Origin of the sequence: Mycolicibacterium pulveris, assembly GCF_010725725.1 — a bacterium.
Lineage (GTDB): Bacteria > Actinomycetota > Actinomycetes > Mycobacteriales > Mycobacteriaceae > Mycobacterium > Mycobacterium pulveris.
The window spans coordinates 1-52,772 of record NZ_AP022599.1; the positions used below are offsets into that span (position 1 = coordinate 1).

The window sequence follows — 52,772 nt, forward strand, 5'->3', positions numbered from 1 at the left end:
TTCGATAGAATCGCGTACTAAGCCGATAGCCGCCTCCGCTGCCAACACAAAACCTGGGACGACATCGCCGCAGCATGCGGCTACGGATCAGCCGCCGCAGCCTGCAAAGCCGTCACCCGCTACATCGAACGCATGCCACCCGAAGAAACCGCCATGGCCCGCGCACTATCCGCCGGCACCTACCGCATGGTCATCAACGAACTCCACCAAATCGCCGAAGCCGCCCAACAGCAGAACAAGCACACCCCGGCACTGCAAGCGCTGCAGGCCATCGCCGACGTCCAAGAGCGCCACGACAAGCTCATCGGGATCGCCCCGGTCGCCCCGGCCACTGAGGTCAACGTGAACATCGGCGCGGCCGAGGCGCTCGAGCAGATGCGGTCACAGTTGACGCGGGTGATCGACGCCGAGGTCATCGGCGAGGTGCGGGAGCTGGGGGCGTGAGCGGCGACCAGGCCGCGGTGAAGGCGGCGAAGAAGGCGGCTGTGGGTGCGGCGATGGACCTGGCCGAGGACATCGCGATGGGCCGCGTCGACGTCGCCGAACTGCGCGCGCTGGTCGCCGAGGAGTGCCGGGCGCTGTTCGGGACGGTGGTCGGGCCGGCTGATCCGCTGTGGGGGCTTCAGTGCGATGTGATGCGGCAGTGCGCGGCGTTGGGTGGGATGTCGTGGGAGGAGCACGCGGAGTGGGCGGCGGTGTTCCGGCCCGCCGACGCCGCCGAGCCGGGGGTGTCGTGGATCGAGCAGGTGTTGGCCGAAGGCGCCGACGACGACGGCTAGCCGTCTATTTGGGGTACACCCGTGTGAGACACCGTGGGTGGGGGGCACGGTGGTGGGGTGACCTGCACTGATGTGTGTCTAAAAAAGTTGTAGACGGCTTGATAGACGCTGGTCTATCATGGTCTAGACACCAGTTGGACACCGAGATTGAGGGGGGACCAAATGACCACCACCGCCACCGAGCGCCAGATCGCCTACGCCCGCCAGCTGCAGGCCGACATCCGCGAGCGCATCACCTGGGAGTTCAACCGCGACACCGTTCGCGGCAGCTTCACCCCGGAGCTGAACCCCGAGACGATGGCGCGGGTGCGCGCGCTGCGCGCCGAGGGCCGCCGCGACGAGGCCAAGGCGCTGACCGCCGAGGCCCGCGCCGATCAGCGCGCCGCCGCCGACGCCGCCATCGACGCCTACCTCGTCCGTCGCCAGGAGCTCGCCGACGCCGACATCGACAGCATGGACCGCGACCAGATCAGCGCGTACATCGACGACGCCAAGCGCGCGATCTTCTGACCACCACCAACCACACCATCCACGAGAGAGATCAGGAGGACACCATGATTCGAGTCCACGACACCAACACCGGGCGTTCCGCGGTCATCGCCGGCGCTGATGATCTGCCGGAGGCCATCCGGCCCTGGTACCCGGACGCCCTGGACGAGGTGTACGAGGTGATCGACCGGCTCGCCGACAACATCCGCAATGTGGAGCCGACGCACGAGGAGTGCGCGTACCTCGGCATCGAGTGGGAGTGGGCCGACGATGACGAGTCGTGAGGAGCGTCTGATGCTGAGAGTGGTTTTCGCCGTGGGGGTGCTCGTCGGCGCGGCGCTGGGTGTGCCGGTCGGCCCGGCGATCATCACCGCCTACGCCGACCCTGCGCCGGTCGTCGACCAGTTCGACCAGCGTTCGTTCCCGTGCCAGGAGGACGAGGTGCTCGGTTACGCGCCGCAGTTCGGGCCAGATCGGGTGGGCTGCATCCACATCGAGGATCTGACCCCGGTGACCGCCGACGGTTCGCAGCAGGCCGTCCCCGATGTGGGGGCGGCCTCGCCGCGTCTGCAAGATGTGATCGCTGAACGGTTCCACGGTGAACGGTGGCTGGACCCATCCTCGCTCGAGGACTTCGCAGAGATCGCCGCCGATGCGGCCCGTGACTGGCGTGAGGCGTGCATGATCCGCACGGTCGAGCAGCTCGACGCGCTACCGGCTGGCGCGGTGATCCGTGTTGGCCGCGGCGGCGTGCTTCAGCGTGGGCGTAGTGGCTGGTTTTCGCCGGGTTTCGAGGTCGGGCAGGACGGCGAGGATCTCGTCGAGTCGGGCGCGGAGATCGTGCTGGTGTGGCACCCGGATTGGAGCGACCAGTGAGCGGCGGGGAACGTCTGACGGCCCGGCAGCTCGAGGTGTTGCGCGCTCTGCGTGACGCGCCGCCGTCGGAGCACTGCGAGCGCATCGGGGCGTCTGGGTACTTCCGCCCGCAGGATGTGGGCCACCGCGTATCCGAGGTGCTGGCGCAACTCGACGCGAAAGGTCTGGTTGAGCGCAGCCCAAAGCGGCCAACGACGTCGAACGCGTTGTACCGGCTGAGCGATTTCGGCGCGGCTGTTGCGGCCGCCGACGCCACTGAGGCGGGATCAGCGATGACCGGCCAGCATGTCGGCTACGTCCGCGTCTCCACCGTCGACCAAAACACCGAACGCCAACTCGACGGCATCGAACTCGACAAGGTGTTCACCGACCACGCCAGCGGCAAAGACACCCGCAGGCCGGCGCTCGAGGAATGCCTCGACTACGTGCGGGAGGGTGACACGCTCGTCGTGCATTCGATGGACCGGCTCGCCCGGTCGCTGGTGGATCTGCGGACGGTGGTCGACGACCTGACTGGCCGGGGCGTCGATGTGCGGTTCGTGAAGGAGAGTTTGACGTTCACGCGTGACGAGTCGGATCCGTGTTCGGTGCTGATGTTGTCGATCATGGGGGCGGTCGCGGAGTTTGAGCGGTCGATGATCCGGGAGCGGCAGCGTGAGGGGATCGCGATCGCGAAGGCGAAGGGCCGCTACAAGGGCCGCAAGCCGGCGCTCACGCGGGCGCAGGTGGTGGAGGTTGCGCAGCGGTTGGCGGCTGGTGAGTCGGCGACCAGGTTGGCTGAGGAGTTCGGGGTGTCGCGGGCGACGGTCTACAACACGCGGTCCCGGGCCGTGGAAGGTGGGCAGTGATGGATCGTGACGAGGTGCGCCAGTTGGTGCGGGATGAGTTGCAGCGGATGGCTGAGGACGGCGAGCTCGAGCGGCTGCTGGAGGTATCGCGGGCGTGCGCGCCGTACCGGGCTGCCGGGGTAACCCCGCCGGGTAGCAGGCAGTCGCGGGCCTGTGACCGGGCGCTCGACGACATCTGACCACCCTGGGCTGACACCCTCGTGGGCATGCGGGATTTGGTGCGGACCCTGGCCGCGGCGCGGTATGTGCAGGTGGCGCGCCGCGACATCCGGCCCCAGTCGCCGGCCGAGCTCGCCCGCCGGCTGGACCCGAAGTTCGTCGTAACCCCCACGATCCGGCTCTTGAGCGATATCGCGGTGCGGGCGTTCCACCAGCCTGACCAGCGTGACGTCGTGTCCTGCCCGCCACGAACCGGTAAGTCGCGACTGCTGGCGATCTGGCTGATCATCTGGGCGTTGATGGAAGACCCGGACAGCGAGAACGTGCTGGTGTCCTACAGCGACGAACTGGCGCAGGCGCACAGCCGTGAGGCGCGCCAGTTGATCAACGAACACGCCGACTTCCTCGGCTACCGGCTGAGTCCGGACAAGACGGCTGTGGGCCGGTGGCGGGTCGAGGGCCGTAAGGGTGGCCTGTTGGCGACGGGCATCAACTCGGGTGTGACCGGGTTCGGTGTGTCGGGGATTTTGGTGATTGACGACCCGGTGAAGGACGCGGCGGAGGCGGACAGCAAGGCGCACCGTAGGCGGGTTTTGAATGAGTATCGGTCGACGTTGGCGACGCGTGTGCATCCGGGGGCGTCGACGCTGCTGGTGATGACTCGCTGGTCGGAGTCTGATCTGGCGGGTGAGTTGTTGGCGCAGGAGCCGGATGTGTGGCGGCATACGAACATTCCGGCGGTGGCTGAGGCGGGTGTGCCGGATGCGCTTGGTAGGCGGCCGGGGGTGCCGATGGTGTCGGCGTTGGGGTTCACGGCTGAGCATTTCGCTGCTGCGCGTCGCACGTCGGGTGAGCGGACGTGGTATGCGCTGTATCAGGGTGTGCCGTCGGCGCCGGAGGGCGGTCTGGTGAAGCGGGAGTGGTTGGAGGCGTGGCGGTTGCGGGTGGCGCCTGTGCGTCCGGTGTTGACGGTGGTGGGTGTGGACCCGTCGGACTCGGGTGAGGGTGATTCGTGCGGGCTGGTGGCGGTGTCGCTGACGGCGGATGGGGTGGTGGCGTTGATCGCTGACGAGAGCGCGCCGATGACGTCGGATGCGTGGGCGCGGGCCGCGGTGGAGTTGGCTGTGGAGGTCGGGGCGTCGGAGATTGCGGTTGAGGCGTTCGCGGCCAGGGAGACCTATACGCGGGTGGTTCGGGAGGCGCTCGGTCGGGCGAAGGTGGATCGGCCGATCCGGGTTAGTGGTTGGCCGCCGAAGGGCCGCGCCAGGGTCGGGGACGCTGTCGCCCGCAGCTCGGCGCTGCTGCAGGCGCTCGAGGTTGGTACGTGTCGGTTGGCGGGGTATTTCCCGGAGTTCGAGCAGAAGGCCGTCACGTGGCAGGCGGGTCAGCATCAGCCGGACTCGTTGGCGGCTCTGGTGGTTGGGCATGATGTGCTGGTGCATGCGGTGGGCCGGGGTTGGTCGATTTCGTCGCCGGGTGCGGGTGTGTTGGGCGGCGCGCCGGATCCGTTCGCGGCTGCGCGCGGCGCGGGTTCGGTGACGGGTATGGATGATTGGATGCGCCGCAAGGTCGCTGGCTGACGCTCAAGTCGGGCGGCGGGAATCGAACCCGCTAGGCCAGTTCCGGTCGCGCGCGGCGGCTCGGCTTTGGTCGGTCGAACTGACTCTCCCCGCCGGTGGCGGGTGGACTTGCGCCAGTGCCCGAACTTGAGCGTCCGACCCTGATTCTAGCGGCGTGGGCCGCGTGTTGTCGTCGGTCGTTTGCAAGCCGCGTCGGCTGATGATCGGCGTGGCGGTACGGTTCGGGTGTGCATGATGATGACTTGTCGCCGGTCGAGCAGGCTGAGCGGATCGTCGCCGATGAGATGACGCGCCATCTGCATGCGGCGGCGACGCAGTTGGCGCAGATCCCGGAGTTGTTCGAGGGTTTGGCCGCGGCGGTGGATGCGTTGGTGGAGCGGTTGGGGCCGTTACGGGCGTTGTATCAGCAGATCGCCGATTATGAGCGGGAGACGGTCGATTTCATGGAAGACCAGATGCGGTTTTGAGTGGTGGGGTCGCTTGGCAGCCTCTTGGGCGCGACCCCGGGCCCGCAATGACCGGACACACTCCAAACCGGGTGCTGCCTGTGGTCGGGAGGTTAACGCGGTGCGGTGATGGCCTCGGGTCGCGAAAGGCGGTGTGACCGTGATGTTATCTGCGGCGTGATCTGGCCCACTGCCACGATTACGGTTTAGCGGCAACGGGTTTCGCGTGGCCTGACCCGGTGACGGGTGGGCTTACCTTGGCGCTGTGGGGCCGGACGATCAGGTGGTCGAGACGCTGGTGCATATCCACGTCGTGCCCAACCCTGACACCGTCGAGCACACCGCCAGCCCGGAATGCGTGTGCGGCCCAACGCTCGACGAGCCCGAACCCGACGACGAGGCGCCCGAGGTTCCGTGCTGGCGTCACCACGCCCTCGACCCCGACACCGCAGCCGCGATCTCTGAAGCGATGTCCGAGGACGACGATTGACCAGCGCGCCGCGGTGGGAACCCGACGACCCCAACCTCGCCGAGGTCGTCCTGTCGGCACCACGCGCACCCTTCAAAATGACCGCGCTCGCCGACCTGGACCGCTCATGGCTGGTGGCCGGACTGTCGGAGGTGGTACTCGGCGAGGCCGGATTGACCGCGGAGGAGATCGCTGAGCGCACCGGGTGCTGCCTGCGGCTGGTGCGCACGATCCGCGCTAGTGATGCGACGAAGGTCGCCGAGTACGCGCAGGTGCGCAACCGGGTTTTGGACGACGAACTGCGGGTCGAACGGATCAACCACGCCGCCACCCGCCGCGAACTCGCCGACGCCCAGTGTGAGCGCGACCGGCTACGCGCCCAGCTGGCGCAGATCCTCGACAAGCTGCAGACCGGCACGCTGGGGGCGTTCCCGCGCTGTGGGCACCCGAAGGTGAGGTACAACACGTACGAGTACGGCGGCCGGGTGTACTGCCGGCAGTGCCGCCGGGACTGGGACACAGCGAACCGGAAGCCGAAAACCGCCAGCTCAGAACGCGAATCCGTTAAGGGGAACGGAAATAGTGGGCCTGCGCGGGAGCGGCGTGTTCGCCTGACCGTTGTACCGTCCGCGATATGAACCAGAGCCTCGATCTCGCTGACCTCGCCGTGCTGGTGATCTATGTGCTCGCGGTGGCGCGGGTGACGCTACTGGTCAATACCGACAGGATCAGCGACCCGCTGCGGCTCTGGGTGGCGCACCGCGCCATCCTCGCGCAGAAGGCCGCCGACGAACACGCCGAAGCTGGGCGGGAGACGGTCGCTCAGCAGGTGGAGCGGCGGGCGATGCGGTGGGATCTGCTGTCGTATCTGCTGGGCTGCCCGTGGTGTGTGGGTTTGTGGCTGGCGTTGGGGTCGGGGATCGTGCCGGTGCGGCTCATCGGCTGGTCGTGGTGGGTGGTTATTCCGCTGGGGTTGGCGTGCTCGTATGTGGTGGGGTTGTTATCGCGGCTGACCGAAGATGAGAACGCCGAGATCGTCGCCAGCGAGGGCTAAACACCCAGCTTGGCTACCTTGCAGCGTGTGGCCGCCCCCGAGTTGCGTGTGGTTCGGCGCCGGAAGGGCGCGCTGACCGCCTCCGTTGCCCCGCCGGGTAAGGCGCTTGTTGCGGCTAGTGCGCCGGTCGAGAAGGCCGACGACGTGTTCCGCGCCGCCGGGTTGGCGGGTCGCCGCGAGAACTGGCAGGACGAAGCCTGGGAGCACTACGACCGGGTCGGCGAGTTCAGCTTCTATGTGCGGTGGCGTGCCCGCACATGCTCGCGGGTGCGGCTGGTGGCCTCCGAGATCGACCCCGACACCGGTATTCCCACGGGCAGCGTCGACCCGGAGAGCAAGGACGGTCAGCGGTTCGCCGAGATGGTTCACTCCATCGCCGGCGGGCCGCTGGGTCAGGCAGCACTGATCGAGCGCCTGACAGAGGTTCTGTGCGTGCCGGGAGAGGTGTGGATTGCGCTGCTGCAACGACCCGAGGGTCAGCGGTGGTTCGCGGTCACGCGCGAGGAGATCGAGCAGTCCACCAAACGCAACAGCGTCAAGATCACGCTGCCCGACGGCAAGACGCACGACTTCGACAAGGACGCCGGTGACGGCATGTTCCGGGTGTGGAATCCGCACGCGCGTAGGGCGAGCGAACCGGACAGCCCGGCGCGTGGTGTGCTCGATGCGCTGCGTGAGATCGTGCGGTCGACGAAGCGGATCAGTAATGCGGATCTGTCGCGGCTGATCAGCGCAGGGATCCTGGCCATCCCGTCGGAGGCGTCGCTGCCGTCGGCGGCCGCGCCGGTGTCCGCGGACAAACCGGAGGGCTCGCCGGAGCCGCCGGAGTCGGAGTCTGCGGCTGAGCAGCTGCAGCAGAAGATCATCCGCGTCGCGTCGACCGCCGCCGAGGAGGGTGAGAAGTCGCTGGCGTCGCTGGTGCCGCTGGTGATCAACGGGCCGGGCGAGTGGCTCGACAAGATCCAGCACATCACGTTCGGTGACGAGGTCACCAAGGACGCGCTCGAGACGCGTGACAAGGCGGTCACCCGGCTTGCCCGCGGGCTGGACATGAGCCCCGAGCAGCTGCTCGGCCTGGGGTCGACGTCGAATCACTGGAACTCGTTCCTGCTCAAGGACGAGGACGTGCAGGTGTTCGTCGCGCCGATGATGAAGACGATCTGCCAGGCGATCTATGAGCGCGTGTTGCGCGACATGGCCACCAAAGCGGGGATCGACGCGACGAAGTACACACTGTGGTTCGATGCCTCCGCGATCACCGCCGACCCGGACCTGTCGGATGAGGCCAGGGAGGGCCACGACCGGGGCGCGGTGACCTCGGCGGCGCTGCGCAGACTCAACAGCCTGCCCGAGGACAGCGGCTATGACCTGACGACCATCGAGGGGTGGCAGGAGTTGGCGCGCGACAAGATCGCGAAAGCCGACCCGGCCGTCGCCGCTGAGCTGCTGCGTGAGTGGAGGCCGCTGCTTGACCCGGTGATTCAGTCGATCCAGTTCCCAGAGCCGCTGCCGCGGCTGCCCGCCGGCCGTAGTGGTGACAGCGGCGGCGGCGTTGTCGACGGCGACGCCGACGAGGAACCCGACACTGAACGCAGCGCCGATGAGGACCGGCCGCGACCGGTGGTCGCGGCGGGGTCGCAGGTCGATCTGGAGGAGTTGGTCGTCGAGTTCTTCCGGGCGCGGGCCTTGGAGCTGGCGGGCAAGCGGCGCCGTACCCGCGCGGACATGGATCGTTTGCGCCATGTGCCGGCGCATCAGACGCACCGCTACATGGGGCCGGTCGCTGAGGGTGATGTCGGGCGGTTGATCAAGGACTGGGACACCATTCTCGATGACGACGAGTTGGCGGCGTGTGGTGTGGACCCGCAGCGTGTTCGGGCTGAGGTGAAGCGCCGAGCCGTGCGTGAATTGACCGCGCCGCTGCTCGACGGGCAGGTCGTGTGATGTGGCCGCGGCAGGGTGAGGCGTTGTCGCGGACGATCGAGGCTGAGGCGGCGATCGCCGACTTGTATGCCGAGGCGTTGCGCCGCTGGGCACCGGCTGCTCGGGCGGCGGTGCTGCCCTCGCTGACCGCCGCTGCCACAGAGTTGCCCCCGAACCCGGAGGGGTTGGGGCAGGCGCAGTCGGCGTGGGATGAGCACGCTGAGCAGATCATCTTGGCAGGGGTGGCAGTCCTGTGGGCGGCGGCGGCCTACGAGGCCGCTACCGGCCTCGGGACCGTCCCAGCCGCCGCGGCTGCCGCGGTAACACCGCAGGTGTCGACGGTGGTGCTCGGCATCGTCCTCGCCAGCCTGTTGATGCCGCGTGAGGAGGTGCTCGAGGCGGTCGCATTCGTCGACGCCGACCCGGCGCTGCGCGTCGCGCGTGACGAGTACATCGCGGCCAAGCGTGCCCAGGTCGCCGCGACGCCGCAGCTGGTGCAGGCCAAGCTAGAGAAAACGCTGGCCGACATGACGATGACCGTCGAACACACCACCACCCTCGACGACGGCGCCGAACCGCAGATCACCGTCGAGGTGGTGCCCGAAACCCGCCCAGAGGTGCTGCGCAACGAGGCCGAGCTGGTGCTCGAACCGACATCGGAGCAGATGGCTGAGATCGTGCGCCAGCAGGGCTACCAGGCAGCCGGGGTGATGAACCACGCGGTGCTGGCGGCGGCCAAGCAGTCCGAGGACGCCGACGAGCTCGAGGCGGTGTGGCTGGCGACGCTGGACGGCAAGACCCGCCCGACCCATTGGGCGGCGTGGGGGCAGCGGGTACCACTCGGAACAGCGTTCACCGTCGGCGGTGAGCAGCTGCGCTACCCCGGCGACCCAGCCGGAAGCGCGAAAGAAACCTCGAACTGCCGCTGCCGCCTGGGAATCCTGGCGCGCGATGAGCCGCTGCCCGACGAGTTCGACCTGCACACCGAACGCCTGGATGGCCGCGACAGTGTGGCGATCCACCGGGAGGGACGCACGCAGGCAGAGGAAATTGAACGCCGACGCGCGCAGGGCAACGTGCGCGCACGCGACACCGCTGACGGTGCCGGCCGGTTCGCATCGACCGCGCCGGCAGGGATGGAACAGGAGAGCAGCGACATGACGAAGCCGAGCGACCTGGCCGCGAAGCGCGCCGCGAACGCTGAGAAGTCCGCGCAGGTCAGCGAGGGCATCTTGCCCACGACCACCCAGGTGTCCGAGGAGATGGCGGCGGCCGAGTTCAAGGCTGAGGAGACGTTTCGGACGTTCACCGACGCGGTGTTCGCCGTGCTGGGCACCCCGACGTCGGATCGGCGGATGCTGGCCGCCGACATGGACTTGAAGTTCCGTAACTTCCCGCTGCCGCTGCAGTGGTGTGAACGCAGCAAGGGAGGTCACGACGATTCGGTGACCATCGGTGTGGTCGAGGACGGCCGCGTCGTCGACGGGATGGTGCTCGGGTCGGGCTACCTGCTCAACAACGAGCACGCCGACAAGGCGTTCGACCTGATGACGCACGGCGTCGCCAACCCGTCCGTTGATCTCGGCGGCGAACTAGAGGTCGTCGAAACCTACGAGGACGGCACCGCGGTCACTGATCAGAACTTCGACGCGCAGCGACCCGTCTACACCACGGTCACCCGCGGTGAGGTGCTGGCGACGACGATCGTGGCGATCCCGGCGTTCGGCGAAACCCGCATCACTCTCAACGCTGAACGTGAACCGCGCGACCGGGCGCTCGTCGCCAGCGCGGCAGAGAAGTTTCAGCCACGCGTCTATGACCCCGAACTGTTCTCCGACCCGCAGCTGGCCGGGCCGACGCCGCTGTCCATCGACCTCGAGTCGGGCCGCATCTACGGGCACGTCGCGGTGTTCAGTGAGAAGCACCGCTCGGTCGGGCTGGGCCACATCTCCCCGCCGCGCTCACGCAGCGGATACGCGCACTTTCACAGCTCACCGCCGGTGTATCTGTCCGACGGAACCCGCCTACCAGTCGGCCGGCTGACCGTCGGGATCGGGCACGCCCCCACCACGGGGGTGTCCAACGCTGCCGCGCAGGCGCACTACGACAACGCTGAGGCGTGCTTCGCGCTGGTGCGCGCCGGGGAGGACCGCCACGGCATCTGGGTGTCGGGGGTGGCCGCGCCGTGGGCTACACCGGAGAAGATCGAGATGGGCCTGTCGGCGCCGCTCTCAGGTGACTGGCGGCCCTACAACGGCGACCTCGAACTCGTCGCGGTGCTGGCGGTGAACACGCCGGGGTTCCTGTGCAGGGCGTCGACCGACGGCCAGGGCAACCCGTTGGCGATGGTCGCGTCGATGTCACCCCGCAGCGTCGACCATGTGTCAGCGCCGCAGGTGACGCTAGCCGACATCAAGGCCGTGGTCGCCGAGGCGTTGGAGGAGTCGACGCGCAGCCGCGAACTCAAGGCGCGCCGCGCCGCCGCGCTGGAGCGGGCACGCGCCGCGGTCGGTGACCCGCCGCCACCGATGACACCCACCGAGCGGGTGTATGCGCTGCTGGCCGAGCGGGTCGACGACTTCGCAGATGTGAGCCGAATGCCAGCGCAACTAAAGGCGTACTGGCTGAAGGGACCGGGCGCGGCGAAAATAGGCTGGGGAACAAAGGGGTCGTTCAATCGCTGTGTCGCCGCGATCAACGCCGAGATCGTCGAAGACGGCCGCAAGCCCTTGCCTGACCGGCAGATCAAGGGCCTGTGCGCGAATCTCTATCGCGAGGCGACCGGCATGAATCCGGGGAGGCACTGAGATGGCGTGCAGTAGGTGCGGTTCGGGCCGGCGGCGTGCGGGTGCGACGAAGCCGAAGACCGGTGTGAAGGTGCTCGGTTATGACTTCGTGCCGCCCGGTGGCGGCGCCGCAGTGCGCTATCTGACTGAGCTGGAGGCGCAGCGGGCGCAGCGTCGTCACGGCGGCGGCACGATCACCGAGGTCACGAAAGGCGGCTAGCGGTGCCGCGGGTATGGGTCGAGCGTCGACCCTGCCCGCACGTCACCAGTGTGACCGTTTGGCGCCGGGCGCGCCCGGTGCTGGTGTGCGCCCGCTGCGGAAAACCGATCCGTTAGGCGTCGGCGCCGTACGCCTGGTCCCGCGCTTTCCGTAGCGCACGGATCAGCGCGTTGATCTCGTCACGCCCGAGCTGGTCAGTGAACACCTGCGCCGGCACGGCGCCATGATCTGCGTCGTCGGGAACAGACACCACCGGCCAGTCGAGGATCTGCGCCTCAACGACGTTTTCGGTGTCGCCCTCGCGACGCCAGATCGTCCACGTCCCGAGGAACTCATCGCCGGGTTGCGCGAGTTCGGGGACCGTTTCGGAGACCTTGCGGGCGATGTGCCCGTCAGCACTGACTCTCACCGACCCGAGAGGCAGCCGTTCCACGGCGAACGGTGGGCATTCGCTGCAGCCGTGATATGCCAGCGGGATCGAGCCCTCTACAGCACGCAGCGCGCGGTTCTCGACCGCGATTTGTGCGTTGCGTTCGGTGCAGCCGTTGGGGCACACGGCTGCACCCCAAACGTGGCGCTCAACTTTCAACTGGACGTGATCGCCGTTGCCCTGCTTCGACCAGTGCACCGAGACTTCGGTGCCGTCGGCGGCGTCTGTGCGGGGGTACTGAACAACTTCGTACGGCATGGCCGTATCTCCTTCGCGGAAAACAAGGGCGTCGCGCCCTGACCGGCATCGCGCCGATCCGCTCCGAACAGTCCCAACCCGGCGTGCATACACCTCATGTGCATCACCCACACCACATGTGTGACCGGGGGTGTGCACGCCGCGTCTCTACGTTCACGCGGCAGAGAGCATTTGATGGCTGCGGGCCTGGATGCGATCGGCAAAACAGAAGACCAGAAGCATTCGCAGACAGGAGCACTGCAGTGGCAAAGTTCACGCTGCCTGATCAGTTGCCCGCCAACGTCGACGAGCTGGATCAGCTCGCCACGCAGGCGACCGCCGAGATCCGCATCTTTCAGGCCCGCGCCGAGGCGAACGACGAGTTCACCGAGGAAGAGGCCGCCCGGTTCGAGTACCTGCTCGACAGCCGCGACCAGATCACCGCTGAGCGGGACAAGGTCGTGGCCGCCGACGAGGCGCACGCCGAGAAACTCAACAGCCTGCTGAACCGGGCGACCACCGCGGACAAGCAGCCCGAGCCCGAGCCGCAGCCGGAGCCCGAGGCCACCGCCGACGAACAGGCGGCCGCCGAGGAACCGGCCGCCGACGCTGATGCTGCTGCGGCTGAGGTGGTCGCCGAAGCGGAGGAGGTCGCCGCCGAGGCTGCCGAGGCTGTTCCGGTCACCGCCGGTGCCGAGCATCGCCAGTTCACGGTCACCGGCGACAGCGACATCCCCGACGCTACCCGCGGTGAGAAGCCCAAGGGCTGGCAGCTGCTGCCGTCGGCGCCGAAGTTCGCCGAGTTCGGCACCGGGCCGGTCACCTCACGCGAGATCGCTGAGGCGATCGATTCGGTGCAGGTGGGCCAGCCCACCGGGCGCCAGCCCACCGGCAGCCGCAGCATCGGCGGTGTCTCGTTCGCCACCCAGGCGATCGCCAAGATGACCCGCCCGGTCGCCGGGAAGGTCATCGAGGACGCCCAGGAGATGCATGAGGCGCTGGAGCGGATCGCCGCCGAGGTGCCGGGCCAGGGCAAGGTGTCCGCGCAGGCGCTGGTCGCCGCGGGCGGCTGGTGCGCGCCGTCGGAGCAGCTGTACGACTTCTGCCCGACCGCGCCGGCGCTGGGCCTGGTGTCGCTGCCGGAGATCACGATTCGGCGCGGCGGGATCCGGTTCCCGGCCGAACCGGACTTCTCCGGGCTGCTGAACGGGTTCCACTTCACCGAGACGGAGCTGGAAGCCACCGACCAGTCGGGGAATCCGACGGCGATCAAGACACCGGTCGAGGTGCCGTGCCCCGATGAGTTCGTCGAGTACAGGCTCGAGGCGATCGGCTGGCACGTCAAGGCGGGCATTCTGCAGCGGCAGGGCTGGCCGGAGCTGATCGAGAAGTTCATCGATGAGTTGATGGTGGCTCACCAGCAGCGGGTGTCGGCGTTGACGGTGACGAAGATGGTCGCTGCGGCCAGCGGGACGACGATCGCGGCCGGGCCGGGTGTGCTCGGCGCGAAGTCCGGTGTCCTCAACGGGCTGCATCTGCAGGCACGCAATCTGCAGATCAAGACCCGCAAGGCCACCATCGAGGGTGTCGCGCCGATCTGGTTCCGCGACGTGCTGCGCGCTGATCTTGCGCTGCAGGAAGGGCTCGACGTGCTCGCCGTGTCCGACGCGCAGATCGACAACTGGCTGGCGGTGCGGGGCATCTACCTGCAGTACGAGGGCACCTGGCAGTCGCTGAGCGCGGGTCAGCCGGGCCATCTGGCGACGGTGGACTGGCCGACTTCGGTGCAGGTGCTGCTGTACCCGGCGGGCACGTTCTTCCGGTCGCTGGACAACGTGATCACGCTCGGCGTGCAGTACCCGATGGAGCAGGTCACGGTGAACCGGTACACGCACGGGTTCTTGGAGGACTCGTTCCTGGTCGGGAAGCGGTGCGACCCGGCTCTGCTGGTGACTGTGCCGTTGTGCGTGAACGGCGCGATCGGTGCCCGCGAGGAGATCGTCTGCACCAGCGGCAACGGCTCCGGTGAGGGCGAGGGCGAGGGCGAAGGTGAAGGCGAGGGTGAAGGTGAAGGCGAGGGCGAGGCCTGAGCCGCCGGAGCTGAACCCGTGAGGACTGAAAGCCGGGCGTCGCAACCGAGGCCGGCGCCCGGCTTTCACCCCCACCCGACGATGAAGGGACGGACGCCGTGACGACCCCGCAAACGCTGGACGCGGTGAAGATCGATGTTCCGTTGGTCAACCCGGCGCAGATCGGGCTGTTTGCGCTGACCATCTGGACCGATGAGGACACGCCGCTGCGGTGGCTGGCCGGTGTCGACCTGCGGGTGTTCAACTACGGCGGCGAGGCCGCGTCCGGCCCGTGGCAGCCGGACTGGTGCGCGTCCGAGAACGACCTCGGCGAAGAAGACGTTAAGCAGGGCACCCGCCCGGAGTTCCCGAACACGTTTGTGCCGTTGACGACGTGGGCGGCTGACGACTGCGACCTGCGTAAGTCCAGCCGTGACGAGGTGGAGCTGCGGTCGCGGCAGGTGCACCGGCTGCAGGAGCCGCTGCAGGTGGAGCGGCATCTGGCGGCGCGGATGCTCACCGACGCGACCAGCCCGACCGCGGTCACCGATGTGGTGGGGGCGGTGTCGGTGTTGGAGGCCGCGCTGGCTGAGACGAACACGGTCGGCATGATCCACGCCGGCGCGCAGTGGGCGGCGCTGGCGGCGCAGGCGCAGCTGATCGTGCGGACGGGTTCGGGGTTGAAGACGCCCCTGGGTCACACGTGGGTGTTCGGCGGCGGCTACGTCGACGCGTTGGGCACGGTGTTGGTGGCGACGTCGCCGACGCTGGGGTGGCGCGGCCCGACTACTACTCGACCAGGTCCGATCGTGGAGGTCAACGAGTTTCACGCCGTCACGGAGCGGTCGCTGGTGATCGGGTACGAGCATCTGGCCGCCGCCGTCGATATCGGCGGTGGCGGCTCCGGTGAAGGCGAAGGTGAAGGCGAAGGCGAAGGCGAAGGCGAGTAGGGAGGGCGGTTGTCGTGCCGGTCGGTGTGAATGTGAGCGTCGAGGGCGGTGTGGCGACGATCGACTTCGTTGACCGCTCCCAGCGTGGGGTCGGGATCGGGCGGCTGCTGAGGGCGGCGGGCGATCCGGGCCTGGTGGAGAAGCGCACTGGTGGTCCGCGTCCGGTGTATCGGGTGCCGGTGCGGGTGGCCGCTAAGGCGGGGATGATCGACCGCCCGACCCGGCCCGCAGCGCCGCAGCCGCCGGCCGCGCCTTCGGCCGCGCCTTCGCGGGGTTATGACGACGGCTGGCCGGACATGGACTGGTCACGCCGCGCGATCAACGAGTTCGCCGGGGCCGCAATGACGCCGCCGCTGGATGTCACCGGCGAACCGAACAAGCGGGCCGCGCTCGACGCGATCGAAGCCCACCGACGCGCCAACCCAGGCCAGTGATCGAAATTCCCGAGACGATCCAAGCCACGGGCGTCGCGGTCGCAGCTGTCCTGACCGCCTGGCAGGCCAGGACTTCGATGAAGCTGCGCGAACTGGAGCATCGGCTCAAAGCCGTCGAAACCGAGCGTGACGAGTTCCGGTTGAAGCTGCGCGCCGCCGTGCGCCATATCCGCGAGTGGATGGCATGGGCCATAAAACACGACGAGGGACAACCGCCGCCGTCAGTGCCGCCTGAACTACGCGACGAGGTATAAGCCCGGCTGCACCCTGCCCTCTTAGTGTCCGAACTGCCTCGGGGAACGAACTGGAAACGGCGCACACAGCGCGCCTTACAGCAGGAGGACACCCCGCCAATGACCGCTGTCGTCAAGGGGCTTCGGCTCCGGGTTACCAAGACCGACGCGTGCGGCCTCCCTCTTGAGGGCGCCGCGAACCGACTCGTCACGAACGGATTCATCCGGTTCAACCTCGACCCGGAGATGAAGGCCCGCAACGACCTCGAGCAGGCCAACGCCGCCGGCGAGGTGTGCGTGTCGTCGTCCACCCCGGCCGAGCGTAAGTGGTGGAACACCGAGATCCAGCTGTGCGGCGTCGACCCTGATCTGTTCGCGCTGATCGCGGGGTCGGCGCGGGTGCTGGACTACGAGGGCAAGCCGGTCGGGTTCATCGACCGCGCGCTGCCCGAAACCGATTCGGGTGTGGCGTTTGAGCTGTGGACCGGTGTCGGCGACGACGACGGCTGCCCGATCCCCGAGGACGACTCGATCTTCTCGGCGACCACATCGGGGCCGGGCTGGGGATATTTCCTGTGCATGGGCAAGGAGTTTGTGCTGGGCGGGTTCCCCATCGAGGAGGCGGTGACGACGTTCACCCTGTCGGGGCGCACGTTCAACCCGAAGCGGTGGGGTCGCGGCCCGTACAACGTTGCGGCGACCGACAGCTCGGGCACGCCTGGCCGTCTGCTGGTCCCGGCCTACGACGAGTCCGCGGAGAACCATCTGGTGCACTTCTGGACTCCGGTGCCGCCGCCTCCGGTGACTGACGGGGCGTGCGAGTTGGCGGTGCAGTCGATCTTCACTGGCCCGCCGACGTACTTCGGGCCCAGCGCTGCCGCCATCGCACCGGATCAGCCGGCCTGCGGCGGCAGCGGTGAGGGCGAGGGCGAAGGCGAAGGTGAAGGCGAAGGCGAGGGTGAGGGTGAAGGCTAAACCCGCCGCATGACACAAGGCCAAACACCGCCCGATACGCTGCTGCTGCTGTCCGGGGGCATCGACTCCGCGTACTGCCTGTGGCAGCGTGTCAAGGCCGGCCTGGTCACTCGCACCCATCACGTGTCGCTGGCCGACCACGAAGGCCGGCAGGCCGTGGAAGACCGCGCCGCCCAACGGATTCTGGCGTGGATGCGCAGCAACGGCGGCGACGGGCTGATCGAGCACTCAACGTCGGCGATGGACTTTCGGACAATGTGGATTCCGAAGAACTTCCACGCCTGGGCCTATTGGGCGGGCGTCATCATGGCCTCACCGTCGGGTCGGTCGATCACGACGGTGATTCTGCCGCGCCACGCTGATGCGTTCCGGGGTGGCGTGAACTCGCCGGGGGCACGCGCATCCGACGCCGCCTACCGTGGGCACATCAAACTGCTGTGCGGGCGCGAACCGAAGTTGTCGCTGCCGATGGTGCATCTGACGAAGGCTCAGGTCGTCGCCGAAATGCCGGAAAGCCTGCTGCGGCTGTGCTGGTATTGCCGCCGTCCTCGCGGTGGTCAGCCGTGCCATAAGTGCATGACGTGCAGGCAGGTCGATCCGGCGCTGGCGGCTCGCCGCCGCTGAAGCGGTTGTGAGCACCCTGGATTCGTACCGTTGTCGCCATGTCGTGCGAGTGGCCTGTGGACCGGACCTGCCTGCCCCTGCCTGAGCTGGGGGAGGATCCGAGCGACGACGAGCAGGCCGCCTACGACCGGGCGCTGGCGCGGCGCAACGCCGCCGAAGACCTGGCCGTTCACGTGCTGTGGGCGTTGTCGGGTCGGCGGTTCGGTCTGTGCGAGATGACGGTGCGGCCGTGCCCGGCGCTCGGCGTTCCTCCCGGCCCGTACCTGTTCGGGACGCAGGGCGGCCTGGGCGGGTTGTGGGCGAACATTGCGTGCGGGTGCCTCGGCACGTGCACGGTGACGGGGCCGCGGGTGGTGCACCTGCCCGGCCCGGTCGCCGCAGTGACTGCGGTGACGATCGCCGGGGAGGTGCTCGACCCCAGCGGCTACCAGCTCGAGGGCAACACCTTGTACCGCACGGGCGGCGGGTCGTGGCCGCGGCAAGACCTCGGCCGCCCGCTCGGCGAATCGGGCACATGGTCGGTCACCTACAAGCGCGGGGTGCCGGTACCTGCCGGGGTGGACAAGCTGACCGGCGAACTGGCCAAGGAGTTCCTAAACGCCTGCGACGGCGACGAGGACCGCTGCCGGCTGCCGCGCACACTGATCTCCACATCACGCAGGGGCGCGACGAACGTGTTCGACCCGGCGAAGATCATCGCCGCTGGCTACACCGGCCTGACTGAGGTGGATCAGTGGCTGGCAGCGGTGAACCCGAACCGCTTGGCGCAGGATTCGGTGGTGCTGTGACCAGCCCGCCGCCGTGCGTTGATCCGGCCTCTGAGGTTGTGAACCTGTTCGTGCTCACGATGCGGCAGGCGTTCAAACCCGACGGGGAGTGCCCACCGGTCGGGGGCGGGTCGGAGACGGTGCGGTTCTTCGCCGGCGACGACGGGGTGCTGGCGTATTGGGATCCGAACGGGCGCGGCTGCGAAGACCCGTTCCTGTGGGTGCGGTTGTGGCGGCGCTACCGATCCAGCTCGAAGGCGTTCCCGGCGGCGGTGGTCGCCAACCGTAACTGCCGCAACAAGGACACGTTCGCGGTGGTCGAGGTCGAGATCGGCGTCGGCCGCTGCGCGTCGACCGAGGTGAACCCGAAGTGGTCGGTGCTGGAGACTGAGGCCGAGGTCAGCCTCGATGATTCGTGGCGCATCGAGACGGCGCTGAGGACCGCGGCGTGCCGGCTGCAGTCCGAAACACGTGCAGTCGCCACCGATACAGTCGCCGCGTCCGGCCCCGAGGGTGGGTTGATCGCGTGGACCGGTGTGGCCTACGTGCAGATCTGAGGAGGCGATCGCGGTGGCGCACATGGTGACGGTTGAGGGAACAGTGACGCCGTGCGCGGGCGTGTTGCCGCGCGGTGAGCGGCGCACCGTCACGGTGACCCCGGAGCTGCGTAAGTGGGTGCGCCGCGGCTGTGTGAAGGTCGTCGAGGGCAGCCTCGACCCGCCCGCCGAGCTCGAGCCTGTGGTTGAGGAATCGGCAAGTATCGACGTGCCGGGCCTGGAGCTGACCAGCGAAGACGACGACAGCGAGCAGCCCGCCAGCGACACCGATCACGACGATGACGACAGCCCGGACACCCTCGCCTGGGCGCCGCGGTATGAGGCCACGCCACCGCCGCGTAACGCCTCCCGCAACGAGTGGGCCGTTTTCCTCGACAACCACGAACCCGACCCGATCCCCTACCCGCCGGGCGCGGGCCGCGACGAGCTGATCGACCGGTGGGACGAGCACCAGGCGCAGCGCGCTGATGGCGACGGTTAGGGCGCACGTTCGGCTCGACGAGCCGGAGCTGAACAACCAGACCCGGCCGATCCTGCGGCGCAAGATGAACTCGTGGAAACGCCGCACCGCCACGCTGGGACGTGTGCGGGTGCCGGTCGACACCGGCAGGCTGGGCCGTTCGATCGGTGAGGGGCCGACCAGGTTCACTGGGCCGCGCACCGTCACGGGCAGCACGCACGCCCGCACCGAGTACGCGGCGGCTGTGCACGAGGGGCGCCGGGCGCGAGTGATCCGGCCGGTGCGGGCGAAGGCGCTGCGGTTTCAGGTGGGCGGCCGGACGGTGTTCGCGCAGGTGGTGCGTCAGGGCCCGATGAAGGGGCGGCCGTTCCTGCGTAACGCGGGTATGGCGGTGGCCGCGGAGATGGCCGCCAGCGACTGAACCGCGGCGCGTGCACCCGCCCAGAGCATTGTGCGCGGCATGACCGTTTATGCCTCGGATGGATCGACCATCACCGCCACCACGTCCCCCGAAACGCCGCCGCAACAGCCCGCTGAGGCCGCTACGGCGCCCGCGCAACCTCTCACCCCGGAACCGCCCGCGCCGGAGCCTGGGCCTGATGCTGGGGAGGCGGTGGTCGACGCGGAGGTCGTCACCGACCTCGCCGTCATCGACGACGACACCGAAACCGAACCGGACACGTGGGAGCACGAGCCGGACTGGAAGTACGACGAGCTGGAGTTCCACGGCGACCTGCTCGCCGTCCGCATCCCCGACGAAAACGCGCTGTCTTCACTCACTTCCGCAGTGAAATGTGCAGACGAAGTTCGCAACAGGCTGACCGACAGGTTCGTCGATAAGCATATTTCGCCGATGAGTCGAGTGCGTGTTCTGGAGCGGATGAGCGACCCTGACGACGAGGACTATGCGGTCTATCGGAAGAACGCGCAGTTGGCTGTGGAGATGGCCGAGCGTGGCGAGAAGCCCGACGACGAACTACTCGTTACCAACGCGTGGGCCGATCTGATGGCCACGCTCGGCAGTATCGGCAGCGACCGTGTTGCGGCGAACCACGCAGCACTGGCGAAGGTGCTCGCTGGCAAGAGGTAGGCCGCACCCTACGCGGCTAGCTTTGCGCGTGTGACCACGCCCGTCGGTGATATCCGCCTCGACCTGAAGATCGACGGGTCGGGGCTGCCGACGGAGATTCTGCGCGAGATCCAGACGGCGATGGCGCCCGCGCTGCGGGATCTGCAACGCCGCCTGAACGCGGTCGAACGCGACTACAAGAGCCTGACCCGCGAGTCGGAGAAGTCCGCGGCCCAGCAGGACGCCGCCGCGCAGGTGGTGTCGAAGGCCGTCGAGGACATCGGCCGCGAGCACGCCAAGACCGCGGCGAAGGCGCAGGCGGCGGCGGGCCTGTCGACGCGGGCGCTCAACGCGCAGACCCGTGCGGTGCTCAAGCAGAAGGCCGCGGTCGACAGCTTGGCCCGGTCGTGGGAGAAGGTCGCTGCGGCGCAGACCGCGGCGGCTGCCGCGCCGACACCGGGCGGCCCGATCCGCGGCGGCGGCGGTGGCGGCGGTGGTGGTTTCCGGCGCGGCGGCAGGTACACCAGCGGCCCGCTCGGCGCGGCGGTGTTCAACGCCGGCGCGCTCACACTCGGGTCGTGGCCGGCGATGGCCACGGTCCTCACCGACGTCACCGGCGGGTTGCAGCAGCTGACCCAGCTCGGTTTGGCGCTGCCCGGTGTGTTCGCCGGCGCCGCGTCGTCGATCGCCACGGCGGTGGTCGGGTTCCAGGGCCTGGGTGACGCGATCGGGGCGCTCAACGAGGCGGCGAAGTCCGGTGATCCGAAAGACCTCGAGAAGGTCGCTGAGGCGCTCAAGGACATGGACGTCAACGCGGTCAACACCGCGAAGGCGATCAGCCGGTTTACGCAGGGGCCGTGGAAGGAGCTGCAGAAGAACACGGCGCACAACATGTTCGAGGGCATCGACGCCACGCTCGATGAGCTGGCGACGAGGACGATGCCGACGCTGACGCGCGGCACCGCGCAGGTCGGGTCCGCGTGGAACAAGACGTTCAAGGAACTCGGACGTGTCGTCGGACTGGATTCGACGCAGTCGATGATGGACAAGGTTTTCGGCAATACCGCGGAGGCGCAAACCAGGGCCAACGCGGCGATCCAGCCGCTGATTCACGGCATGGGAACGCTGACGGCCGAGGGCACCGATTTTCTGCCGCGCCTGGCTGACGGTTTGGAGAAGGTGACGACCCGGTTCGACAACTGGATCACCAAGAGCGCCGAGAACGGCAACCTTGACCGCTGGATTGATCAGGCGCTGACCGGCACCACACAGTTGGGTGAGTCGTTCCTGAACCTCGGCAAGGTCATCACGAACATCACGAAGGCGGCCGGGGCGGATCAGGGCGGGTTCCTGCAGTGGCTGGAGTCGGCGACGGGTCGTCTCGCGGAGTTCACCGGGTCGGCTGAGGGGCAGGAACGGCTCGGCAACTTCTTCCGTGAGGGCCGCGAGCAGATCCAGCAGTGGCTGCCGGTGCTGCGGGAACTCGGCGAGGCGTTCAAGTCGATCTATGAGGCGTCTAAGCAGTGGACCGCGGTGCTGTTGCCGGTGCTCGAGACGGTGCTGGGTGCGATCAATGCGTTGCCGGGCGGGTTGGAGGCCGCCACGATCGCGCTGCTGGCGTTCAAGACGATCGCGCCGTTCGGCGGGCTGATCACCGCGCTGACCCGTGTCGACGGGCTGCTCGGCGGCATCAACAGCAAGGCGGGCAGCGCGCGCGGCGCGCTCGGCGGGAGCGGCAGCCTGCTGGGGCCGGGGTTGGCGCTAGCGGCAGGCGGGCTGCTCACCACCCCGATGGACGGTTCGCGGCAGCCCAACGGGTTGTCGGCGCTGGCCACGTTGGGCGGCGGCGCGCTGATCGGCGCGCAGTTCGGAGGCCCGGTCGGCGCGGCGTTCGGCACTTTGGCCGGGGCGGCGGCGGCGCTGACGCAGGCGTTCATCAACCAGGCCAACCGCATCGACAACCTCAACAAGCAGCACCGCGACTGGCTGGACAGCCGCCCACCCGGCCTGCCCGCGCAGGTGGCGCCAGACCCGTCCATCGGCGCCGGCGCAGCGGTCGCACCCCCGCCGGCGTCGATCAAACCCTCAGCCAAAGACTGGCGCAGCATGCTGGTGCCCGGCGCGCTGGCCGGTGAGCGTCTCGGCCCGTTCGGGTCCGGGCTGCCCGTCGCACCGCCGAACCTGCAGTCGAACCTGCCGCAAGTTGCGGGGCTCAGCGGCGAGGCTCTCGCCGAGATCGCCAACATGGCCAAGGCAGCCACCGGCAACGTCGACGAGCTCGGCAACACGATCCTGGGCCTGCCCAAGGGTGAGGTGCAGATCGACCAGACCGACACCGAGAAGGCTGCTGAGGCGCTGCGCAAGCTCGGCTACGCGGTGACACGGCTGCCCGAAGGCCGGTTGAAGATTCAGGTGCAGTACCTCGACCCGCGTGGTCTGCTCACCACTGGCGGTATCGGCGGCAGCCTCGGGCTGCGCAACCCTGACGGAACCCCGATCATCGGCGGTGGCCGCGCTGGCGGTGGTGTGCTGCCGGGCTACAGCCCCGGTATCGACAACATGCTGGTACCGATGTCGGGCGGCGAGGGTGTGCTGATCCCCGAGGCTGTGCGGGCGCTGGGTCCGGGCTTCGTGTACGCGATCAACAGCATGTTCCGGCCGGGTCTGTCGCGCAGGGGTTATGCGGGCGGCGGTGTGATCGGGTTCGAGTCCGGTGGTGTGGTGCCCGGCATGTCGCCGATCGCGTCCGACATCGCGGCGGCGATACAGCCGGTCGTCAACCTGTTGCAGCAGATCCTCGCCGTGCTCGGCGGCAAGCCGGGCGACACGCTGGCGACGCAGATCGGCGACGAAACCGCGACCGCGCTCACCAGCGCGGCAGGCAGCGCCACATCAGGCAGCCGGCCGTGGATGCCGGGCGACCCGATCCCCGGCTGGGATCTCACACCGGGCTGGCTGATGCCGCAGCGCGGCGCAGGTGGTGTGCTCGCGGGCGGTGCTGGCGGTGCGGTGAGCACGTCCGCGGTCGCAGCAGCGTTGGCGGCGTTCGCCCGCTCCGGCAACATCTCCGACCTGGCCGGGTCGGGGTTGGACGCATCGGATTCGGTCGTGAAGGCGATCGTGTCCGCCCGTGGCCGCAAACGCAACAACCTCGGCGCCGACACCATCGCCAGCCTCGTCGAGCAGATCGTCGCAGGCGGCGGCTACACGGGCGCGCTGACGCCGGAGAACACGTCGCTGATCGGGGCGTTGCAGAAGTTCCGCGACAAACTCGCCACCGGCAGCACCAGCCGCCGCGGCGGCGCGACGTCGCCGGTGCCGGTGACGATCGCCGGGTTCGGCGGCCCGCAGGGCAGCAAAGCCGGGCTGACCCCGGCGGCCAGCGCGTTGTGGGACATCATCGCCCAGAACTTCCCGCAGGTCCGCGAGATCGGCGGTGTCCGCCAGGATCGGCACCCCGACCACCCGTCTGGGCGGGCGCTGGACATTATGATTCCCGGCGGCACGACCCGCGGCGGGGCGAACCCGGCCGGCAAGGTGCTGGGCGACCAGATGTGGAATTTCCTGGCCGGTAACGGGTTGATCGACCCGAACCGCAGCCTGTGGCAGACCGACACCGGTGGGGATCACTTCGACCACATTCACGCGGTCGCGGCCGAGGGGGCGATGCTCGGCGTGCGCGGCGCCCTGATGCCTGGCGGTTCGGATCCGTTCAGCAGCATCGCGTCGAACATGTGCGGCTGTGTCGGCGACGCGATGGGCGGCCTGTCGCTGCTGTCCGGTCAGCCGGGCCAGCAGTCACCGGAGCTGCAGGCACTCACCCAAGCATTGACGGGGGCGGTCAATGCGGTGTTGCCGCAGATGATGACTGATGTGCTCGGCGCGGTGCTGGGCCAGGGTGACCGGGAGATGCCCGAGCAGACGGCGTCGGCGCTGGACCTGATCAAGGAACGCAACCCCGCCGCGATCGCCGCGATGCTCGGCTACCAGGTGGGTGACTACAACCGCACCGGCAGCCAGGGGCAGGCCGACAACCTGTTCGTGGGTGACGGACCCAAGTTCGACTCGCGTGGCGCGTTGATGACCGACACCGCCGCGCTGATCGACCGCTCGTTCACGAGCATGGAGGCGGCGAACCAGGCGCGCCACCAGCAGCTGATGGACATCTTGACCCAGGTCCGCGACCAGCTGGTGCAGATCACGTCGCAGATGGCGCAGGCGGCTCTGAACGCCGCGGGCGGTGCGGCGGGTCAGGCGGTGCCCGGCATGGCGGCAGGCGGCATGTTCCGCGGGCCGGGAACGGGCACGTCGGATTCGATGCTGGCGCGGGTGTCTAACGGCGAGTTCATCACCCGCGCCGCGGTGGTGGCACGCAACCCCGGCCTGTTCCACGCCCTCAACGCCGGGCTGATCGACCCGGCGAGCCTGCCGCGGTTTGCCACCGGCGGCGGTGTGATCGTCAACGACGTTGTGGGAGCCGAGTTCTTCGGTGTGTCGCAGATACCGATCATCGGGCTGCTTGTGAACATTCTGGTCCGCATCCTGCTCGCGGTGCTCGGTGTGCAGATCGAGGCCCGCGACACCCTCGCCGAGGTGACTGATGAGTTCCGGCAGTTCCGCGGCGACTTCAAAGCGTTCGACGCGGGCGGCCGCTTGTTCAACGACACCAGCGCGCTGGCCGAGCGGTCGATGTCGACGACGGAGATGGCCACGCAGGAACGCATCCGCATCCTGAAAATCGTTATCTCGCAGCTGATCCAGTACATCATCGAACGGGTCATCGTGCCGATGGCTAAGGCGATCTGGAATGCGGTGCTCAGCTTCGCGAGTCAGGCCGCATCGTCGGCGATCACCGCGGGCATGAATGCGGCGTTCCCCGGCGGCGGCGCTGTCGGCGGTCTGCTCGGCAATCTGGCGTCGTCGGCGATCACCGGAATCGGCGGCGCGGCGGTCGAGGTGTGGTCAGAGATCCTGTCCGACATCTGGGTGTCGCTGTTTGATGTGCTCGTCGACATCATCGGCGACGGGCTGCTGTCGTACTTCCCGAACATCATGGCCGCGTTGCTCGGCGGCGGGCTGATCGAGCAGTTGATCGCGGGGCCGCTGCAGCTGCTGCTGAACCCGATCGAGGTGCTGCTGGGGTTGGTGTCGGGTGGGTTGACGGCGCTGCTGGGCAGCCTCGGCGGCGGGCTGGCGGCGATCTTCAGCGGACTGGGCGGGTCGGCGGTCGGGTTGATCGCGCCGCTGCTCGGCATCGTCGGCGGCCTCGGCGGGGCGGCCGGCGGGGTGCTGGGCGGGCTGGGTGGCGCGCTCGGCGGGCTGAGGTTCTTCGACCAGGGCGGCATGGCGCGTGGTGTCGGGTTCATCCCGAAAGCGACACTGGAGCCGGAGCGGGTGCTGTCGCCGTCGAACACGATCGCGTTCGACCGGCTGCCCGACAAACTTGAACGGCTGATCTCAGCGATCGAACGCAGCGGCGGCTCAGATGGGGCGTCGTTCGGTGACGTGCACATCGTCGTCGACGGCGGCCCCGACGCAGGCCGCAACGTTGCCGACAGTCTGATGGAGCTGGTGCGCTGATGGGTGCATATCGTGGCTGGTTCGCGCTGGACGGTGTCGAGATCGCCAACAGTTCGCGGGTGATCGCGCACCTGGGCGCCGACGTCCCCACCGACGACACGATTTTCGGGGGGCCGCAGCCGGATGCGTACGCACTGGTGGAAGACCCGCCCGGCTCGGGCCTGTACGTGCCCGCGCCGCCGGCCGGGCCGGAGGACGCCGACGGCCTGTTCGGGATCGGCGGCATGGTCGGCGCCGGTGGGCTGTACCTGACGGAGTCTGACGGGTGTGAGGAGCTGATCGAATCCGGTGACTTCCCCGGCCTGTTCGAGATCCCGGCGTCGTCGGTGCAGGTGTCGGAGGGTTTGTGGACACCGCCGCACGGGTCGCGGCGCTACGGTCCCGGCCTGATCGAGATTGACGGCACCTGTTGGGGGCCTGCGGCGATCTGCGCCGGATGCCCGGTCGTCGACGTCGACTATGACGACGCGTGGCCGGGTTTGCGGGACTGGTTGGGCGACAACGCGTATCGGCCGGAGTTGGCGCCGTGGTACACCACCCGCCAACCGGAGTCTGGGGAGTTCGGCGGGGTGTGGGTGACCAGGGCTGACGGGTTTGATCCGACGCCGGTGGATCGGCCGATCATTCAGCTGGCCGCCTCGGGCGCGGCGGCGGGGTCGAACAGGGATATGCCGCGCACGCTGAGCTTCGAGGCGCTGTTGGTGGGCTGCACTCACGCGGGGGTGGAGTTCGGGCTTGACTGGTTGGCGTGTCTGCTGCGCGCGGCGGCTGAGCGTGACGACAGTGTGCTGCGGTACTTGTCGGCGTCCCCGGCGCACTCTGGTGTGGACCCGGACACGCTGGTGCGTGAGCTGCATGGGGTGGTGTTGACGAAGGCCCCTGTGGTGGTGCAGGAGTTCAACACCGAGAAGCGCCGCAACCAGCAGGCCACCGTTTACGTGGTGTCGTGGGAGATGACGACGTTGTCACCGTACCCGTATCTGCCTGCGGTGGAGGTGCCGGTGGCATGGGATGAGCAGACACGGCAGCCGGTCAACTATGTGCACTCACCTGACTGTGAGAAACCCGAGTCGTGCATTGAGATTCCGGTGTTGTTCTCCACCGAGTGCGTACCGGAGGAGATCGAGGTGGTGACGTCGCCGCCGCCGGTGTGCGGCGGGTGTATGCCGGTCGGCGAGATCGACAAATACTCGTTCTGGGTGCCGACGTTGGATTGGCCGCTGCGCTGCCGGGAGACGGCGGTGACGACGATCATCCGTAACCTCGGCGAGGATGCGTTGTCGTTGCAGGCGTTTTGGCGTGAGTGCGGTTCGGATGTGCGCTGCGAGGAGAGCTTGTGGCCGTTGAAGGTCGCCGGGTTGGCGGCGGGCGCCGAACTCGTCTTGGACGGTGTCACCGGCCGGTTCTGGGCTATCTACAAGGATCGCCGCCACCACGTGTCCGGTGTGGTCGGCACACCTTCGGGTGCGCCGTGGCGGCCGCCGGTGATCGACCGGCAGATGTGCTGGGAACTGGTTGTGCAGACCGCGGCGAACAGCGAGTTCGATGTACATCTGACGTTGCGTGACCGGGAGCCCTGATGGGGATCGTTTCGGATCGGCAGATCGTGGCGATTCACACGGTGACCGGCACTCCGGTGTGGCAGCTGCTGGCCAGCGGGTACACGAAGCTGAAGTGGACGCGGGCGTTGCGTGAGGTGTCGATGTGCGACGTGACGGTGCCTGTCGGAATCGCTGGTGTGCCCGACATCGTGGCGTGCCTGCACTGGGTGTCGGTGTGGGATGAGCATGGCCGCGAAATGTATTGGCGCGGCCCGATTCAGCGCCGCGAACGCGGACGAACCTGGCTGCACATCGCTGCCGGTGACCCGGCCAGCCTGCTGCGGGAAGGCACCCGCTGCCCGATCACGAAGCGGTGGGAATCGGCCGATCCGGCCGACATCGCTGCCGAACTGTTCGGCGCGGCGATCGAACTGCACAGCCTCAACCTGCGTGTGGTGGTGCGCCCGGACCCGCGCGGACAGCGGTTCGACTTCAACTGCGTCGCCGACGACGAAATGCTCACCGACACCATCGGCCGACTCGAAGGGCTCGGCCTGTACTGGACGGTCGCCGCGGGCACCCTGTATCTGGGGCCGCAGCCTTTCGAGCCGGTGACCGCGCTGGGTGAGGATCATTTCGTCGACGGTGACCCGATCCTGATCCGTGACGGCACGAAAATGTTCAACGATGTGCTGTTACGCGCAGGGGATCATGTGTCGCGGGCGCGGGTGCCGATGGCCGGTGTGACCAGGCAGACGATTGTTCGCCGCGACAGCATGTTCGGGGTGTCCAACGCTGACCGGGCCGCGCAGGAGGCCGCCCGCTATCTCGGCAAGGTGCGTGACGCGGTCAGCGTCGCGCCCGGCACGTCGCTGGACCCAGCCGCGCCGATCAGTATCGCGCAGATGATCCCGTCGGCACGCGTCAACGTCGAAGCCTACGGGCAGCTGTCGCCCAACGAGTTGGATAGCGTCACCGTGACGGTCGAAAAGGGGGTGGCGACTGTGGGGATCGACCTGGAGCCGGTTAACGACGATCTGCCCGAGCTGGTCAAACCGGGGCCGGGGCAGACGCTGTGAGCGACGCACGGCTGGGTCGGCGGCCACGCTCGAACACGGAGCTGGTGCGCGATATTCTGCGGCGTCTCGACGAGTTGGACCGCAGGAGCACCGCCCGTGCGGGCGGCTGGGTGCTCGCAGAGCAGGACGGCCAGCCCGTGTTCACCAAGCCGGGTGAGGCGACGCTGCTGGCCGGGCAGCCAGTGGCAGCGTCGCCGGTGTTCACGCCCACAGCCAGCCTGTACACGACGCCGCCGAACGAATGGTCGACGGAGAACCTGGCAGAGGACACGGTGCTGCAAACCGGCGGCGGCGTGGTGTTGATCGCGTCGTCCGTGGCGGGAACCAACCTGCGGATCGCGCACCGCCCGCTGGCGCTGGCCAGCCTGTATCGGGTGACCGCGCACATTGAGGCGCTGTGGTATCCGACGGGCACGGTGCGCGCCGGGTTGATGTTGCGGGACTCGGACAGCGGCAAGGCCATCGTGTTCGGCCCAGCCCATGATTCGGGGGCGAAGCTGGCGGTGGCCAAGTACAGCAACGCGACAACCTACAGCGCCGACTACGTCGGGCTCCTCATCGCCGCCCTGCCCTATGGGGTGCCGCAGTGGCTGCGTATCAGCGACGACGGCACCGACCGGATCTGCGAGTTCTCCTACAACGGCGCCGACTGGATGCAGGTGCACGCGGTGGCGCGCGACGACTTCGTGGAACCGGATCAGGTCGGCCTGGTGGTGCTCAACGCCTCCAGCGGGCAGCCGGTGGTGGCGCGGATGCGTTCGTTCACGCAGCAACACTTCAGCCCCGCCCAAGGCGCCGGCGAAGGCGAAGGTGAGGGCGAGTAGCGGCCTGCACGCTGGTGAGACACCCTCGGCTTCGTGCCGATCACCGAGTACCTCGAGCCCTACGTGTGTGTCGACGAGAACCTCGCCGTCGACGCCGCCGGCCGGTTGAGGCTGCAGCCGTGGTCGGTGCCCGAGCTCGTCGTCGATGTGCGCGCCAAGTCCAGCGGTGACGGGCCACTGGCGCGGCCGTGGACGGTGCTGCCGGGCAGGCTGATGATCGAGCAGCAAATCCACTGGCACAACAACGCCCCGATCGCACGTCCGCTGCTGATCCGGGTCACCCGCGGGCCGCGGCAGTGGTGGACGAGCCAACCGAACGCGATCCAGTTCCGTGACCGCTGGACCTACGCGGTCGACGCCGAACCGTCGCCGCCGTTGACGTCGTCGATCTTCAACGGCCGCACCGGGTCCGCGCTGGATCTGGGCACCAACAGCGTGGCCGAGCCGCTGCCGGGTGTGCAGTTCATGTGGACCGAGGTCAATTCGGTGGACGAGTGGCTGCCCTACCCGATCGAGCCGAATCAGTCGTTCTCGTTGTGGTATCGCTGCTACATGTGGACGCCGCCGCCGTGGTCGGACAACGCGAACCAGAACAGCCCGACGCACGCGGCGTTCGCGAACTGGGCCAGGCTGCAGCTGATCGCATTCCCAGACCAGGGGTCGGTGGTGACCGGATGATGCGCGAGTCGTTGACGCCGCCGGGTGCGGGTGGCGCGTTTCGGCCCGGCCGGGATTGCCCGCGTTGCGGTGCGCGGCTGGCGCGCCGGGGCGAGGTCAAGGTGTGCGGCTGCGGACACCGTGAGGCGGTGCGGTCGTGAGCCTGCGGGTCTGCACCAGCGAGTACATGCTTTCCACGGTGGATGGTTTGGGGATGCGGCGCACGTGGTTCCCGCGCATCGTCAAAGAACGGTTTCTGGAGTCGACCAAGGACGGGGAGATCACCCGCGCACCCGATCCGGTGGTGATGATCGACGGCGACATCGACTGGTATAACGCCACGCCTGATCGCCAAGCCGTGACGGTGCAGATCATCCGCGCGCCACGCAGCATTGTGGCGCAGAACCCGTCGACGGTGGTGATTCACGACTCCTGGTCGTTCGCCAAGGGGGCCAGGCATGTGGTGGCCGACTATCCGTCGGTGACGCAGGACGCGTTCGGCGGCAGGGCTCAGGTGAACCGGGCGTCGGCGGCGGCGAAGGATCTGGCCTACGGGCGGTTGTTCGTTGACGGGGAGTCGTCGCAGGTGTGGGTGCCGATCGGGGTGCTGGAGCCGGGTGAGTCGATGCACTTGCGCTATGTCGCATCGGTTCAGACGCCCGGTGTGTGGACAGCGCCGAGCGAGTTCGAGTCGCGCTGGGAGGCGCACGCGTTGTGGACACGGCTGTTAGTGTTCGCCGGGCCGGTAGGTGACACACCGTGAACAATGAGCACTTCGCGACGGTTGATGACGCGGTGGGGCCGCAGCCGTGGATGCAGTACCGGCCGTTGGCGCACGCCGAGGCTGAGTCGGTGTCGGCGTTCTACCCGCCGACGAGTTTCTGGGGCGGCAAGAACGAGCCGGTGCACACGCTGAATGTGCAGTGGACGAACGACTCCCCGGTGGGGCAGTGGGTGTACGGCATGGTCACGCGCAGCGGCGCGCAGGTGACGCTGCAGGCCCGCTCCCGCGCCTACCTGGCGATGTCGCAAGGGGTGGCGGTCGGTGATGCGGAGTCGCCGCCGCCCATCGACATGGAGGTGGTGTCGCGGTTCGGCAACGGCTGGGACATCGGCAAGGGCGGCATCCTGGCGTTGGGCACCAGTTTCGGTGTGCACAGCATCAGCCAGAACAGTTGCACCGCGCCGCTGATGCCGCGTGACCCCGGCTGGTGGTACGTCGCGCCCGGCGAAACGTTTTTCGCCCGCGTGGAAGTGCGGTTCATCAGCGAGTTCTGGGAGAACACCCTGATCGACGGCGGCGGGTCCGGCGCGGAGTCGGGGTTTGTTTCCGGGGAGACGGCGCTGGACTTGTTCGGGATTCCCGCGATGACGCCACCGGAGCCGCGGCCGACACCGTCGGTGGTGGGCGTCGAGCACGGCGTCGGCGGGCTGGGGGCAGCGACCAGCGTGGATGTGCCGTCGGGCACCACCGAGGGTGACGTGATCCTGGCGATCGTGACCAACCAGTTCGGTATCGGTGAGGAGATCCTGCCGCAGCAGGCCGGGTGGACGATGCTGCACGCCGTCAACGACGGGTTTTTCGGCGTCGGGGATGTGCATATGCGGATCTTCGGGCGGGTGGCCACCGACGCTGAGCCGGCCAGTTACGGGTTCACGAACGGGTTTTTGGCTGAGGAGATCGCGCACCTGGTGACGATTCGGGATGCGGAGCCGGATTTCGCGGAGGGTTGGCATTTCGCGTCGACGATGCGCCGGTTCATCTGGGAGCGTTGGCAGGGGCATATCTGCCCGTCGATCGACATGCCGGGCGGGCTGCTGTTGTGCGGCTCGTATTTCGCGCACAGCAATTTGCAGTCGCCGATCACGCAGACCCAGCCCGAGGGCATGACGGAACTGTCTGATGTTCCGGTGGCGGGGTCGACGTGCGCGCTGGCGGCGTTGTCTGATCCGCCGCGGCCGACGTTGGCGCGGGTGTTTGTGCCGTCGACGGTGCCGCAGGTGTCGGGCCGGTCGATCTCATTGTCGGTTCTGGTGCCGGGTCGAGAAGTGACGGTTTAAGGCGGGCGTTTGTGGTGTGGGAGCCGCCTGCGGGGTTTGTGGACATGCTGGCCGATGCCGACACCGCTGCACACCGTGGCGGGGTGCAGGTGTTGGAGGTGCCGCGCGTCGGGCGGGTGTCGGCCCGCCGGCCGGGTCCGGCCGGGGCGGCGTGGCTGGCGATGTCGGTGAAACCGGTCGAGCGTCGTCGCGGCCAGTCTGAGGACGAGGCGAAGGCGGTCGAGGCGCAGCAGCGGCACGAGTGGCTGGCCCGGTTCGTGCGCGAGCATCTGGCCGACGGCGAGTATGAGCGGATCTTGGCGGCGATGCTCGACGGCGACGCCCCGGCCGATGCGGTGTATCGGATCGGTCGGGCGGTGGCGACGTGGGGCACGGCCCGCCCGTTCGGGGCGGTGGTGTCGCTGGCGTTCACGTCGGCGCTGCACTGGCGCAACCTGCGTACCCGCATCCGGTCGCACGGCATCGCCGATCCGATGAGGCTGCCGTCGATGCACGCAATCTTGGATGAGATGGAGACGTTCTGGCTGGAGTCACTGCACACCGGCAACGTGGATAAGGACCGTTACGAGCGTGAGCAGCTGTTCGACAAGCTGTATGAGCCTGACCCCGACGACGCTGATACCGCGGCCTCCGGTGAGGGTGGCGCGTCGCCTACGACGCCGCCGCCGGGGTTCTCGCAGAGCGAGATCAACGCCAGCTTCAAAGCCCTCAGCGGACAGCTAGGTGCACGCTGACCCCATACCGTGCGCGCTATGGCGCAGCTGGTGTTCACGTTCGACTCTGATCAGCCGCTGGGTGAGCGGTTAGCGCCCGAGCTGCGCGAGGAGATCGCCTACCTGGCGCCGTCGACCCTCAGCGATGGTGGGGTGACGACGCCGAAGATCAAGGACGGCGCGGTCACCAGCCCGAAGATCGGTAACGGGGCGGTCACCAGCCCGAAGATCGGCAGCAAAGAGGTGAAGGCGGTCAACCTCGATGACGGTGCGGTCGGCACGGCGGCGCTCGGCGACGGGTCGGTCACCGACGCCAAGGCCGGGGCGGGTGTGGTGACTGCGCATGACAGCGACGGCGCGGCGCTGACGCTGGATATTGTGCCGATCAGCCAGGAGGACTGGGTGGGGTTGGACAGCCCGGACCCGAACACGCTGTACGCGGTCTATGTGACCGGGGGCGAGTAGTCGATCGCGATGGGGCTGCTGCAGTTCGGTGAGGGGTTCGTTAAGGCGCTGTACCTGGGGTCTGCGCCGGTCACGCAGTTGTATCTGGGCGAGCTGCTGGTGTGGACGGTCGAGGATGGGCAGCTCGATGTGTTCACTGAGCCGGGCGCGTTCACGTATGACATTCCGTCGTGGGCGACGCATGTTGATGTGGTGTTGCTGGGCGGCGGCGCATCAGGTGAAGGCGGCAACAGCGCGCTCTATCGCGGCACTGGTGGTGGTCATGGACAGTGGAAGGCCGCGACCCTGGTGCGGGGGGTTGACATCGAGTTCGGTACGACGCAGATCACGGGCACGGTCGGTGATGTCGCTGGCCCGGTCCCTGGGGCGACGCCTCCGGTGTCTGGTAATGCGACGTCGGCGGCGGCGACTGGTTGGGGTGGTTTGACGGCGAACGGCGGCACCGTCGCTACCGGCAATCTTGGGACGGCGGGGCAGTCGCCTGGTGATTTCGAGTTCAACGGCGAGGTGTACGGCGGCGGGCTGGGCGGTGGTTGGCCCGGCGGGTGGGCTACGCCTCCGGGTGCGGGCGGCGGCGGCGGTCAGGGCTGGCTCGTCGGTGGTGGTGGCGGCGGTCAGGGCGCGCGTGGGCAGGCGTGGTTCCGCGCCTACCTCGGCTCCGGTGAAGGCGAAGGTGAAGGCGAAGGCGAAGGCGAAGGCGAAGGCGAAGGCGAGGGCTAAGCCGGTGCACGCGGCGCAGATACGTTGCCGCGCATGAACAAGCGGTTAGTCGCGATCGACGGTGCCGCGCCCGCGGGCGAGAAACTCCCTGCCGTTGTCAAGACTGAGGTTGAATCCGTCCTTTCTGAAAGCGGGACGGTTGGTGAGGCCGTGGCGCTCGCGGTGACCGCCGACATCGCTGGCCGGGACATGCTCGAAGGCGATGACCCGAGGGTGCCGAAGCCCGGTGACGCCGATGCTTTTCGTGTGCTTGACCGTTGGGGCGCGACCGCGTTTGAGGTTGACAGCAGCAGCGACACGAAGATCGGGCCGACGAAGATCAGGCACACCACAGGCGGGTCTAAGAAGAGTCTGCGGGTGCTAGATGCCGAGGACAATCTTGCTTTCGAGGTGCGTAAGGACGGCACCGTGTTCGTCGGCGAGTTCTCCGATGACTCCGCCGGCGGGGGGGCCAGTTACACCGATACCGTGGTGTATGACGCGCAGGCGGGCGTAGCGTGGTCGCCGCCGCCGATCTTCAGATATATCGATGAGCGCCCCGATCTGGTGGTGTGGGATCACTTTCGCCGCAAAGACACCACAGTGGCCAATTCGACAGGGCTGGGGGTGTCGGACTGTAGTTCGTTCTGGCATGACTCCACGCTCACGATCCAGGCTGGGGCGGCCCGCGCCACCGGCGCGGGCGGGCGCAGGTTCGGCGCGCTGATGTGTCCTGTGCGTGATGTGCGGGTCAAATGCTTGGTGTCGGTCGGGTCGACTCATGACTTCGGCATCGCCGCCTGCCTTCGCTCAGCTTCCACGTGGAGTAGTGATGATTACCTGTGGGCGAGGTTCCGAAAAACCGGGACCGGCACCGGTGATCAGGTGTCGATCATGCTTGGCACCACCGTGTTGGGTAGCGGCGACGCGGATTTCGGGTTCACCGGAGACACAGACTTGATCTGCGAGATTCAGGTTGATGACGATACCGTCACCGCATATGTCGACGGGCAGCAAGCCGCCACCGCCACGCTGGATAGTACCGACATGTCAACGCTGGCAGGCCGATCCGATGTCGGGCTGACCATGAATCTGTCCAGCGACGAAGACGCAGCCACCCGCATCGGATACATCGAGGTGTCGCGTGTGCACATGCGGCGTTCGTGGGCGTTTCCGTACATGTTTGCTCACCGGGCCACCATTCGTGGTCAAGCGGAGAATTCGTTCCGCACCCTTCCGCATCTACCCCCGGATGTTCCTGGTGTCGAAATCGATGCCCGGCTCACATCCGATGGCCATTTCGTGATGATGCACGACGCCACGATCAACCGCACCACAGACAGCACCGGCTCAGTCGCATCGATGACCTTGGCCGAGTTGAAGGCAGTGAACCTGGATGGCGGGGGCAAGATTCCGCTGCTGTCAGATTGGCTAGAGTCCTGCGAGGCCACCCACCTGGACTACATTCTGTGCCATTGCAAATCCGCAAACATCGCAGAACTCGTCGCGCTGATCGAGGCGTCACCAGTGTCAGACAGGTGCATCCTGTTCGGCGACACCGTTTCTGACTTAACTACGGCCAGGTCGGCGTCGGAGACGATACGTCTAGCACTGAGCGGGGTCACCGTCGAAAACGCCGACACGGTCATCCCCGCCGCCGAAGCACTCGACGTCGAAATGTGTTTTTTGGCCCCGAACAGCCTGTCCGATGGGACGCTCGCTGCAGTGCCGGACATCCTCTCGGCAGGCATGATCGCCGGGGCATCGGTAGAAAACGATAGCGAAAACCTCAACGCGGCAATCGACGCGGGCGTGACCGCCCTCATCTCCGACTACCCGACCATCCCCAACCGCTGAAACAAAAAAGGAGCCAACATGCCCGACATCGTGCTCGACACCCTCTTCAACAACCCCAACCTAAACAAAGTTGTCTACCCAGGATTTGTGGACGACTTCAACGCCGCAGACGGGACGCTCGACGTCACCACTGACGGTAAGCCGTGGATCTTCCAACGATCAGGCTCGGGAGTCAACCCCGTGTGGTCACGGTCGGACGGCGCAGCCCGCATGGAGGCGGGGGCATTCCGCAGTTCCGCCGTTGTCGAGTCCGGGTCCTCAGATGGGATACTGACTCACACAATCAGATCGGCTGGCACCAACAACGGTGGCGGCGTGGTTTTTCGCTCCGTGGACGGCGCCAACTACTGGGTGCTGCAATGGCGCGACACCGGCAGTGATGACTACTACGCCTTGAAGAAACTGGTTGAGGGTACGACGACAGCCGTCGAGGGCGGGGCCACCACGGTCAGCAACACTGACGGAGACGTTGTGTCCATCGAGTTCATCGGCACCGATATCACCGTGTCGGTCAACGGCGGTGAACCGATCATCACCTTGACCGGCCAGACCGACTTCTTGACCGCCGAAAAGCACGGCCTCTACAGCAGCACCACTAGCAAAGATTTCAGTGAACGCTGGGAGTCAATCGAGTTCGTCGCCGTCTAGATTCCGATCGCCGTAATCCGTTGAGCTGAGCCGATATCGTTCACGATTTTCCACATGCGGACCGCGGGAACGTCGCGGATCTCCGCCCGGACGAAGAACGCGTTGAAGACAACCGTTTGTCGGCCCGCCTGCAGACTGTTCGCCTTGAATCCGACCATATCGAACCCGCTAGCGCGCATATAGTCGTATACGTCGGTGGGTGACGGTTGGCCGACGTACTGGTTGGCCATGCACACCTCCACTTCGGCGCAACACACACGCTTAAGTAGCTCGCCGAATCCTTTGAGCACTTCGAGGTCATAGCCTTGGGTGTCGATCTTGACGAAGTGCGGGTCGCCGTATTCGTCGGGCCACACGTGATCCAGTCGGGACAGGGTGACCGGAACCTTTTCGACAACCTCGACATCGGGGAGGAGTTCGTGGGGCCACCCGTCGTAGTCGGGCTCCAGGACTGACGACAAATGCGCGGCACGGGTGATCCTCAGATCAGCAAGTAGGCCATGCTCGCTGCCGAGTGCGGCGCACAAGGTGCGGCCCCGTTTGCGGAGTTTGTCGGCTTCGTCAGGGTCGGCTTCAACGAATATCGGTGAGATTTTTCCGAGCTGTTCGAGTAGCCGCCAGCGTCGGGGCAGCCCGCCACGCGCGCCTACGTCCAGATAGTTCAGCGGTGCGGGATCAGTTTTGATCAGCGCGGCCCGCAATGTCCGCGCCAACGTCCGCGCCGTAAATGCAGCTTGATACAGATACATCCGCCGTCACGCTCCCCCCCGCCGCGCATTTTCTGTTCGCATTTTCTGTTCGTCCCCGAACATGAGAACATACGTTAGCGACTGCGGCCGCTGGTTTGCAGGAGCCGGTGGTTTGTAGAGCTTCCGCCTGCACTGACGCGCTTTACTGTCACCGCATGACGCAGCTGGTGTGGACCATCGTCGGCGGCGCGCTCGCGGGCCTGGCCGCCGCCGCCGTCCTGCACCTGATCATCGAGAAAGCCGACGGCCGGCTCTACCACTTCTGATTGCACCACCAGTTCGTACCGTGCGCGGTGTGGGTCACGAACACCAGTCGGCAGACACATTGACGGTGACGCGCGCCAACACCGATCAACGCCCTGGCGTGTCAGTGCAGGTCAGTAACCTGAAGCCATGCTTGAACATGCGGCGACGCTATGCGGCTGCGGATGCGGACAGCCAGCCGGCGTCTACAAGACCAGCAACAGTTCCCAAGGCATCGTCGCTGGTCAACCAAAGAAATTCATCCACGGCCACCACAACCGTGTCCAGCCACCAAGGGTGCGTGACTTCGACACCTGCTACACGGTCATGCCGAACGGCTGCTGGACCTGGAACAACTTGCAGCCCGATGAAGACGGCTACGGCAGCTACTGGGCTGAAGGCCGAAAGCAAAAAGCCCACCGGTACTCCTACGTGCGGACGTATGGACCGATCCCCGCTGGCGCCCACCTCGACCACATCTGCCACGACCCCAAGACATGCGCAGGTGGACCGTCCTGCCCGCACCGCGCCTGCGTCAACCCTGATCACCTGGCCATCACGACTCACGCATCGAACTGCCGCCGGGGAGTTCTCGCGAAGCTCGACCTTGCGAAGGCGCGCGAGATCCGTAAGCGATTCGAGGCAGGAGAGACCGGTATCGCTCTCGCAGCGGAGTTCGGCGTCAGACCATCCACGATCAGCATGGTCGTTCGCAATCAGACCTGGAGAGAAGCGGGCTGACCCCTTGAGCGGGAACGAGTTCCCGCGATGACCGAGAAACTGCTCCCGTATGACCGGTCGATCGTCCCGCAGGAGACCGGCTGGTGGTGCGGACCCGCCGCCACCCAGGTCGTGCTGAACTCACGCGGCATCATCCTGGCCGAGCGCGACATCGCCCACGCCGTCGAACAAATCGAGAACCCCGGCCGCGGCGACGACCGCGACGGCACCGACTACGTCGGCCTGCTCGAACGCTACCTCGACGGCCGCGTACCCGACGCGAAATACACGTCGGTCTATATCGAGAACGACCCGCCCACCACAGCCCAGAAAGAAACGCTCTGGCGCAACATCGTCGCGTCGATCGACGCCGGATGGGGCGTCATCATGAACTGGGTCGCGCCGCCGTCGAACAAGCCGCGCGGCGTCAACGACAGCGTCTCCCCGTCCTATTCGGGCGGCACCACGTACCACTACGTCGCCGCGATGGGATACAAGGACGACGTGCCAGGCGTCGGGCGGGCGCTGTGGATCGCCGACAGCGGGTTCCGGCCGTTCGGCTACTGGATCAGCTTCGACCAGGCCGCGACACTGATCCCGCCGAAGGGCTACACCTACGCCGCCGCCGCGCCCAGCACAGCACCCCCGCCGCCTCCGAAGCCCGCGCCGGTCTACACCTTCGACAGCAACGTGAAAACCATTCTGCGGGTAGGCCAGTCGATGGGCGTCACCCCGCGCGGGCTGAAGATCGGCCTAGCCACCGCCCTGGTCGAGTCGAACATCAAGGTCTACGCCAACCCGAAAGTCCCAGAGTCGATGCTGCTGCCCCACCAGGCAGTCGGCAACGACGGATACAGCGTCGGCATCTGGCAGCAGCAAGTCGTGTGGGGCAACGGCGCGTGGTGGTGGGGCGACGCGAAAACCTGCATGGACCCCGAGAGTTCGTCGCGGCTGTTCTTCGACCGGCTGCTGAAGCTCGACTACAACAACACCAGCCGCTCGCCCGGCAGCTTCGCGCAGGCCGTCCAGAAGTCCGCATACCCCAACCGCTACGACGAACGGTTCGCCGAAGCTGAACGGCTCTACGACCAGTACGTCAACCAGGTCGCCCCTGCTGCCCCGCTCGATCCGATTGAGGAGTTGCTCATGTCCAATCAGCCGCGCCCGTCCCGGTCGCACTACCGCAAGGACAACAAGGCGGTGCTCACCCCGATCGACGCCCTGTATCAGACGAACGCGATGCGGCATGAGGAGATGGTCGAAGCCGCCGCGCTGCGCGGCGAGGGCTGGGCTATCCGCGATCTCGCGTTCCTGGCGTCGGGTGAGGCGCCCGGGGCGAAGGACGCGGACGGCCCGTTCTGGGTGGCCCGCGCAAACCACCTGCTCGCCGTCATCAACGCCGTCAACCCCCAGGCGATCACCGCCGCAACACCCCAGAAAGGCGCAACCCCATGAACGCCAAGACCCGCGAAACCATCTACTACCTCGGCACGATCATCGTCGGCGGTGTCGGCTTGGCCGTCACCGTCGGCGCGCTCACCGCCGACCAGGGCTCCAACATCGGCCAGATCGTCACCGGCCTGCTGACCCTGCTCGGCGCCGGCGCACCAGCGTTGGCCGCGCGCAAGACCGGGGAGCAGCGCAAGGGCGGCGTGTTCGACAACCCGGTCGGGACCGCGTTCGACCAGCTCGGCACGATCAAGAGTCAGGTCGATGTGACAGTCGAGCAGGCGCAGGCGAAAGTCGCCGAGGCTGTGGCAGTGATCCAAGGCGCGACGGCGACGCTGCCCGGCGCTGCCGCGATCACCAACGCTGTCACCGCCGCGTTGCCCCCGGAGGTCGCCGCTCTCATCGAAGGCGTCACCAACCAGCGCCGCGACAGCAGCGACTGAGTTACGGGATGTAGTGGGGCGGCTGACCCCACCCGTCGAGCGGCTGCCCCGGCAACACCGTGTTGCACTGCTGGCCGCCGTTGATCACGATGCCGCCGCCCGCCCCGTTGTTCACAATCGACGGCGGGTTCTGCCAACACCGCTGCCACGACCCATCCGGCTGGATCGGCCCATCACACCACGTGACGAACGGCTGCACCTGACACCCCGCCGCCGCCGGGGCTGCTGTACCGACACCCACCGCGGCCACGGCCAACACCAGAACAGCTAGCAGGCGCATCATCTGAACACCTGCGCTCATGGGCACGCATCCTACGCCCACAAACTGACGTCCGCGGCAATTCCGGTCGGGTTGCGGAAACCTAAGCAGCCGACTCGCTCATGTCGATCTGACGGAACGTGCTCACCATCGCAGCGATCCTCCGCGGCTGCACCGCCGTATACACCGCCGTCGTCGCCGGGCTCGCATGCCCAAGAAACTCCTGCACCACCCGGATATCCTCCGTTTCGATGCCCGACGAGCCCGCCCAATGCCTCAGCGTGTGCAACGTCGACCTGGTGCCGCTCTTGTGCAGCCAGTCGTTGGCGAGCGCCGACACCTGCTGCGGTGTCACCGGCCCCGACCCGCGCTCACGTCGAAAACACGCACCCTCGGCGGCCAGCGCCGGTTGGATCAACTCCCACGCCCAACCCGGCAACGCCGAAAACCGTGGCCTCTCCCCCTTCGTGCGGGTCAACCGGATGAACACTCCCCCACCTGGGATCGGCTCGAAACAGCCGCGTTCCAGGTGCGCGATCTCCTTCGCCCGCAACCCTCCGTAGGCGGCGAGCACCAGCCACGCCTGTATCCGGGGCGGCGCGGTGCGGATCGCCCGCTCGAGTGCCTCGAACGCGATCGGGCGCGGCAGCCCGCGCTTGGCCTTGGGTGTCACCAGCAGCGCCGCCGGATTGTCTGGCCGCAGTCCCCGCTTGTGCAGCCAGTCGTAATAGGGGCGGATGACGGCGGTCTTGAATCGCAGTTGTTCCAGCGGCAAACTGTCCTGCCAGCGTTCCAGTTCGAGCTGTGTCGCATCGAACGGGTCACGTTGCAGATAGTCGGCGAGGTATTGCATGTGCATCCTGCGGACCTTGACGGTTCTGGGTGCCCGGCCTGCGCGCAGCATCCACCTGCAGTGCTCGTCGAGATATGACACGTTCGCGCCGTAGTACGCCCCCGGAAGTGCGGTCAATGGTTCTTCCCCCTTGAAAAACTGTTCGTGCCACGACAGCTTGGGGGCAGCGGAACAGTCTCCGGGCGTAAATAAATTCAATAGGTTGCACTTAATCGTGCCAGCCGGGCCGCTAGGCGGCGACGCCGTCTCGGTCGACCGTGTCTTGATCGACCGGCGGAACCAGCCGAATATTGACCCGATGGTCAATAACGCGGCTATTGAAGCAACTCGATGTGCCCGAGGAACCGGAACACCGCGGCCTGCTTGATCTCCAAGCCCTGTTTGCGGCCCCAGGTTTGGACCTCGCGGGCGAACTCCTGCCGGTGCACCGCCGAGTCTGAGACGGTGTGCGCCTCGGCTTTCGCCACCAGCGGGGCGTCCCGCTCAATCGCCGCGGTGAGCGCCTTCGCCTCAGCCTCGGCCCGCTCGGCGCGGGCACGTTCAGCCTTCGCGACCTCGATGGCCTGCCCGGTGCGTGCGTGCGCCGCCTCGATAGCGGCGATCGGATCCGACAAGTCGAGCTCGGCGGCGTAACTGCCCGTCTTGCGGATCTGCGGAAGCACCACCCGCGTGACCCAACGCTTGAAGTCACGGGCACCGGGCACCTGTGAGCCGAGGACCGCCACGTACAGGCCGGACTCGCTGATGATCGTGATGTTCTGCGGCCCGCCGGGGGTACTCACTGAGTGAGTAGCCTTCTCGTCCTCGTCGAGGCGGCGAACCAGGTTCCATGCATCGCGGTAGCCGAGGGCCTTAGCGACGTCAGGGGCGGCGAACCACGGCTCGCCGTTGACCATCACGACGCGGATAGGTGCATCGCCGTACGTGAACGGCACCAGCTCGGCGGTCATGCGCTGGCCTCGGTGCGCTGGGTGAACGCGTCGATGTCGGTTTCAGAGAAGCGGTAGTGCCCGCCGGGTGTGGTGATGGTGGGCTTCAATCGACCTTCGGCAACCCATCGGCGCACAGCGGAGCTGTCAACTTTGAATCGTTTTGCGACTTGGGTTGTCGTGAGTAGCACGACTTCTGGCATGCAGACACGATGGCACTGGCGATAGATCGTGTCAAGCACTAGAAATCGTGTGTCGCGCTAGATAACAATTGCTGCGCACGACTTGCGCGATTTGCCCGCATTGTGCATAGTCGTGAACATGACGACTCAGATGGACTGGGTGCCGGATACCGAGGACTTCTCTGTGCGACTCGCGCTCATTCGCCACGGCAAGCGCTGGAACATGAAAGAAGCAGCGCTGGCCTGCGGCGTCAAACCGCAGTCGTGGAGGGAATGGGAGCTACACGGCCGGCGCCCACAAGACTACGAAGCAATCTGCAAACAGATCGCCCAGGTCGCCCAATGCAACCTGGTGTGGTTGATGACCGGCCACCGGCTCCTCCCCCCTGACCCGCCGGCCGCGCCAGCCAACCCTTTTTCTGGGCCTCAAGCTGGCGGGGCCCAAGTTCACCACTTCCGTCCTCGGACGTCACCTATCGTGAGCGCCCCCCGCTCTGACCGGGAGTTGACCACCGTGCAAGACGGGTCGGTTGACGAGGACGCGGCCCGCTACGTCGCGCTCGCCGAGGGTGCTCCTACCGCTTCGGCACCAACCGCAGACAAATCGGGTTGTTCATCCGCGGTGACCGTACTGACACCGCGCACGCGACCAGCGATGCGATCAAGCGCGGTCTGGCGTTCACCGACAAAGGCACCGCCCGCAACGGGCATGCCTGGGCGACAGGCAAGTTGACCGCGGCCGGCCAGGATTATGCGTGGCGGCGGATCACCAGGCATGTGGCTGAGCACGGCTCGTTGGAGTTGCCGCGCGAACTGCGGGGGTCGGCGTGAAGTTCTCCGGCGACTACCTGTATCGCGTCCGCGTTGTGCGGTACCCCGATGGTGCTTTCGAGCCGGTCGGCCCGTTTGACCCGGAACATCCCGAAGACGCGATCTGGGAGCCGGTGCCGGGGTGGCGGCCACCGGGTTGGCGTCCTACCGGGAACTACACGCAGATCATGGGCACCGACGAGTTCGTGTGGCCGGTGACCAACAAGGTGTATGCGTCGCGGGCGACGGCGAAGAAACGCGCTGACCTGATCGAATCGTTCGGCGCGTCAGTGGTTGTGGAGCGGTCCAGCCGCATCACCTGGCCTGATTCGGACGTATCGGAGCCAGCAGCATGACCGCCACCACGGACGTGCGGTTCGGGTCGGTAGTCACTCACCGGGGCCCGACCCGAACCGCTCCGATGGTGTTGCGCCGGATGCGAAGTCGGTGCTGGCCGATATGGCGCGGCTGCTCGACAAATACCTACTCACTGCGGCCGACGAGGATCAGCGGGCGCAGATCGTGTCGATGGCGTCGTTGTGGCGGCATTTGTCGGCGTACACGCACGCCCTGACGAACGAGGTGGCGCATTTCGCGGCTGAGGCTGCGGATGCGCGGGCTGAGTGCGCGCGGTTGCGGGCCGAGCTTGCTGATGCGGCGGTGGCGCGGCAGGAGCGCGGCCACGAAATCGCTTTGGAGGCCGAGGCTTCCGACGACCTGGACCGCGATGAGTGGTGGCTGCGATGACGTTGCGTGGTGCCTGCCGGGCGTTGGGTTACGTGCTCGCCGATGTTGGGCAGGTCGTGCCGTGGCAGGCGTTGCGGTGCATCGGTGGTCGCGATCTCGCGCGCCGCCAGGCGCGGGCAGCGTTCGCGCACGACGCGGCCGAAGGGCTCAGCGAGGTCGAGGCCGAGACAGAGGTACACGAACCAGGCTTGTCACCTGCAGCTGGCGCAAGCACAGGTGGCAGCCCGGCCGGGGCTGAGTCCCCCCGCTCCCCCGGCCGGGCACCCCGACCCGTATGTGCCGCCACGCGCGGCGATCTGGCTGCTGCTGCTGATGTGATCCGCGCCTACGTCGCTAAGCATCAGCACGCGATGGACCCCCGGCTGGCTGACCGGTTGGGCGCGCTCGCCGACCGGCTCGCCAGCGGAGCCAACGCGGACTCCAACCCATAAGTAAGGGGTCGCCGCCCGCGCTACCGGACGGCGACCCAAGGACACCGGAATCAGTCGAGGAAAGGAAAATCCCGATGTCACACACGATGATAAGGCAGCCCCGTTGGGCGGGTCGGAGTGTGCACGTGCGCAAGGCCAGGCGTGTGCTCGCCGCCACAGCTGCTGCCGCGACGCTCGCCGGTACGGGCGTGTTGTGGGCCGCTGACGCTGATGCGCTTCCCGATCCGCACGTGCCGCAGCCGCCGTTCTGGTGCCCCGGCAACGGGCCCGGCCTGTCAGCCAGCGGGTGGGGCGGCTATTGCGAGGGCAAAACGTTCCCGGACGGCACCCGCCTGAACACGTTCCGGGTCGGCTACTGGTGGCAGCCTCTGCGCTGCATCATCCCTGACGGCACACCGAATCCGCCGCTGGCCGGCCCCGGTGGGTGCGCGGGGGTGCTCGGATGAGGATTGAGACGACGACCCATCAGTCAGGGCTGGGCGAGATCCGCGCGGTCGGCGAGTTCGGGACGCTGGCGTTGGCCATCGAGTTTCGTCGTTACCGCGCCGAGGATGGCACGTATTGGCGGGTGTTGCCGGTGCATAGCCCTGTCGGGGTGGGTGATCCGGTGTTGGCTGCGGAGTTGGAGTCGGGGGCGGCTGCCCGGTCGTGGGTGACGTACTTGGGTGAGCTTATCGAGCGTGAGCAGTCGCAGCGTGAGCAGCTCAACCGGGCGGCTGTCGAGCGTGAGTGGGTCGAGCGGTGAACGCGCCGGTGATGGTGTTCGGGCCGGATGATTTCGCGGCGACGTTGGCGGCTGCCCGGTTGCATGAGCCGGAGCGCGGTGTGGCGGTAGACGTTCCGGGCGGCGGTGTGCTGATGGTGCCGCCGCGTCGACGCCGTTGGTGGTATCGGGGTGCGCATCGGCAGAACGGTTTCCGGCTGTCTGTGCGGGACTTGGTGCCCAGCATGCGGGTGGTGGACACGCCGTCGGGGCGGGCGGTGGTGCCGTATGCGCCGATGGACCGCTACATGCGCCACGTCGGGATGCGAATCATTCGGCGGCACCTCGACAAGGTTGGTGGTGACGCGCGTGATGTCTAGCTCGTCCAGCATCGAGAGTTGCCCGTACTGCGGCCGGATGGTTTCGACGAAGAACAACCGGTTTAAGTTCCACAGCCGCCGCCGCAAGGCCGCCTACGACCAGTGCCCGATGAGTTTCCAACGCGTACCCATCACCGGGGAAACCCCCACCGCCTACGTGTCCCGCGCGCATCTGGTCGCTGATCTGGCTCAGCAGGTTCAGGACGAAGACCCCGCCGTGGTGTGGACGTATCTGACTGCGTTGCCTGCCAACGAGTTACAGCGGTTGATGATGGTCGCGTTGGCCGCGATTCCGGTGGACCGCCGTGTCGAGGACATGTTCGCGTGGGTGTGCGACCTGCCGGTCGCGAAAGGCGTGGGCGCATGAGCACCGCGACCCTGCCTGCTGTCGACACCGGCGCCGACAGCAGCACGCTCGACGGGCTGGAGTTCGCGCCGCGCTGCGACGTGACCGTGGTGATACAACTGTTCCGGCGCATCGACATCTGGGCGCACAAGTGCCGCCAGCCCGCCAAGTGGGTGGCGAACACCCCATGCTGCGGCGGTGTTTTCGTGGTGTGCGACCACCACCATGAGCACCTCAACGACTGGGAATGCCCGGTGTGCCAACGCCGTGTGCCGTGGCTGATCGGGTGGAGGCCGCTGTGACCCGGCTGGTGTGGGCGGTGGGCGTGTTCGTGCTGTCGCTGCACCTGTTCGGGCCGACCGCTACCGGCATCGCAGCCGCGATCATCGTCCTGGCCTGGTTGGTCGGCGACGTGCGGGAGCGGGTGCGGCGGTGACCGTTTCGACGCTCGACCTGACACCGCACAAGGCGGGGTGCACACGCTGCTGCGACAACGACACCATCCGCGACGACAACACCAGTCGCGCGCAACGCGACCGCCATGAGCACGGCGTCGCGCTCGGCGTCGTCACCGGCACCCAGCGCGTCACCGACTGCCCGCACGACTACCGCCGCGGCATGTGCTGGTACTGCGGCGACGACGAACCACGCAAGGACCGCAATGCCTGACAAGACCGACGCCAACGGCATCCCCACCGAAGACGGCATCTACGGGTGGATCGGCGAGCACGCCTATCACGCCGACCGCGGCTCCCTGTCCGTCAGCGGGGCGAAGCTGCTGCTACCACCGTCCTGCCCCGCGAAGTTCCGCGAGCAGATGGACAACCCGCCACCACCGAAACGGGTCTACGACTTCGGCAGCTTCTTCCACCTGATCGTGCTCGGCAAGGGCGTCGACATCGTGGAGATCGACGCCGACAACTATCGCACCAAAGCCGCCCGCGAGCAGCGCGACGCCGCGCACGCCGCCGGTAAGGTGCCGGTGCTGGTCGGCGCAGGCGCCAACGATGACTTCGCCGCCGAGATGGGCAAGGCGCAGGCGATGGCCGACTCGGTCCTCGCGCACCCGATCGCCGGCGAGCTGCTTACCCACCCGCGCAATCTGGTCGAGCAGGCGATCTACGCGACCGACCCGGAAACCGGTGTGCGGCTACGCGGCCGCACCGACTGCCTGCACTTCGCCGACGACGGCCGGGTGACGATCATCGACGTCAAAACCAGCGCGACCGTGAACCCGGCCGAGATGGTCCGTAGGTGGTTCAAACTCAACTACTTCATGCAGGACGCCTGGTATCGCGACCTGCTCGTCGCGGCTGGGCTGGCCGACGACCCCGACTTTGTGTTCGTCGGTGTGGAGAAGGAACCGCCGTACCTGGTGACGGTGGCCCGCTACACCGAGTTGGCGCGTGAGGAGGGGCGGCGCCGTAACCGTCGCGCGATCGACCTCTACGCGCAGTGCGTGGAGTCCGGGCAGTGGCCCGGCTACAGCACTGAGATTGTGCCGCTTGGTCTTCCGGGCTGGGTGGAGCACCAGATCGCGTCCGCTGCGACTGAGGAAGCGGCGCACGACCTTATCGCCGAGTTGGAAGGGATCTATCAGTAATGACCAGCACCGATGTTGTGCGTCAGACGCCGAAGCAGAAGACGCTCGCCAAGCTCATCGTCGATATGACGCCGGAGTTGGAGAAGGCGTTGCCGAAACACGTCACGCCTGAGCGGATGGCGCGGATCGCGGTGACGGTGGTGCGCGCGACGCCGAAGCTGGCCGAGTGCTCGCCGGCGTCGTTCCTCGGTGCGCTGCTGACCGCGTCGCAGTTGGGGTTGGAGCCGGGTCCGACGGGTGAGGCGTACTTCGTGCCCTACGGCAACGTGTGCACGTTCATCCCCGGCTACAGGGGCCTGATCAAGCTGGCCCGCCAGTCCGGTCAGGTTTCGGACATCTACGCCGAAATCGTCTACAGCAACGACAAATACAAGGTGACGCTTGGCCTGAACCGCGACATCGAGCACGAAATCGTCGACCGCAACAACCGCGGTGAGCCGACCGATGTGTATGCGGTGGCGAAGTTCAAGGACGGCACGACGACGTTCGTCACGATGACGAAGGCTGAGGTCGAGGCGATCCGGGCGCGGTCGAGGGCGTCTAAGGATGGGCCGTGGGCTACGGACTGGAACGCGATGGCAAAGAAGACCGCTGTGCGGCAGTTGGCGAAGTGGCTGCCGCTGTCGCCCGAGTTCAACACCGCTGTGAGCCTTGATGGTTCGACACGAACTGATGTGGGTCCGTTGGTGGATGCGCAGACTGAGTTCGTCGACGGTGAAGTGGTCGGCGACCAGCAGGCCATCGAGGGCGGCGAGTCGGGGCCTGGTCAAGACGGCGGTAACGACCAGAGTGAGGGCGCTGAGCCGTCGTCGGGCGCCGAGGTCCAATCTGACTCTGGTGACCAGGCCGACCCGCCCGCCGACGTGGTGTACGCCGGGCGTAACGAGCTCAAGACACTCGCGCAGATACGCGCCGCCGAGCAGCACGACGACGCGAGCTGGAAAGCCTTCGTCGCCAACAGCATCGGCCGCGAAGTCGCCAACGACAAGCAACTGACGATGGCCGAGGCCGAGCAGATCATCGCCATATTCAACGAGGACGCCGGCCAGTGAGTCGCCGTCTGCCGCTGAGCATGCGCCGATCGCGGCTGACCGGACGCGGCGTTGGCGCAGTGCCACAGCTGGATCGTCGACGACGAATACGACGGCTGCTATCCGGTCGTCGAAACCCGCTACGCCACAGGCGACCGCCTGTAGGTCACCACCCCTCGGAAAGGAACCAACCGGGCCATGACGATCACCGTCGCAACATCGAAACTCATCGACACGCTGACCGACGCGTTGCAAACCGCCGACGACATCGTGGGCGGTATCCACTTCGCCACCCAGCGCGCGCCGTACAAGTCCGAGCCCGGCGACACCGACCTGCTGGTCGCCACATCGACCGACCGATACACCATCGGGCACACCTGGATTCCGGTTGATGGTGACCTGATCCCCACCGTGTGGCCCGTCGAGTCCGCCAAGACCGTGCTGGCGATCTGTAAATCGTTGGGCCGCAAGGGTGACGAGCACACCGTCGACATTGATGCCACGGCCGCGCCGCCTCCGGAAGAACCGACGGAAGGTGAACACCCAGGATGGACGGTCACGTTGTCGGAGACGCCGGCGCTGTTCGACTCTGATACTGAGTTCCAGTTCCATGCGCACGCCGAAACACGGTTTCCGACCGCGATGGTGCACCGCGCATTGTCGGGGCTGTTGGAGTCGAAGGAGCCGCCGGAACCGTCGCTGCTGACGCAGTGGGGTGCGAATGTGTTGGCTCCGCTTGTGGCGGTGGCGAAGCGGCGTAAGCAGCCGATCCGGTTGTTCCGGCAGCCGCTCACTGAGGCGCATCTGGTGCAGATCGGTGATACGTGGTTGGGGGTGGCGTATCCGATTAAGCCGTTGCCGGGTGAGGCGTCGGAGGAACCTTCGGTCGAGCCGATCCTGACGCCGCCTGCGGGCGCGGTCGACGAGCTGCGTGAGGCGATCGCAGAGATGAAGGCGTCCGGTGTCACCGTCACTGTCGACAACCCGCGGGCGCGGTCGCGCAGACGATCGCCGACGCCGCCGCCGAGGTTGGTGCCGAATGAGCGCGCCGCGGCGGTTCCGCAAGAAGCCCGTCGAGATCGAGGCGTGGCAGCTACCGGAATGGGATAAGCCGAACTGGTTTGACCCGGATTCGGAGCTCGTCTTCGATGTGGGCCACTACGTCGACACTTGCGTAGCCATCGCTGAATGGTGCGGCGGCACCAGCCACATGATGTGCAACGCGGACGAGCAAGCGCACTCAGGATGCCACCAGGTTGGGCCGCATATCTTGATTCCAACGCTTGAGGGTGTGATGGTGGCTCGGCCCGGCGACTACATCATCAAGGGCGTGCAGGGTGAGTTCTACCCGTGTAAGCCAGCCATTTTCGAGGCTACCTACGACCGGGTGGGTACCGCCTGATGGTGACGGGGTTGGGGCAGCGGCCCGTCACGACTGCGGCTGACCGGGAGCGTGTGATCGAACTGCTCGCCGCTCTCGGCGGCGCGGCCGGTTCGGGCACGTACACGTTGACGATTCCCGGTGTGCCCTACAGCAAGTCACGGCCACGGTTCAACCCGAAACAGCGCCGCGCCTACCACAACCCCGACGACAAACGCGCCGAACAAACCACCGGCGTGTACCTACGGGCGACCGTGCGGCAACCGTTCACCGGCAACGTCGCGCTGGCGTGCGTGTTCTTCCGGCCGACGAAGCAACGCGTCGACGTCGACAACCTTTTGAAGCACGTTTGCGACGCCGCCAACGGTGTCCTCTGGGTCGACGACTGCCAGTGCACCGGCCTGTCCGGTGTGCTCGACCTCGACCGCGATGATCCGCGCACCGTCGTCGCGATCGCACCGCATGTCAGCGGCATGGTCCGCGACCTATCCCAACAACCGAAGAATCCGAAAGGCGGTCTGCCGCTATGGGACTGAAACGACGGCCGATCTATGTGAGCCAGCGGGAGAATCCGCGCGGCGACTTCTGGTACACGGTTCGTGGCGGCAACGGCGAAAACGTGCTGACGTCGAAGATGTACCGCGAGCGTTGGCGCGCAATCAGGGCAGCGCGGGCGTTCATCGCCTCGATCGCACCCGCACCGGTCACGTTCACCTACTGGACCGGGCCGACACCGCAGGCGGAACGCGACGGCCGCGGCCGCGGCAGGGTCGAGCATCACACGGAGCGGATTCGCTGATGCTGAACTGGTCGAGCCACGACCACATGGTCGGCACGTTGACGGCGGTGGGGGCGCGCGGCCTCTACAGCGTGCAACGCGTCGGCAACGAGTGGGTGCTGCAAGGCGTCGGCCACGACGACCTGCCGATGCTGGCACTTCCGCTGCACGGCAAGCCGTTCCAGACGCTCACGTCGGCCCAAACGTACGCCCAAGAGATCGACCGCCGCGCACCCATCGAATCACAGGTAGGAAGCGAATGAACTCGGCTGGCGGTGGAGTCGTGGCTTTGACGGTGGAGCAACGCTGGCTGCTGATGACGATGGGCGGCCGGCAGATCGTCGACGCGCTGATCGGGCCGGGTGGCGTGAATCATCTGATGCAGTCCCGCTGGAGCAGTAGCCGGGTGCGGGCGGTGCAGGGTGCGCCGGAGTGGATGGTGAGCTTCGAGACTCGGGGCGGCAAGATCGTTTCCCCGGCGTTCGACGAGCCGCGTGTGACGGTGACGGCCGCGCAGATCAACAAGTACGCGAAAACGATTCCCGCCGAGGTGCGTTCGCAGCTTGAGCAGTTGGCGTTGGACCGTAGCCAGCACACGTGGCAAATCAACGACTGGTGTTTGTGCGGACGTGAGGCGGAATGTCTCAAGGCGCACGAGGGCGACCCGCTATACGGGGGCCGACACCACCCGTCGAAGCGTGAGTACAACCAGCATTTGGCTGACGGGCTGCGGATTCGGGCGTACGAGAAGGTGCTGCTCGCTAAGGCGTTGCGGCTCGATGGGCGTGAGGCTGAGTCGGGGCAGCTTGAGTTGTTCGAGGCGGTGTCGTGATGGTGGAGCACCGACAACCAACCCTCGCGCAGGTAGTCGAGCAACACGTCTACTCGCCAAACACCTACTTGTGTAGCTGTAGCCGGGATGACGATGACGCTCCGACAATTTCGTTCACCGAGTGGGCTGTGCATGTCGCTGCTGTTTGGCGTGAAGCCTGCACCATCACCACAGCCGGGCAGCTCGACGCGCTGCCCACTGGGGCGGTGATTCGTACCGCAGGGGTGGTGTATGCATCCGAACCGCGAACGGGCGTACAGGCGAACGCATGGGTCGCTATCGGCGACCGGTATCGGCATTGCTCTGACGAAATCCTATTGCCCGCTTTGTTGATCCATCACCCTGATTGGAGCCGTGATGAGTGACCCAGCAGTCGAAGCCGCGCAACGTCAACTCGCCGCCCAGTTCGGTCACGATTGGTCCAGCATGAAATTGATCGTGCCGACTGCGCTGCGGGTGCGCACTGAAGTTGCCCGTGAGGCGCTCAAACCGATACGGGAACTACACAAGCCGATCTGGGGCAATTGCGGCCACATGTGCTGCTCCGGTGAGGAATGCCGGATGCGCACCCGCGTCTGCGGCCACGACTACGACGAATGGCCGTGTGACACCGCGAAGTTGGTTTATACGACCGAGGAGTTGGACGGTGAGTGAGCAGTCAGCAGCAGACGTAATTGCCGGGGTTCTCGGGGACGTCACCGATTGGCCCGCCCACGAATGGACGCACGAAGCTGCCACCATCCTGGCCGCGTTGGAGGCTGCTGGTTGGGCAAATGTGAAACTCCCGGCCGTCGAACGGGATCAGTACGGCGACCCGATCATCCCTGTGCCGATGTTGCAGCGCCGGGACGGGTATCTGCGCATCGAACCCGCCAGCGAGAACCATATTCCTGCGCGGATTGCCGCGCTGAGTGTTCCGCTGCCGATTGAGCAGGGTGACGCGGCTTCGTTCGCCGTCGCGCTCCTTGCGGCTGACCGCTGGTTGGCTGCTGCACGGGAGGCCGACAAGTGAGCGAGCCGAAAGTGGGCGACAGGGTGCGCCACATTCATCGCTTCCGTGAACACAGTCCTGGGACTGTCCTTCAGGTCGGAGGCGGGGTCGATGGCCAGCTGACCGAGGTCTACTGGCCCGATAACGACGATGCTCTCTGGCACACCACGGCGAATCTGGAATTTTCAGCACGGGAGGCCGACAATGCCTGACCGTTGGCCCCTGCGCTACCGCATCGCCCACCGACTCCACTGCCAGGTCAACCGACTTCACCGCTACGCCGGAACCCGAGCCACCTGGTGGCTTGCCCGCTCTCTCGTCCCCGAACTCGTCGCCGAGGTTGAGCGGTTACGG

Annotated in this window: 71 protein-coding genes (1 of these 71 running past the window's edge); 65 read left to right on the top strand and 6 right to left on the bottom strand. The window is 67.0% G+C overall.

The features are described 5' to 3' along the window. The first annotated feature begins 132 nt into the window (after window positions 1-132). The 15 genes from G6N28_RS00005 to G6N28_RS00080 all read left to right on the top strand — a co-directional run bounded on the left by G6N28_RS00005 (window position 133) and on the right by G6N28_RS00080 (window position 11,629). Window positions 133-444, top strand: a complete 312-nt coding sequence (locus tag G6N28_RS00005) for a hypothetical protein (protein WP_163896475.1) — start codon at window positions 133-135, stop codon at window positions 442-444. Next, entirely contained in the window at window positions 441-779 is a 339-nt protein-coding gene (locus G6N28_RS00010) for a flagellar hook-length control protein (RefSeq protein ID WP_235674413.1), read from the top strand. The genes G6N28_RS00005 and G6N28_RS00010 overlap by 4 nt, the downstream gene beginning before the upstream one ends. Window positions 780-941: 162 nt before the next feature. Then, on the top strand, window positions 942-1,289 hold the full coding sequence (locus G6N28_RS00015) for a hypothetical protein (RefSeq protein ID WP_163896476.1): 348 nt from the start codon (window positions 942-944) through the stop codon (window positions 1,287-1,289). Window positions 1,290-1,333: 44 nt separating this feature from the next. After that, a complete protein-coding gene (locus G6N28_RS00020) occupies window positions 1,334-1,552 on the top strand; it encodes a hypothetical protein (RefSeq protein ID WP_163896477.1) in 219 nt (72 codons plus the stop codon). A gap of 10 nt (window positions 1,553-1,562) precedes the next feature. Then, complete coding sequence (locus G6N28_RS26910; protein ID WP_220097480.1) at window positions 1,563-2,144, top strand: hypothetical protein; 582 nt, start codon at window positions 1,563-1,565, stop codon at window positions 2,142-2,144. 272 nt (window positions 2,145-2,416) lie between these two features. Continuing rightward, window positions 2,417-2,992, top strand: coding sequence for a recombinase family protein (locus G6N28_RS00030; RefSeq protein ID WP_163905640.1), 576 nt, complete (start codon window positions 2,417-2,419; stop codon window positions 2,990-2,992). Continuing rightward, window positions 2,992-3,171, top strand: coding sequence for a hypothetical protein (locus tag G6N28_RS00035; RefSeq protein ID WP_163896478.1), 180 nt, complete (start codon window positions 2,992-2,994; stop codon window positions 3,169-3,171). The genes G6N28_RS00030 and G6N28_RS00035 overlap by 1 nt, the downstream gene beginning before the upstream one ends. A gap of 27 nt (window positions 3,172-3,198) precedes the next feature. After that, a complete protein-coding gene (locus tag G6N28_RS00040; RefSeq protein ID WP_163896479.1) occupies window positions 3,199-4,731 on the top strand; it encodes a terminase large subunit domain-containing protein in 1,533 nt (510 codons plus the stop codon). 227 nt (window positions 4,732-4,958) lie between these two features. Further along, window positions 4,959-5,198, top strand: a complete 240-nt coding sequence (locus tag G6N28_RS00045) for a hypothetical protein (RefSeq protein WP_163896480.1) — start codon at window positions 4,959-4,961, stop codon at window positions 5,196-5,198. Between the two features lie 244 nt (window positions 5,199-5,442). Further along, window positions 5,443-5,667: a hypothetical protein gene (locus G6N28_RS00050; protein WP_163896481.1), complete on the top strand. Its 225-nt coding sequence runs from the start codon at window positions 5,443-5,445 to the stop codon at window positions 5,665-5,667. Further along, the gene (locus tag G6N28_RS00055; protein ID WP_235674414.1) at window positions 5,664-6,284 is read left to right on the top strand and encodes a hypothetical protein; all 621 of its coding nucleotides are present in this window, start codon (window positions 5,664-5,666) and stop codon (window positions 6,282-6,284) included. Before G6N28_RS00050 ends, G6N28_RS00055 begins: the two co-directional genes overlap by 4 nt. Continuing rightward, window positions 6,281-6,700 (top strand): DUF1360 domain-containing protein, encoded by a 420-nt coding sequence (locus tag G6N28_RS00060; protein WP_163896482.1) that lies wholly within the window; start codon window positions 6,281-6,283, stop codon window positions 6,698-6,700. The genes G6N28_RS00055 and G6N28_RS00060 overlap by 4 nt, the downstream gene beginning before the upstream one ends. A gap of 27 nt (window positions 6,701-6,727) precedes the next feature. Next, window positions 6,728-8,644, top strand: a complete 1,917-nt coding sequence (locus G6N28_RS00065) for a hypothetical protein (protein ID WP_235674415.1) — start codon at window positions 6,728-6,730, stop codon at window positions 8,642-8,644. Continuing rightward, window positions 8,644-11,430 carry a hypothetical protein gene (locus G6N28_RS00070; protein WP_235674416.1) on the top strand — a complete coding sequence of 929 codons (2,787 nt, stop codon included), beginning with the start codon at window positions 8,644-8,646 and terminating at the stop codon, window positions 11,428-11,430. The genes G6N28_RS00065 and G6N28_RS00070 overlap by 1 nt, the downstream gene beginning before the upstream one ends. A 1-nt stretch (window position 11,431) precedes the next feature. Next, entirely contained in the window at window positions 11,432-11,629 is a 198-nt protein-coding gene (locus G6N28_RS00080) for a DUF7196 family protein (RefSeq protein WP_163896458.1), read from the top strand. A gap of 112 nt (window positions 11,630-11,741) precedes the next feature. Here the strand turns inward: G6N28_RS00080 and G6N28_RS00085 are convergent, their stop codons facing one another. Further along, on the bottom strand, window positions 11,742-12,317 hold the full coding sequence (locus G6N28_RS00085; protein ID WP_163896483.1) for a hypothetical protein: 576 nt from the start codon (window positions 12,315-12,317) through the stop codon (window positions 11,742-11,744). Window positions 12,318-12,559: 242 nt separating this feature from the next. Here G6N28_RS00085 and G6N28_RS00090 point away from each other — a divergent pair, with 242 nt between their 5' ends. The 24 genes from G6N28_RS00090 (at window position 12,560) to G6N28_RS00210 (ending at window position 36,558) form a co-directional block, all read left to right on the top strand. Next, window positions 12,560-14,386, top strand: coding sequence for a major capsid protein (locus tag G6N28_RS00090; protein ID WP_163896484.1), 1,827 nt, complete (start codon window positions 12,560-12,562; stop codon window positions 14,384-14,386). Window positions 14,387-14,484: 98 nt separating this feature from the next. Next, window positions 14,485-15,315, top strand: a complete 831-nt coding sequence (locus G6N28_RS00095; RefSeq protein ID WP_163896485.1) for a hypothetical protein — start codon at window positions 14,485-14,487, stop codon at window positions 15,313-15,315. A 14-nt stretch (window positions 15,316-15,329) separates the two neighbouring features. Then, window positions 15,330-15,749 (top strand): hypothetical protein, encoded by a 420-nt coding sequence (locus G6N28_RS00100; protein ID WP_163896486.1) that lies wholly within the window; start codon window positions 15,330-15,332, stop codon window positions 15,747-15,749. Beyond that, a complete protein-coding gene (locus tag G6N28_RS00105; RefSeq protein ID WP_235674417.1) occupies window positions 15,746-16,003 on the top strand; it encodes a hypothetical protein in 258 nt (85 codons plus the stop codon). The genes G6N28_RS00100 and G6N28_RS00105 overlap by 4 nt, the downstream gene beginning before the upstream one ends. Window positions 16,004-16,102: 99 nt before the next feature. Then, window positions 16,103-16,957, top strand: coding sequence for a hypothetical protein (locus G6N28_RS00110; RefSeq protein WP_163896487.1), 855 nt, complete (start codon window positions 16,103-16,105; stop codon window positions 16,955-16,957). Window positions 16,958-16,966: 9 nt separating this feature from the next. Further along, a complete protein-coding gene (locus G6N28_RS00115) occupies window positions 16,967-17,581 on the top strand; it encodes a hypothetical protein (protein WP_163896488.1) in 615 nt (204 codons plus the stop codon). Window positions 17,582-17,619: 38 nt separating this feature from the next. Then, window positions 17,620-18,369 carry a hypothetical protein gene (locus tag G6N28_RS00120; protein ID WP_163896489.1) on the top strand — a complete coding sequence of 250 codons (750 nt, stop codon included), beginning with the start codon at window positions 17,620-17,622 and terminating at the stop codon, window positions 18,367-18,369. Next, window positions 18,366-18,905, top strand: coding sequence for a hypothetical protein (locus tag G6N28_RS00125; RefSeq protein WP_235674418.1), 540 nt, complete (start codon window positions 18,366-18,368; stop codon window positions 18,903-18,905). Before G6N28_RS00120 ends, G6N28_RS00125 begins: the two co-directional genes overlap by 4 nt. 22 nt (window positions 18,906-18,927) lie before the next feature. Beyond that, window positions 18,928-19,386: a hypothetical protein gene (locus G6N28_RS00130; RefSeq protein ID WP_163896490.1), complete on the top strand. Its 459-nt coding sequence runs from the start codon at window positions 18,928-18,930 to the stop codon at window positions 19,384-19,386. Continuing rightward, window positions 19,373-19,786 (top strand): hypothetical protein, encoded by a 414-nt coding sequence (locus tag G6N28_RS00135; RefSeq protein WP_163896491.1) that lies wholly within the window; start codon window positions 19,373-19,375, stop codon window positions 19,784-19,786. Before G6N28_RS00130 ends, G6N28_RS00135 begins: the two co-directional genes overlap by 14 nt. A gap of 39 nt (window positions 19,787-19,825) precedes the next feature. After that, entirely contained in the window at window positions 19,826-20,455 is a 630-nt protein-coding gene (locus tag G6N28_RS00140; RefSeq protein ID WP_456093980.1) for a hypothetical protein, read from the top strand. Window positions 20,456-20,485: 30 nt separating this feature from the next. Continuing rightward, window positions 20,486-26,014, top strand: coding sequence for a VldE C-terminal domain-containing protein (locus G6N28_RS00145; protein ID WP_163896493.1), 5,529 nt, complete (start codon window positions 20,486-20,488; stop codon window positions 26,012-26,014). Then, window positions 26,014-27,594 carry a hypothetical protein gene (locus tag G6N28_RS26895; RefSeq protein ID WP_197745768.1) on the top strand — a complete coding sequence of 527 codons (1,581 nt, stop codon included), beginning with the start codon at window positions 26,014-26,016 and terminating at the stop codon, window positions 27,592-27,594. Before G6N28_RS00145 ends, G6N28_RS26895 begins: the two co-directional genes overlap by 1 nt. Next, window positions 27,594-28,634, top strand: coding sequence for a hypothetical protein (locus G6N28_RS00155; RefSeq protein WP_163896494.1), 1,041 nt, complete (start codon window positions 27,594-27,596; stop codon window positions 28,632-28,634). Before G6N28_RS26895 ends, G6N28_RS00155 begins: the two co-directional genes overlap by 1 nt. 44 nt (window positions 28,635-28,678) lie before the next feature. After that, entirely contained in the window at window positions 28,679-29,458 is a 780-nt protein-coding gene (locus tag G6N28_RS00160) for a hypothetical protein (RefSeq protein ID WP_220097455.1), read from the top strand. Window positions 29,459-29,491: 33 nt separating this feature from the next. Next, complete coding sequence (locus tag G6N28_RS00165; protein WP_163896496.1) at window positions 29,492-30,136, top strand: DUF7172 family protein; 645 nt, start codon at window positions 29,492-29,494, stop codon at window positions 30,134-30,136. Next, the gene (locus G6N28_RS00170) at window positions 30,133-30,276 is read left to right on the top strand and encodes a hypothetical protein (protein ID WP_163896497.1); all 144 of its coding nucleotides are present in this window, start codon (window positions 30,133-30,135) and stop codon (window positions 30,274-30,276) included. Before G6N28_RS00165 ends, G6N28_RS00170 begins: the two co-directional genes overlap by 4 nt. After that, complete coding sequence (locus G6N28_RS00175; RefSeq protein WP_163896498.1) at window positions 30,273-30,878, top strand: DUF7172 family protein; 606 nt, start codon at window positions 30,273-30,275, stop codon at window positions 30,876-30,878. Before G6N28_RS00170 ends, G6N28_RS00175 begins: the two co-directional genes overlap by 4 nt. Then, entirely contained in the window at window positions 30,875-32,176 is a 1,302-nt protein-coding gene (locus G6N28_RS00180; RefSeq protein ID WP_235674419.1) for a DUF7172 family protein, read from the top strand. Before G6N28_RS00175 ends, G6N28_RS00180 begins: the two co-directional genes overlap by 4 nt. 14 nt (window positions 32,177-32,190) lie before the next feature. Beyond that, window positions 32,191-32,910 (top strand): DUF7240 domain-containing protein, encoded by a 720-nt coding sequence (locus tag G6N28_RS26935; protein WP_235674420.1) that lies wholly within the window; start codon window positions 32,191-32,193, stop codon window positions 32,908-32,910. An 18-nt stretch (window positions 32,911-32,928) separates the two neighbouring features. Further along, the gene (locus G6N28_RS00195; protein WP_163896499.1) at window positions 32,929-33,354 is read left to right on the top strand and encodes a hypothetical protein; all 426 of its coding nucleotides are present in this window, start codon (window positions 32,929-32,931) and stop codon (window positions 33,352-33,354) included. A 9-nt stretch (window positions 33,355-33,363) separates the two neighbouring features. Then, the gene (locus G6N28_RS00200) at window positions 33,364-34,074 is read left to right on the top strand and encodes a glycine-rich domain-containing protein (RefSeq protein ID WP_163896459.1); all 711 of its coding nucleotides are present in this window, start codon (window positions 33,364-33,366) and stop codon (window positions 34,072-34,074) included. A gap of 33 nt (window positions 34,075-34,107) precedes the next feature. Then, a complete protein-coding gene (locus G6N28_RS00205; protein WP_163896500.1) occupies window positions 34,108-35,910 on the top strand; it encodes a glycerophosphodiester phosphodiesterase in 1,803 nt (600 codons plus the stop codon). 18 nt (window positions 35,911-35,928) lie between these two features. Continuing rightward, a complete protein-coding gene (locus tag G6N28_RS00210) occupies window positions 35,929-36,558 on the top strand; it encodes a hypothetical protein (protein ID WP_163896501.1) in 630 nt (209 codons plus the stop codon). Here G6N28_RS00210 and G6N28_RS00215 read toward each other — a convergent pair. Then, window positions 36,555-37,307, bottom strand: a complete 753-nt coding sequence (locus G6N28_RS00215; protein WP_163896502.1) for an FkbM family methyltransferase — start codon at window positions 37,305-37,307, stop codon at window positions 36,555-36,557. The genes G6N28_RS00210 and G6N28_RS00215 overlap by 4 nt on opposite strands. 393 nt (window positions 37,308-37,700) lie before the next feature. Between G6N28_RS00215 and G6N28_RS00220 the strand changes: the two genes are divergently transcribed. Genes G6N28_RS00220 through G6N28_RS00230 form a run of 3 tightly spaced genes read left to right on the top strand, consistent with a single transcriptional unit; the run spans window position 37,701 to window position 40,162 of the window. Next, window positions 37,701-38,291, top strand: a complete 591-nt coding sequence (locus G6N28_RS00220) for a hypothetical protein (RefSeq protein ID WP_163896503.1) — start codon at window positions 37,701-37,703, stop codon at window positions 38,289-38,291. A gap of 27 nt (window positions 38,292-38,318) precedes the next feature. Further along, window positions 38,319-39,725: a C39 family peptidase gene (locus G6N28_RS00225; RefSeq protein WP_163896504.1), complete on the top strand. Its 1,407-nt coding sequence runs from the start codon at window positions 38,319-38,321 to the stop codon at window positions 39,723-39,725. Next, window positions 39,722-40,162 (top strand): phage holin family protein, encoded by a 441-nt coding sequence (locus G6N28_RS00230; RefSeq protein ID WP_163896505.1) that lies wholly within the window; start codon window positions 39,722-39,724, stop codon window positions 40,160-40,162. The genes G6N28_RS00225 and G6N28_RS00230 overlap by 4 nt, the downstream gene beginning before the upstream one ends. Before the next feature lies 1 nt (window position 40,163). Here G6N28_RS00230 and G6N28_RS00235 read toward each other — a convergent pair whose 3' ends face one another. The 4 genes from G6N28_RS00235 to G6N28_RS00250 all read right to left on the bottom strand — a co-directional run bounded on the left by G6N28_RS00235 (window position 40,164) and on the right by G6N28_RS00250 (window position 42,406). Beyond that, the gene (locus tag G6N28_RS00235) at window positions 40,164-40,463 is read right to left on the bottom strand and encodes a CDGP domain-containing protein (protein WP_163896506.1); all 300 of its coding nucleotides are present in this window, start codon (window positions 40,461-40,463) and stop codon (window positions 40,164-40,166) included. 61 nt (window positions 40,464-40,524) lie between these two features. Continuing rightward, a complete protein-coding gene (locus tag G6N28_RS00240; RefSeq protein WP_235674421.1) occupies window positions 40,525-41,391 on the bottom strand; it encodes a tyrosine-type recombinase/integrase in 867 nt (288 codons plus the stop codon). 197 nt (window positions 41,392-41,588) lie between these two features. Beyond that, window positions 41,589-42,224, bottom strand: coding sequence for a BRO-N domain-containing protein (locus tag G6N28_RS00245; protein WP_163896507.1), 636 nt, complete (start codon window positions 42,222-42,224; stop codon window positions 41,589-41,591). Beyond that, window positions 42,221-42,406 carry a MerR family transcriptional regulator gene (locus tag G6N28_RS00250; RefSeq protein WP_163896508.1) on the bottom strand — a complete coding sequence of 62 codons (186 nt, stop codon included), beginning with the start codon at window positions 42,404-42,406 and terminating at the stop codon, window positions 42,221-42,223. Before G6N28_RS00250 ends, G6N28_RS00245 begins: the two co-directional genes overlap by 4 nt. Window positions 42,407-42,994: 588 nt before the next feature. Here G6N28_RS00250 and G6N28_RS00255 point away from each other — a divergent pair. The 23 genes from G6N28_RS00255 to G6N28_RS00365 all read left to right on the top strand — a co-directional run. After that, window positions 42,995-43,216 (top strand): hypothetical protein, encoded by a 222-nt coding sequence (locus tag G6N28_RS00255; RefSeq protein WP_197745769.1) that lies wholly within the window; start codon window positions 42,995-42,997, stop codon window positions 43,214-43,216. Beyond that, entirely contained in the window at window positions 43,213-43,551 is a 339-nt protein-coding gene (locus G6N28_RS00260) for a hypothetical protein (protein ID WP_163896509.1), read from the top strand. Before G6N28_RS00255 ends, G6N28_RS00260 begins: the two co-directional genes overlap by 4 nt. A gap of 103 nt (window positions 43,552-43,654) precedes the next feature. Beyond that, window positions 43,655-43,942, top strand: coding sequence for a hypothetical protein (locus G6N28_RS00265; RefSeq protein WP_163896510.1), 288 nt, complete (start codon window positions 43,655-43,657; stop codon window positions 43,940-43,942). Further along, window positions 43,939-44,373: a hypothetical protein gene (locus G6N28_RS00270; protein ID WP_163896511.1), complete on the top strand. Its 435-nt coding sequence runs from the start codon at window positions 43,939-43,941 to the stop codon at window positions 44,371-44,373. The genes G6N28_RS00265 and G6N28_RS00270 overlap by 4 nt, the downstream gene beginning before the upstream one ends. Window positions 44,374-44,498: 125 nt before the next feature. Next, window positions 44,499-44,819, top strand: a complete 321-nt coding sequence (locus G6N28_RS00275; RefSeq protein WP_235674422.1) for a hypothetical protein — start codon at window positions 44,499-44,501, stop codon at window positions 44,817-44,819. Further along, on the top strand, window positions 44,816-45,118 hold the full coding sequence (locus G6N28_RS00280; RefSeq protein ID WP_163896512.1) for a DUF7214 domain-containing protein: 303 nt from the start codon (window positions 44,816-44,818) through the stop codon (window positions 45,116-45,118). Before G6N28_RS00275 ends, G6N28_RS00280 begins: the two co-directional genes overlap by 4 nt. Then, window positions 45,115-45,456 carry a hypothetical protein gene (locus G6N28_RS26800; protein ID WP_179961993.1) on the top strand — a complete coding sequence of 114 codons (342 nt, stop codon included), beginning with the start codon at window positions 45,115-45,117 and terminating at the stop codon, window positions 45,454-45,456. The genes G6N28_RS00280 and G6N28_RS26800 overlap by 4 nt, the downstream gene beginning before the upstream one ends. Beyond that, window positions 45,449-45,823 (top strand): DUF7368 family protein, encoded by a 375-nt coding sequence (locus G6N28_RS00290; RefSeq protein WP_163896513.1) that lies wholly within the window; start codon window positions 45,449-45,451, stop codon window positions 45,821-45,823. The genes G6N28_RS26800 and G6N28_RS00290 overlap by 8 nt, the downstream gene beginning before the upstream one ends. Next, window positions 45,820-46,104, top strand: a complete 285-nt coding sequence (locus tag G6N28_RS00295; RefSeq protein WP_163896514.1) for a hypothetical protein — start codon at window positions 45,820-45,822, stop codon at window positions 46,102-46,104. Before G6N28_RS00290 ends, G6N28_RS00295 begins: the two co-directional genes overlap by 4 nt. Beyond that, window positions 46,101-46,238 (top strand): hypothetical protein, encoded by a 138-nt coding sequence (locus G6N28_RS00300; RefSeq protein ID WP_163896515.1) that lies wholly within the window; start codon window positions 46,101-46,103, stop codon window positions 46,236-46,238. The genes G6N28_RS00295 and G6N28_RS00300 overlap by 4 nt, the downstream gene beginning before the upstream one ends. Next, entirely contained in the window at window positions 46,235-46,471 is a 237-nt protein-coding gene (locus tag G6N28_RS00305) for a hypothetical protein (protein ID WP_163896516.1), read from the top strand. Before G6N28_RS00300 ends, G6N28_RS00305 begins: the two co-directional genes overlap by 4 nt. After that, the gene (locus G6N28_RS00310; protein WP_163896517.1) at window positions 46,464-47,405 is read left to right on the top strand and encodes a PD-(D/E)XK nuclease-like domain-containing protein; all 942 of its coding nucleotides are present in this window, start codon (window positions 46,464-46,466) and stop codon (window positions 47,403-47,405) included. Before G6N28_RS00305 ends, G6N28_RS00310 begins: the two co-directional genes overlap by 8 nt. Next, window positions 47,405-48,457 carry a phage-derived integrase/recombinase RecT gene (locus G6N28_RS00315; RefSeq protein WP_163896518.1) on the top strand — a complete coding sequence of 351 codons (1,053 nt, stop codon included), beginning with the start codon at window positions 47,405-47,407 and terminating at the stop codon, window positions 48,455-48,457. Before G6N28_RS00310 ends, G6N28_RS00315 begins: the two co-directional genes overlap by 1 nt. 177 nt (window positions 48,458-48,634) lie before the next feature. After that, window positions 48,635-49,546 (top strand): DNA translocase FtsK, encoded by a 912-nt coding sequence (locus G6N28_RS00320; protein WP_163896519.1) that lies wholly within the window; start codon window positions 48,635-48,637, stop codon window positions 49,544-49,546. Beyond that, the gene (locus G6N28_RS00325) at window positions 49,476-49,838 is read left to right on the top strand and encodes a hypothetical protein (protein WP_163896460.1); all 363 of its coding nucleotides are present in this window, start codon (window positions 49,476-49,478) and stop codon (window positions 49,836-49,838) included. The genes G6N28_RS00320 and G6N28_RS00325 overlap by 71 nt, the downstream gene beginning before the upstream one ends. Next, complete coding sequence (locus G6N28_RS00330) at window positions 49,838-50,353, top strand: RusA family crossover junction endodeoxyribonuclease (RefSeq protein WP_163896520.1); 516 nt, start codon at window positions 49,838-49,840, stop codon at window positions 50,351-50,353. The genes G6N28_RS00325 and G6N28_RS00330 overlap by 1 nt, the downstream gene beginning before the upstream one ends. Continuing rightward, window positions 50,344-50,616 (top strand): hypothetical protein, encoded by a 273-nt coding sequence (locus G6N28_RS00335; RefSeq protein WP_163896521.1) that lies wholly within the window; start codon window positions 50,344-50,346, stop codon window positions 50,614-50,616. Before G6N28_RS00330 ends, G6N28_RS00335 begins: the two co-directional genes overlap by 10 nt. Beyond that, window positions 50,616-50,858 carry a hypothetical protein gene (locus G6N28_RS00340; RefSeq protein WP_163896522.1) on the top strand — a complete coding sequence of 81 codons (243 nt, stop codon included), beginning with the start codon at window positions 50,616-50,618 and terminating at the stop codon, window positions 50,856-50,858. Before G6N28_RS00335 ends, G6N28_RS00340 begins: the two co-directional genes overlap by 1 nt. A gap of 20 nt (window positions 50,859-50,878) precedes the next feature. Further along, window positions 50,879-51,427: a hypothetical protein gene (locus G6N28_RS00345; RefSeq protein ID WP_163896523.1), complete on the top strand. Its 549-nt coding sequence runs from the start codon at window positions 50,879-50,881 to the stop codon at window positions 51,425-51,427. 357 nt (window positions 51,428-51,784) lie between these two features. Then, entirely contained in the window at window positions 51,785-52,081 is a 297-nt protein-coding gene (locus G6N28_RS00350; RefSeq protein WP_163896524.1) for a hypothetical protein, read from the top strand. Then, window positions 52,074-52,439, top strand: coding sequence for a hypothetical protein (locus G6N28_RS00355; protein ID WP_163896525.1), 366 nt, complete (start codon window positions 52,074-52,076; stop codon window positions 52,437-52,439). Before G6N28_RS00350 ends, G6N28_RS00355 begins: the two co-directional genes overlap by 8 nt. Then, complete coding sequence (locus G6N28_RS00360; RefSeq protein WP_163896526.1) at window positions 52,436-52,630, top strand: hypothetical protein; 195 nt, start codon at window positions 52,436-52,438, stop codon at window positions 52,628-52,630. The genes G6N28_RS00355 and G6N28_RS00360 overlap by 4 nt, the downstream gene beginning before the upstream one ends. After that, window positions 52,623-52,772 carry the 5' end (the start) of a nucleoside triphosphate pyrophosphohydrolase family protein gene (locus tag G6N28_RS00365; protein WP_163896461.1) on the top strand. Its footprint extends 300 nt past the window's final position, so the window shows 150 of its 450 coding nt (coding positions 1-150); it begins with the start codon at window positions 52,623-52,625; its stop codon lies beyond the right edge, outside the window. Before G6N28_RS00360 ends, G6N28_RS00365 begins: the two co-directional genes overlap by 8 nt.

Bases quoted from the DNA above. Each gene is read 5' to 3' on its own strand.
- G6N28_RS00005 (WP_163896475.1), top strand. From the start codon at position 133: ATGCCACCCGAAGAAACCGCCATGGCCCGCGCACTATCCGCCGGCACC.
- G6N28_RS00015 (WP_163896476.1), top strand. From the start codon at position 942: ATGACCACCACCGCCACCGAGCGCCAGATCGCCTACGCCCGCCAGCTG.
- G6N28_RS00020 (WP_163896477.1), top strand. From the start codon at position 1,334: ATGATTCGAGTCCACGACACCAACACCGGGCGTTCCGCGGTCATCGCC.
- G6N28_RS26910 (WP_220097480.1), top strand. From the start codon at position 1,563: ATGCTGAGAGTGGTTTTCGCCGTGGGGGTGCTCGTCGGCGCGGCGCTG.
- G6N28_RS00030 (WP_163905640.1), top strand. From the start codon at position 2,417: ATGACCGGCCAGCATGTCGGCTACGTCCGCGTCTCCACCGTCGACCAA.
- G6N28_RS00035 (WP_163896478.1), top strand. From the start codon at position 2,992: ATGGATCGTGACGAGGTGCGCCAGTTGGTGCGGGATGAGTTGCAGCGG.
- G6N28_RS00040 (WP_163896479.1), top strand. From the start codon at position 3,199: ATGCGGGATTTGGTGCGGACCCTGGCCGCGGCGCGGTATGTGCAGGTG.
- G6N28_RS00060 (WP_163896482.1), top strand. From the start codon at position 6,281: ATGAACCAGAGCCTCGATCTCGCTGACCTCGCCGTGCTGGTGATCTAT.
- G6N28_RS00070 (WP_235674416.1), top strand. From the start codon at position 8,644: ATGTGGCCGCGGCAGGGTGAGGCGTTGTCGCGGACGATCGAGGCTGAG.
- G6N28_RS00080 (WP_163896458.1), top strand. From the start codon at position 11,432: ATGGCGTGCAGTAGGTGCGGTTCGGGCCGGCGGCGTGCGGGTGCGACG.
- G6N28_RS00085 (WP_163896483.1), bottom strand. From the start codon at position 12,317: ATGCCGTACGAAGTTGTTCAGTACCCCCGCACAGACGCCGCCGACGGC.
- G6N28_RS00110 (WP_163896487.1), top strand. From the start codon at position 16,103: ATGACCGCTGTCGTCAAGGGGCTTCGGCTCCGGGTTACCAAGACCGAC.
- G6N28_RS00115 (WP_163896488.1), top strand. From the start codon at position 16,967: ATGACACAAGGCCAAACACCGCCCGATACGCTGCTGCTGCTGTCCGGG.
- G6N28_RS00120 (WP_163896489.1), top strand. From the start codon at position 17,620: ATGTCGTGCGAGTGGCCTGTGGACCGGACCTGCCTGCCCCTGCCTGAG.
- G6N28_RS00130 (WP_163896490.1), top strand. From the start codon at position 18,928: ATGGTGACGGTTGAGGGAACAGTGACGCCGTGCGCGGGCGTGTTGCCG.
- G6N28_RS00135 (WP_163896491.1), top strand. From the start codon at position 19,373: ATGGCGACGGTTAGGGCGCACGTTCGGCTCGACGAGCCGGAGCTGAAC.
- G6N28_RS00140 (WP_456093980.1), top strand. From the start codon at position 19,826: ATGACCGTTTATGCCTCGGATGGATCGACCATCACCGCCACCACGTCC.
- G6N28_RS26895 (WP_197745768.1), top strand. From the start codon at position 26,014: ATGGGTGCATATCGTGGCTGGTTCGCGCTGGACGGTGTCGAGATCGCC.
- G6N28_RS00155 (WP_163896494.1), top strand. From the start codon at position 27,594: ATGGGGATCGTTTCGGATCGGCAGATCGTGGCGATTCACACGGTGACC.
- G6N28_RS00170 (WP_163896497.1), top strand. From the start codon at position 30,133: ATGATGCGCGAGTCGTTGACGCCGCCGGGTGCGGGTGGCGCGTTTCGG.
- G6N28_RS00195 (WP_163896499.1), top strand. From the start codon at position 32,929: ATGGCGCAGCTGGTGTTCACGTTCGACTCTGATCAGCCGCTGGGTGAG.
- G6N28_RS00200 (WP_163896459.1), top strand. From the start codon at position 33,364: ATGGGGCTGCTGCAGTTCGGTGAGGGGTTCGTTAAGGCGCTGTACCTG.
- G6N28_RS00205 (WP_163896500.1), top strand. From the start codon at position 34,108: ATGAACAAGCGGTTAGTCGCGATCGACGGTGCCGCGCCCGCGGGCGAG.
- G6N28_RS00210 (WP_163896501.1), top strand. From the start codon at position 35,929: ATGCCCGACATCGTGCTCGACACCCTCTTCAACAACCCCAACCTAAAC.
- G6N28_RS00215 (WP_163896502.1), bottom strand. From the start codon at position 37,307: ATGTATCTGTATCAAGCTGCATTTACGGCGCGGACGTTGGCGCGGACA.
- G6N28_RS00220 (WP_163896503.1), top strand. From the start codon at position 37,701: ATGCTTGAACATGCGGCGACGCTATGCGGCTGCGGATGCGGACAGCCA.
- G6N28_RS00225 (WP_163896504.1), top strand. From the start codon at position 38,319: ATGACCGAGAAACTGCTCCCGTATGACCGGTCGATCGTCCCGCAGGAG.
- G6N28_RS00230 (WP_163896505.1), top strand. From the start codon at position 39,722: ATGAACGCCAAGACCCGCGAAACCATCTACTACCTCGGCACGATCATC.
- G6N28_RS00235 (WP_163896506.1), bottom strand. From the start codon at position 40,463: ATGAGCGCAGGTGTTCAGATGATGCGCCTGCTAGCTGTTCTGGTGTTG.
- G6N28_RS00245 (WP_163896507.1), bottom strand. From the start codon at position 42,224: ATGACCGCCGAGCTGGTGCCGTTCACGTACGGCGATGCACCTATCCGC.
- G6N28_RS00250 (WP_163896508.1), bottom strand. From the start codon at position 42,406: ATGCCAGAAGTCGTGCTACTCACGACAACCCAAGTCGCAAAACGATTC.
- G6N28_RS00265 (WP_163896510.1), top strand. From the start codon at position 43,655: ATGGCGCGGCTGCTCGACAAATACCTACTCACTGCGGCCGACGAGGAT.
- G6N28_RS00270 (WP_163896511.1), top strand. From the start codon at position 43,939: ATGACGTTGCGTGGTGCCTGCCGGGCGTTGGGTTACGTGCTCGCCGAT.
- G6N28_RS00280 (WP_163896512.1), top strand. From the start codon at position 44,816: ATGAGGATTGAGACGACGACCCATCAGTCAGGGCTGGGCGAGATCCGC.
- G6N28_RS00290 (WP_163896513.1), top strand. From the start codon at position 45,449: ATGTCTAGCTCGTCCAGCATCGAGAGTTGCCCGTACTGCGGCCGGATG.
- G6N28_RS00295 (WP_163896514.1), top strand. From the start codon at position 45,820: ATGAGCACCGCGACCCTGCCTGCTGTCGACACCGGCGCCGACAGCAGC.
- G6N28_RS00310 (WP_163896517.1), top strand. From the start codon at position 46,464: ATGCCTGACAAGACCGACGCCAACGGCATCCCCACCGAAGACGGCATC.
- G6N28_RS00315 (WP_163896518.1), top strand. From the start codon at position 47,405: ATGACCAGCACCGATGTTGTGCGTCAGACGCCGAAGCAGAAGACGCTC.
- G6N28_RS00320 (WP_163896519.1), top strand. From the start codon at position 48,635: ATGACGATCACCGTCGCAACATCGAAACTCATCGACACGCTGACCGAC.
- G6N28_RS00325 (WP_163896460.1), top strand. From the start codon at position 49,476: ATGAGCGCGCCGCGGCGGTTCCGCAAGAAGCCCGTCGAGATCGAGGCG.
- G6N28_RS00330 (WP_163896520.1), top strand. From the start codon at position 49,838: ATGGTGACGGGGTTGGGGCAGCGGCCCGTCACGACTGCGGCTGACCGG.
- G6N28_RS00335 (WP_163896521.1), top strand. From the start codon at position 50,344: ATGGGACTGAAACGACGGCCGATCTATGTGAGCCAGCGGGAGAATCCG.
- G6N28_RS00340 (WP_163896522.1), top strand. From the start codon at position 50,616: ATGCTGAACTGGTCGAGCCACGACCACATGGTCGGCACGTTGACGGCG.
- G6N28_RS00350 (WP_163896524.1), top strand. From the start codon at position 51,785: ATGAGTGACCCAGCAGTCGAAGCCGCGCAACGTCAACTCGCCGCCCAG.